Genomic DNA, 44,422 nt, shown 5'->3' with positions numbered 1-44,422 from the left:
ATTTTTTAGACATCCGCTTCGACCACCGCTCGTTTTTTTATTTATTGTACACAAAAAAGACCCTACAAGATGACCTTTTTAAAGTGTCCATCTTATAGGGTACATTTTACTCCGGGCGATGCCCATCGGTGGAAAGGTTCCTTGCCGTAGCTTATTGTCTTAATCTGAGTTTATTGCGTCGTGCTAATGTTGTTAGGTCATATGCACCTAGCATCTAGCCATGCAAGCTGGAAATACTTAACGAGCGGCGAGGAATGCGGCTTCGTCGACTTCAATCTTCTCTACGATATCGATGGTTCCGCCTGCTAGGCAAACATCGCCATCATAGAGTACGACGGCTTGGCCAGGCGTAATTGCCTTTTGCGGCTGGTCAAACGCAATATGTGCCGTTCCGTCAGCGCCAGGTGTCACGGTAACGCCTTGGTCTGCTTGGCGATAGCGGAACTTGGCTGTGCAGCGAAAAGGACCTTCCGGCAGCTCTGGCGCAATCCAGTTCATGCCGCTGGCAATTAGCCCAGTCGAATACATGCTCGGATGCTGCTCGCCTTGCACCACATACAAAATGTTGCGCTCAAGGTCTTTGTCCGCAACAAACCATGGCTCGCCATTGCCGGAGCCGCCAATGCCAAGGCCTTGGCGCTGTCCAAGCGTATAATACATCAGGCCGTCATGCTTGCCTTTGACTTCACCGCTGCGAATGTCGACCATGTCGCCCCTCTGCGCTGGCAAATAGCCGCTCAGAAATTCCTTGAAGTTGCGCTCGCCGATGAAGCAGACGCCCGTGCTGTCTTTTTTCTTCGCGGTGTACAAGCCTGCCTCTTCAGCAAGCCGTCTTACCTCTGGCTTCGGGAGATGCCCAATCGGGAACATTGCCTTCGCGAGCTGCTTCTGGTTCAGCGCGCTGAGGAAATAAGTTTGGTCCTTGTTGCTGTCCACGCCGCGCAGCAGCTTCGTCTCGCCATCCGGCGTACGTTCTACGCGCGCGTAATGGCCTGTCGCCAAGTAGTCGGCGCCCAGCTCATTTGCTTTTTTGAGAAAATCGCCGAACTTGATTTCCCGGTTGCACATGACGTCGGGATTTGGCGTACGGCCGCGCTTGTATTCATCGAGAAAATAAGTGAATACTTTATCGAAATATTGCTTCTCAAAATTAACCGTATAATACGGAATGCCGATCTGGTCGCATACGCGGCGAACGTCTTCCGCGTCTTCCTCTGCTGTGCAGTGACCAAATTCATCGGTATCATCCCAGTTTTTCATGAAAATGCCGACAACATCATAACCTTCCTGCTTCAGCAGCAGTGCGGTTACAGAAGAGTCTACGCCACCGGACATGCCGACAACGACTCTAGTTTCTTGTTTGGATTTTTCCATTTGCTTACACCGCCTTGTATTCAAACTCTAAAACGAGTATCTCTCATTGTAGCATACATTTATCGCTGCACAAAAAACTTTTTTACGAAGAATGACAAGCTTTTCTCGCATGTTCCTTGCACTATATGCTAACATATAAGCTATATGGGAATACCATGATTTAAACTCGGTCATGGCTGCTTAAGGCAACACAACTAATGAAAACGAGGTGCCCTTTTATGAAAATATCAACCAAAGGCCGTTACGGCCTCACGATAATGATGGAGCTTGCAGGAAAATTTGGCGAAGGACCGATCTCTTTGAAAAGCATAGCGGAACGCAATAGCTTGTCCGAGCATTATTTGGAGCAGCTCGTTGCCCCGCTTCGCAACGCCGGACTTGTGAAAAGCATTCGCGGCGCCTATGGCGGCTACATTTTGTCCAAGGAGCCTGAGCATATTACAGCTGGAGATGTCATTCGCGTACTGGAAGGCCCGATTTCCCCAGTCGATTTCACCGAAGAGGATGACCCGGCGAAGCGTGATCTGTGGCTGCGTATTCGCGACAGCATCGCCTCCGTACTAGACTCGACTACGCTTAAGGACATGGTCAGCTTCCAGGATCCAGGCAAAGCAGACAGCTACATGTTCTACATTTAAATAGAAGGAGCTAGACAAGCTATGCACTATTTCGATCATGCCGCAACGACGCCAATGCATCCAGATGTCGCGCGCGCGATGCTGGAAGTGATGCAGGGTCCGGGAGGCAATGCATCGAGCATGCATGCCTTCGGACGCGCGGCGCGGCAGCATATTAACCGCTCTCGCGACCAGATCGCTGCCGCTATCTGCTGCAAGCCTGCTGAGCTAGTATTTACGTCCGGCGGCACGGAGAGCAACAATATGGCGATTAAAGGTGTTGTCCGCGCGCTGGCGCTGCAAGGCAAAAACCACATCATTACATCAGAAGCTGAGCATCATGCGGTGCTGCATCCCTGCGAAGCGCTTGAGCGCGAAGGCTTCGAGCTGACGCTGCTGCCCGTTGACGAGCATGGACAAGTATCGCTTGCTGATGTGGCTGCGGCTATAAAGCCAAATACGGCGCTTATTAGCATTATGCACGGCAATAATGAGGTAGGAAGTTTGCAGCCGATTGAAGACATCGGGCGCCTGGCACATGAGCGAGGCGTTATTTTTCATGTCGATGCTGTGCAAGCTTTGGGGACTTCCCATTATGAGCTGAATGAGCTGCCGGTCGATTTGATGAGCTTTTCCGCCCACAAAATCAATGGCCCGCAAGGGGTTGGCGCGTTATATATCGCTGCCGGCACCCCATTTGAGGCGACCTCGCAGGGCGGATCACAAGAGCGCAAGCGCCGTGCGGGTACTGAAAATGTCGCCGGCATTGCCGGTTTCGCTAAAGCTGTTGAAATTTGTGTGAACGAAGCGCAAAACAAGCAACATTTTCTAAACGAGCTTCGTATGGAATGGGTAGAGCTGCTTAGGAAAAATGTGGATATAAATATCGTCATCAATGGCGCGGCGGAGCAGATGCTTCCGCATATCGTCAACATCAGCTTTATCGGTGTCGATACCGAGACGATGCTGATGAATCTCGATATGGCAGGCATTGCAGCGGCAAGCGGATCGGCCTGCACATCAGGGGCGCTGGAGCGTTCCCACGTTTTGCGGGCGATGAAGCTGCCGGAGGAAAGGCTGGCTTCCGCCGTAAGATTCAGCTTCGGATTGGGGAATACTAAGGAGGAACTGGGTGCCGCAGCGCAAAAAGTTGCAACGATTGTGCAGCGCATCCGTAATAACGCCTAGGAGGCTTCCCCGGCCGTGATTAAACTACAGCAATTGATCGGTCTGCCCGTGCTGGTCATTCATTCCGGCAAGCGCGAAGGTACGATCAAGGATGCGATTTTTGACTCCCACTGGAACGTTACAGGTCTCGTGCTCGAAAGCAGCGGCTGGTTCGCTAATGTCGTCAAGACGGTGAGCTGGAATGCGGTGCTGACATGCGGCGTAGACGCGATTATTATTTCCGACGAAGCAGCTGTGCAGAAAACAAAGCTTGAGCAGCTGGGCAGAACGTTTTGCACCAGTAAAGTACAGCTCAAGGGTATGCCTATGGTGACCATACACGGCGTGATGCTTGGACAAGTATCGGACGTTTATTTTCATCCATTTATGGGTACACCAATAGTAGGCTTTGAGCTTACGGACGGTTTTATATCGGATCTGATGGAAGGGCGCAAGTGGCTCAGAGCTCCCGAGGATTCAGATGCCGTGCTGCTCGGGGAAGACGCGATTATCGTTCCTGCTGTCAGTGAAGCAGAATTGGAGCCTGTCGCAGCTTCCAATTCGGAGAATAGGGAGAAATGAAAGATGATGAGATGTCCCAACTGCAATTCGAAAGATATAGGAAAAATAGGTTCCCATCAATTTTATTGCTGGGGCTGCTTCATTGAACTGACCGTCAACGGAGAGAAGATGTCCGTGTACCAAGTGGAGGAAGACGGGACGCTTAGTTCACTTGATGATCTGTTTTTTGAAGATGAAATGCCACAAATCCATGCAACCTAGTGTTATGCATGGTTGCATACTGACATACAATTAGAAGGGAACAGTCATTTGACTGTTCTCTTTTTAATGAAATTGGAAGGGCGAGGAGGTGTTAAAGTGGCCGAAATAAATGAGGTGCAGGCACAAATAGCGAAGCTCGCAAGCGAAAATCCGCTAGATGCGCTTGCAGCGATTCAGGCGCTGAAAAACGAAGGCGGAAAAATCGTGCCCGAGCTGCTTGTGCAGCTGCGGGCTGCAAAAGATCCTGTGCGCACGATGCTGGTTATTGTGCTCGGCGAGCTGGGCCCGCTGTCTGGAGCTGCGGCTGAACAGGTTGCGGCGCTGCTTGATGAAGACAATGAGAAGCTGCGTATGGCCGCCGCATTGACCTTGGTTCGAATAGGGAGCGAAAGCGTTAAACCGCTCCAGCAGATCTGGACAGATAAGCAAAATCAAGAGAAGCCGAGCTTCTGGGCAGCATGGGCGTTGTCGATTATTAGTCCGGCTTTAGTGGATGACTCTGTTCTTGAAAGACTGGAGCAAGCACAAAAAAAGCCGGATACTCCGGTAGAGGCTTCCGCAGCAAAGGAAGCACTAGACTGGATATCGGCTAATCGCGTGGAGCCAGAATAAAGGAAGGCCGCTGGGTTGAGCCGCTTATTACCCTAGCTCATGCCCAGTGGCGAATAAATAAAGCACAAGGAACAGGTTTAGCGCTGTAATAACGCCGACGCATAGCCAGGCCAGCACTTTGACCCAAGGCTTGTTGGCGAACACGCCCATTTTGGTGCGGCTGCTTGTGAACAGCACGAGCGGAATAATGGCGAAGGGAAGCTGCAAGCTGAGAACGACCTGGCTCCACAGCAGCAGCTCTCCCGTTCCGCGCGTGCCGAACAGCCAAGTGACGATGAGGGCTGGAATGACAGCTAGCAAACGTGTCACAATACGGCGCAGCCAAGAGGGGATCGTAAATTTAATAAAACCCTCCATCACGATTTGCCCCGTTAAAGTTCCCGTAATCGTTGAGCTTTGGCCTGAAGCGAGCAAGGCAACGGCAAATAAGGTGCTGGCAATGCTGACGCCAAGCGTTGGGCTAAGCAGCTGATAGGCGCCTTCGATTTCTGTTACATTGAGGCCAGTTCCATAAAAGGCTGCGGCCCCTAAAATCAAAATGCTGGAATTAATCAGAAAAGCAATCGTAAGCGAAACGCCGGAATCCCATTGGGAATATTTAATCGCCTCCCGGCGCCCCGTTTCCGTCCGTTCATATTTTCTCGTCTGAATGATGGAGGAATGCAAATACAGATTATGCGGCATAACCGTTGCGCCAAGGATGCCAAGGGATACGAAAAGCATAGCTGGGCTGCTCACGATTTCAAACTTAGGTACATACCCGGAAAGCACCGCTGATATATCCGGCCGCGAAATAATGACCTCGAACACAAATACCCCGAATATCGTAGCCATCAGTACAATGATGAGCGATTCAATAAGCCTGAAGCCTTTCTTCTGCAAGAGCAGCAGCAAAAAAACATCTAGCGTCGTAATGAGAATACCGCCGATTAAGGGCAGGCCGAAGAGCAAATTCAGCGCGATGGCGGAGCCGATAACCTCGGCCAGATCGGTCGCGATAATGGCAAGCTCGGCGAGCAGCCATAGGATGACCGCGCCCTTGATGCCGACGGAGTCGCGGGTCGCTTGGGCAAGATCGCGGCCGGTCACGATGCCGAGCCTTGCCGACAGGTTTTGCAGCAAAATCGCAATTAAATTAGCGATAAGAATAACGGCAAGCAGCGTATAGCCGAACCGTGCGCCGCCCGCAATGGACGTTGCCCAGTTGCCGGGGTCAATATATCCGACGGCGACCAGCATGCCGGGGCCAGCGAAGGCGAGAAATTTGCGAAAGCCGCTTGCATTTTTCGGTATATGAATAGAGGAATTCACTTCTTCAAGGCTGACACTTCCACTCGCGCGGAGCCAGCCAGACTTTTTATCCAGTTGATCGGACTGTGTGCTCATAAAAACCCTTCTTTCGTTAACACTCAGATGTTGGAGCTGTCTCATTTGTTTGTGATATGAAACAATATTGCGCCTGGGAAACATTTTTGTCAATGGAAAAGTGCTCAGGCCTGTCCCTGCTCAAAGCCCAATATGTCAATGATAAGAAAATTTTGTATGATGAAAAAACGACCTCTATTTAGCTTGCTCCCCGCTTCCAAGTGAGATTCTACAATGACCATGGATGATTTTCCCCGCTTGTACATATACTGTAGCAGATTGGCCTAGGGCCTTTTTTGAAATATAAGAATTTATAAGCTTCACACTTATAAATGGACTTATATTTCTCGGACTGAAACGCGCAGCCGCCGTCAAAGGACGGCGACAGCCGTTTCACCTTGGTAAGCGAGCGGGGGTGAGGGAAAGTGGAACGGTTCACAAAAAGCCGTCTGTTTGTGTGGTTGGTCTATGTAATTCTAGGCTTGCTGGCGCTGTATTTGCTCATATTGGTCAAGCCGATGTTTATGAATATTTATTTTTTCCTCAAGGCGATACTTGCGCCATTTATCGTTGCCATGATTATTTCATACGTGCTGAACCCGGTAGTGACGATGCTGCATGAGCGTAAAGTTCCGCGAACGATGGCGGTGCTGCTCATCTATACGGTATTTTTCACAGCGCTGACCGTCTTGCTCGTCAATGTCATTCCAATGCTTGCGATGCAGGTGCAGGAGCTCAACGAGCGGGTGCCGGACCTGACGATTAAGGCGCAAAATCTGGTGACCGACATTAACAATACGTCGTTTTTGCCGGACAGCCTGCGCGATGGCATGAACCAGTCGCTGCTCCATATGGAGCGGAAGCTGTCGGAAACGCTGATCCATTTTATCAACAATATTGGGTCGGTGCTGAATACGGTGTTCATTGCCTTTATTGTGCCGTTTCTGGCGTTTTACATTTTGAAGGATTTTGAGGTGTTTGAGCGGACGATCATTACGTATGTGCCCAAATCGCATCGCCAAAACACCGTTCGGCTGATGAAGGATATTGACTCGGCGCTCGGCAGCTACATACGCGGGCAGTTTCTGGTCTGCCTGATCGTCGGCGTGCTCGCCTATATCGGCTACACGATCATCGGAATGGAATATGCGCTGCTGCTTGCCGGCATCGTCGCCATTACGAACATTATTCCCTACTTGGGCCCGTTTCTGGGGGCGATTCCGGCTATTCTGATGGCGTCGACCATATCGGTCAAAATGATGATTCTCGTCGCGGTAATCAATACGCTATGCCAAATTTTAGAGGGCAACATCATTTCTCCTCAGGTGGTGGGGAGGACGCTGCATATGCATCCGCTGGCGATTATTTTCGCCCTGCTGGTCGGAGGAGAGGTCGCGGGCGTTGCGGGGATGATTCTCGCCGTTCCGATTTTCGCAGCGCTTAAGGTCATCGTCCAGCATATGTTTGCTTATTATGTGCGGCGAAAGATTATTTGACAGCAGGCCTTGCTGCCGATATACTCATTTTTAGTACAACTCAAGCGTAAACGGCTTTCGCCGTCCTTTGGAGGCAGAGCTTCCGTTTCGCGATGAAATATAAGCCCATTTATAAAAGTGAAACTTATAAATTCTTATATTTAAAGCAAAAATGACTTCGTCGTCCTTCTGGGACGAGCGAAGAGCTTTGTCGGAGAAATATAAGCCTATGTATAAGTGCAAAACTTATAAATTCTTATATTTTAAATGGAAATCGTTGATGAAAAAGAAGTAAGCTATAGACCGCCAATCAGAGATGAAGCTTCTTCGCCGTTAATCGGCGTTGGCTGCAAGAGCTTTTATGGCGAAGGATGGCTGAAAGCTGCTTTCGGAGTGTGAATGAACTTCACCGGGAGGACCCGTTATCGTCCATACGAGGAGATTGCTGCTGCAAGGCTGTGCCGCTAGAAATAGGGCAAGGCTTATGCCGGCGATAACCAGGGTGGTACCGCGAGTTTTCGTCCCTGTCATAACTGACAGGGACTTTTTGATGTTTTAAAGCAGGTTTGGCCGCAAAATGCAGGGGCAAATTAATGAAACTTATTGGAGGCGTATCAACTATGAAGGCTAGTGAAATTCGGGCAAAATGGCTCGCTTTTTTTGAAAGCAAAGGACATACGATCGAGCCGAGCGCATCGCTCGTGCCGCACAACGATCCATCGCTGCTATGGATTAACGCAGGCATGGCGCCGCTGAAAGCTTATTTTGACGGACGGGTCATTCCGGAAAACCCGCGGATTACGAATTCGCAGAAATGCATTCGTACCAACGATATTGAAAATGTCGGCAAAACGCGCCGCCACCATACTTTTTTTGAAATGCTCGGCAATTTCTCCATCGGCGATTATTTCAAGGAAGAAGCGATTACGTGGGCATGGGAGTTTCTAACGGGCAAGGAGTGGATCGGCTTCGATCCAGAACGCCTGTCGGTTACGGTTTACCCAGAGGATGAGGAAGCATACGCGTTCTGGAACAAAAAAATCGGCCTGCCAGAGGAGCGCATCTACAAGCTGGATGAAAACTTCTGGGATATCGGCGAAGGCCCATGCGGACCATGTACGGAAATTTTCTATGACCGCGGCGACAAATACGGCGATTTGAACGATCCAGAATGCTGGCCGGGCGGCGAAAACGAGCGTTTCTTGGAAGTATGGAACCTTGTATTCTCGCAATTCAACCATAACAAAGACGGCAGCTATACGCCGCTGCCTAACAAAAACATCGATACAGGCGCAGGTTTGGAGCGTTTCGCTTCGATTTTGCAGGATGTTGATTCGAACTTTGATACCGACCTGTTCATGCCAATTATCGAGCGGACGTGTGAGCTTGCTGGCGTGAAATATCATGTGAACGATGAGCATGATGTGGCGCTGAAAGTTATCGCTGACCATATTCGTACGGTTGCTTTTGCCGTCGGCGACGGGGTTATGCCTTCTAATGAAGGACGCGGCTACATTATCCGCCGTTTGCTCCGCAGAGCGGTTCGTTACGGAAAAACGATCGGCATCGACCGTCCATTCCTGCATGAGCTGACCGCTACTGTCGGGGAAGTGATGGGCGTGTACTACGACGAGGTTGTATCCAAACGCGAATTTATTGAGAAGGTTATTCGTACAGAGGAAGAGCGTTTCCACGAGACGCTATCCGATGGTCTGGCTTTGCTCACGACGCTCGTTGATACGGCGCGCGCAGCAGGCGGCAAGGAAATCGGCGGCGAGGATGCATTCCGCCTGTATGATACGTATGGCTTCCCGTTTGACCTGACGGAGGATTTTGCAGCGGAAAATGGCTTGACCGTTGACCGTGCAGGCTTCGACGCAGCTATGGAAGCGCAGCGTGAACGCGCGCGGGCAGCTCGCCAGGACACGGGCGGCATGAAGATTCAAGGCGGCGCACTCGGCGAATTCACGGTTAAAAGCGAATTTGTTGGCTATAATGAATTGGTAATTGAATCGACGATTACGGCGATCGTGCAAGAGGACGCGCTGATTGACAGCGCAGGCGAAGGCAGCGAAGTGTTTGTGCTGCTGGACCGTACCCCGTTCTATGCGGAGAGCGGCGGACAAATTGGCGACCGCGGCATTATTTCGGGCCAAGGCTTCTCGCTGCAAGTGAAAGACGTGACGAAAGCGCCGCATGGCCAAAGCGTGCATCATGCGCTCGTAGTATCGGGAACCGTTAAGACGGGCGAGAAAGTGCAGGCGGCTGTAGCGAAAGCGGTTCGTGAGGACGTCATTAAAAACCACACGGCAACCCATTTGCTGCATAAAGCGCTCAAGGAAGTGTTGGGCACTCATGTCAACCAGGCGGGTTCCCTTGTGGAAGCGGAGCGTCTGCGCTTTGACTTCTCCCATTTTGGCAGCATTACCGATGAGGAGCTTGTTGAAATCGAGCGCCGTGTAAATGAACAAATTTGGAACAGCACCGATGTGACCATTACGAACAAGTCGCTTGCAGAAGCGAAGGAAATGGGCGCAATGGCCTTGTTTGGTGAAAAATACGGCGATGTCGTCCGCGTCGTGCAAGTCGGCGACTACAGCCTTGAGCTTTGCGGCGGCTGTCACGTAGCCAGCACTTCGCAAATCGGCGTGTTCAAGCTGATCAGCGAAAGCGGCATTGGTTCCGGCGTGCGCCGGATTGAAGCTGTTACAGGCCGTCACGCTTACAGCTATACGGAAAGCCAGCTTGATTTGCTGGGGCAAGCAGCAGCATTGCTGAAATCGAGCAATGGGGATGTGCCTAAGCGTATCGAAGCGCTGCATGCGCAGGTGAAGGAGCTTGGCCGCGAGAACGAATCGCTGCAAGCTAAGCTGAGCCGGATCGAAGCAGGCTCGCTGGAGCAGCAAGCGAAGCAGATTGGCGAAATTACTGTGCTTAGCGCTCAAGTAAATGCGCCATCAATGGACGCGCTGCGCGGCATTTCTGATGAGCTGAAGCTGAAGCTGCCTTCCGCTGTCATTATTCTTGGCGCTGTTCAAGAGGATAAAGTCAGCCTCGTAGCGTCGGTATCGGCTGATTTGGTGAAGAAGGGTCTTCACGCTGGCAAAATTATTAAAGAAGCAGCAGCAGTGTGCGGCGGCAGCGGCGGTGGCCGTCCTGATATGGCGCAGGCTGGCGGCAAGGACGCTTCCAAATTGGAAGAAGCACTGAAACTTGCGGAAGAACTGGTTCTCGCCCAAGCAAATGTGATATGATAGGAATGTGTATCGATAGTAATCTCATTGAAATGTAGTTGGAAAGCGAGGTGCTGGCGATGAGTTCCATGGACAAAACGATGAAGTTTGATGTGTTGCCGGAAAGTTTGGAAACCTCCTCACAGGACATTTTGCTGTCTGTGCATGAGGCACTTCTGGAGAAAGAGTACAATCCGATTAATCAGATTGTAGGCTATTTGCTCTCCGGTGATCCCGCGTATATTCCGCGGCACAACAACGCCAGGAGCCTGATTCGCAAGAAGGAACGCGATGAACTCATTGAAGAGCTTGTCCGGTTTTATTTGAACAATAAGAAAACATAATAGTCAGGAGCCGGACAAGCAATGAGAACAATGGGACTCGATTACGGCGATCGCAACATTGGTGTTGCGGTAAGCGATCCTTTTGGCTGGACTGCGCAAGGGCTCGAGGTCGTGAAGAAGCGCCGTGACAATGGCGAATTGGATCGGCTTGCCGAATTGGCGCAGCAGTATGAGGTTAGTGAAATCGTCTTGGGACTACCGAAAAACATGAATAACACCATCGGTCCGCGAGGCGAAATTAGTATTGAATTCGCAGAGCAGCTTCGACAGAAACTACACTTGCCTGTTCACCTTTGGGACGAACGGTTGACTACTGTAGCCGCAGAGCGTACTCTCATAGAAGCGGATGTCAGCCGTAAGAAGCGAAAGCTGGTAGTGGACAAAATGGCGGCAACGCTCATTTTACAAAATTATCTCGATTCTAAGGGCTTGCGTTAACAGGAGCGAAAGCTATTTTGGCGCAATGCACAAAACGAAAAGGTGAGGGTTAAGATGACAAAGGATGATATGCAGTTCGAAGAGCCGGAAATTATTTATATTCCGGATGAAGACGGCAATGAAGAAGAATTCGAAGTCATCATGAAGTTTGAAGTGGATGGCTCTGATCAGAAATATATGATGGTCGTTCCGCTCGTTGGTGAGAGCGAAGAGGAAGATGAGGTCTACGCCTTCCGCTATGAGGAAGATGGCGACGATCTTAAGCTGTACACGATTGAAGATGAAGAAGAATGGAACATCGTGGAGGAGACGTTTAATACGCTTCTCGGCGAATTGGAGGAAGAAAATTAATGGATCAAGGCGAGGTACTGATCCCGCAGCCGCTTGAGCGGCTGCGGGAAGCCTTCGGTCCTCAAATCGAGCTGCTCGCGGGCGGCGGCGTTATGGAAACCTTCGTCATCAAGGCCGAGTTTAAGCTCGGCTCCTACGTTTATGCAGCGCTTCAGTCGGAAGCGATGAAGGGCGAGGATGAAGTGGAGCTTTTCCGCGTCATTGGCGAAGCTGGCCAAGAGCCGGAGCTGGAAACGATTGAGGATGATGAAGAATGGGAACTGGCGTCTGAAGCTTATGACGATTTGTTATTCGCTGGCGATGAGCGGCCTTAAGCAAGCTTTATTATACGTATACATCGAGAAAAGGAGCGGTGCACACCGCTCTTTTTCTCGACGTATTGGGGAATTAGGAGGAAAGCAGGTTGGACAACGCAAAGAGGCAGTCATCTAGGCCTAGCAAGGTTCGTATCGCTTTTTACGTATTTTTAAGCATTTTAGGCGTTATCACTACAGTGGTGGGCGGCGCATTTATTTATTTGTGGCTTCAATTAGAGCCAACTAAGACGGCAGAGGCCAAGCAGATTGTCATTCCGAACAACGCCTCAGCGAGCCAAATTTCCGATGTGCTTCAGGAGGAAGGGATTATTAAAAATGCCCTAATCTTTAAGTATTATTTGAAGCTGGAGAAAGAAGGCGGCAAATTCCAAGCAGGCACCTATTCGATGAATCCCGGCATGGATAAGGCAGATGTCATCGCTATGCTGAACAGCGGCAGCACCGTCAAGCAGGAGACGATCCGGTTTACGATTCCAGAGGGGCTTACGGTGCTGCAAATTGCCGATAAGCTGGCGGAAGAGAAGCTGATCGACAAGGATAAATTTTTGGAGCTGGCCGATAAGCAGCAAACGTGGACGAATGCGGAGGCGGTCAATGAAATTTCAGCTGACGCCAAGCTGCACCACCGGCTGGAAGGTTATTTGTTTCCAGAAACGTACGAAATGAAGAAGGGCAGCACGGAGCAGGAAATATTGAACCGTATGATTTCCGAGCTTGATGTCAAGCTTGACCAGCTTCCGAATGATTGGACGATTCAGCTGGAGAAACGCAAGCTGACGATTCATCAGCTGCTTACGATTGCATCTCTGGTCGAGCGCGAGGTGGTCGTTGACGAGGAGCGTCCAATCGTTGCGAGCGTTATTTATAATCGCCTGAACAAGCCAATGAAGCTTCAAATAGATGCAACGGTGCAATACGCACTCGATAAGCCGAAGGAACGCTTATATAATAAGGATCTCAAAGTTGACAGCCCTTATAACACCTATTTGGTAGATGGGCTCCCGCCGGGACCGATTGCGGCCCCAAGCCTTAGCTCGATTAAAGCGGCGCTTTATCCGCAGGAAACGGAATATTTTTTCTATGTAACCAAGAAAGATGGAACCGGACAGCATCTGTTTGCTAAAACCTTTAGCGAGCATAACAATAATATTGCCAACAGCAACAAGACTGCGCAGTCTAAGTAAGGAGTGTAAGGAACATGGCGGTAAAGCCTGAATTATTAACGACAGCTTCATCCTTAGAGGAGCTGGAGCGTCTGATTGCTGCCGGAGCTGATGCTTTCCTGATTGGAGAAGCACGTTACGGCATGCGCCTTGCTGGACAATTTGATCTGGAAATGATCAAGCAAGCGGTGAAGCTGGCGGCGCCTCATGGAGTTAACATTTATGTATCTGTCAATAATTTGATTCACAATCATGTCGTTGAATCGTTGCCTGGCTATTTGCAGGCACTGGCCGAAGCCGGAGTAAACGGCATTATGTTCGGTGACCCCGCTGTATTGATGGCTGCGCGGACTGCTGCTCCTAACATGCCGCTGCATTGGAATGCCGAGATGACGTCAACGAACTATGCGACTGCTGAATATTGGAGAAAGCGCGGCGCTACGCGGTTTGTGCTAGCCCGTGAGCTGAATATGGAGCAGGTTATTGAAATCAAAGAAAACTCGACAATGCCAATCGAGGTGCAGGTTCATGGCTTGACGAATATTTATCATTCCAAGCGCTCGCTCGTGAACAGCTATTTGGATCATCAGGATGACTCCGGCAAGCTTGGCAGCGCCAGCAAGGAGCAGGGGCTTTACGTGATGGAAGCCGAGCGTAAAGACGAGCGTTTCCCTATATATGAGGATGCCAATGGCACGCATATTTTGAGCTCGGATGATATTTGCATGCTGGAAAACTTGCATGAGCTGATGGAAATCGGCGTGGAGAGCTTGAAGATTGAAGGGCTGCTCAAGTCGGTGGAATATAACGAAATCGTAGTTCGGGCATATCGCGACGTTATTGATGCTTATATGGCTGATCCGGAAGGCTACCGTTTTGAGGATGAGTGGCTGGATCCGATTAAAGAAGCGCAAGATCCGCAGCGTGAGCTGAGCTTTGGTTTCTTTTATAAAGAACAGGTGTATTGAGGAATTGAGCAGGAGGTGCAGCTGCTATGACAGTCGCAGAAACAACATATTCAGGGGCAACGAGCCCGGTGAAAACCCGCTATCAGGGGAAGCGCCATAGGCTCGATCGTCCTGAGCTGCTTGCCCCGGCAGGCAATTTGGAAAAGCTGAAATTCGCCATTCATTATGGCGCTGACGCTGTATACATTGGCGGACAAAAATACGGCCTTCGTTCCAACGCAGGCAATTTCAGCTTTGAGGAAATGCGGGAAGGCGTTGAGTTTGCCAATCGCTATGGCGCAAAGGTGTTCGTTGCTACGAATATTTACGCGCATAATGAGGATATCGGCGGGCTTGAACAATATTTGCGCAATCTGGAGGAAGTCGGCATTTCAGCGATCATTGTAGCTGATCCGATTATTATTGAGACGGCTGCGCGAGTAGCCCCTAAGCTGGAAGCGCATCTGAGCACTCAGCAATCCACGCTCAACTGGCAGGCGGTACAGTTTTGGAAGGAAGAAGGACTGCCGCGCGTCGTTCTTGCCAGAGAAACGAGCTTTGAAGAAATCGCAGAAATTAAAAAGCATGTCGATATCGAAATTGAAGCTTTTATTCATGGCGCGATGTGTTCTTCCTTTTCCGGCCGATGTGTACTGAGCAATCACTTTACCGATCGGGACTCCAACCGTGGGGGCTGCTCGCAGTCATGCCGCTGGAAATACGATTTGTTCGTTGATGATGTGCCAATGTATTCCGAAGGCGAAGATCAATTCACAATGGGTTCTAAAGACCTGTGCATGATAGAATATTTGCCGGAGCTGATTGATGTTGGCGTAGACAGCTTCAAGATTGAAGGCCGCATGAAGAGCATTCACTATGTTGCTACGGTTGTGAATGTGTATCGTCAAGCGATTGACTCCTATTTTGAGGACCCGGAAAATTTCGTGCTGAAGCAGGAATGGCTGGATGAAATTTTCAAAGCGGCGAATCGTCCGCTTAACACAGGATTTTTTCTCGATACACCGGGTGCAGAGGATCATATTTATGAGCCGGAAGATAAGCCAGCTCCTTATGATTTTGCAGGGGTTGTTCTGGAATACAACGAAGAGACTGGAGTTGCGGTTGTAGAGCAGCGGAATCACTTCAAACTGGGACAGGAAGTTGAGTTTGTAGGACCCGGCGGACGCTTCTTCAAACAGACGATTACGCAGATGACCGATGACAAGGGGCAGGAGCTGGATGCCGCAAGACACCCGCTTCAGCGCATCCACATCAAGACGCTGGCACCTGTTGAACCGATGGATATGCTGCGTAAACTAATGATAAAAAAATAACTAGGACCAGGACACTGTTTTCGATTTTTGAAAATAGTGTTTTTTTTATTATTTATTAATTATTTGTGAGATGAAAACCGATATATAGAATTAGGGGCTACATAAGAAAAGAGAGCACAAGGATTCATTGACAACATATTGAACGCTTCTAGAGACCTAGTCCGTAACAAATAAAAAAGGCGGTGTCATCATTGAAAAAAAATGAGGACAAAACTCAGTCGAAGAAAATTACGAGGGAAAAAGCAGAATCAGGAAAATCTATGAAAGCCCTTTCTGGATTTTGGAGCGGCTCTAAACCGATTATGAAAAAAATCATCTCTAAGACAGGCAAATACGGGAAAAGCTCATCCAAGCAGCTTTTATCGCTGTCCAAGGAAATGAAGCTGAACCAGGTTAATAAATCGGTAGGTACGAAGCTGTTTTTAATTATATTTGCCAGCATCGTAGCCTGCGTTCTGGCAGTAGGACTAATTGCATATTCCCAAACGAAAACGATTGTCGAGCGCAAAGTTTCCGGGGCTAGCTTTCAGACCGTCAGCCAGGTAACGACGAACTTGAACATTATTTTGGACAACTATGAAGAAATGACGATGCAAATTTTGATTAACAAAGACTTACATACGTTGATTGGTAAAATGCGTGATGGCGAGGACGATTATACCCGGTTTGAAGCAAGCCGTGAGCTGTCGAACAAAATGCAGGATTACGTGCTTGGAAATGCTAGCATTAAGGCACTCTATTTGCTGCCGTTGGATGACAAGCTGCCAGTCGTAACAGCAGGAAATGCATCTTCTGTTGCTTCCGATGCGATGAAGAAGGAAGAATGGTTCGGCAAGGTGCAGGAATCGAACGGCAAGGCGCTATGGATTGCGACCCAGCCGAAAGGCTTTGGCGGTGCGAACGGAGCGCCAACGGTTGGCATCAGCCGTCTTTTGAAGGATAGCACGCTTAATGAAGTTTCCTATATGCTGCTGATTGAAATTAATTTGGCAAGTATTCAGGAAAGATTCAAAGAAGTATCCTTGGGACCTGGCAGCGAGCTTTCAATTGTAGATGGTCAAAATAACTATATTGCGGCTCCTAATAATGAACTCATTGGTCAGCCGGCTCCAGTAGCTCTTCCAACGGAAGGCGACGCTGCAATAGAAGGCTCGAAAAAACTGAATACTAGCGATGGCGAATCCATGCTGACAGTCTATAAAACATTTGATTCCGTTGATTGGAAGCTGCTGGGCCTCATTCCGGTAGATACGTTGGTAGAGGATGCAAAAGTCATTCGCAATATGACCATTATTACTGCAATTGTAGCTGTATTCCTTGCGATTGCGATTGGCTTCCTCGTAATTAAAACGATTGCACAGCCACTAACGAACTTGCGCAATTTGATGAACGAGGGACAACGGGGCAATTTGACGGTTCGTTCTGCTATTCGCAAACGTTCCGATGAAATCGGCGAGCTGAGTGACAGCTTCAACGATATGATGACGCAAATTACCAATTTGGCGAAGCAGGCTACGCAATCTGCGGATACTGTGCTGCATACGGCAGGCGAGCTGACGGATGTATCACGGAAGACCGCGATCTCTTCACGGGAAATATCAGTCGCAACCGAAGAAATCGCAAATGGCGCTTCAAGCCTTGCTGTTGAGGCAGAGCGCGGCAGCGATTTGAGCGGCAATATTTCGACGCAGATGGAAACGGTGAAGCAGGCGAATGCGGAAATTGTGCGTGCAGCTGGTGAGGTAGAGAAGGCGAGTGAGCGCGGAGCGGCCTACATGGGCGAGCTGAGCCATAAGACTGGACAGACCGAGCAAATGACCCGCTCTATGGTGGAGAAGGTAGACAGCCTTAAAGACAGCACAGGCTCTATCGTTAAAATTTTGGATGTATTGAACAATTTGACGAAGCAAACAAATATTTTGTCCTTGAATGCGGCGATTGAAGCGGCGCGGGCAGGCGCAGCGGGCAAAGGCTTTATGGTTGTAGCTGATGAAATCCGCAAGCTGGCTGATCAATCCCGTCAATCGATTGATGTCGTAGGACAAATCACGGAAAAAATCCAAGAGGAAATTGACAATACGGTTAGCGTATTGTCGGATGCCTATCCTTTATTCCAGGAGCAAATCGTTTCTGTGAAGCAAGCGACAGATATTTTCGTAGGTGTACAGGAGCAGATGGTGCAGTTTGTACACAAGCTGGATTCAGTAACGGACTCCATCGGGGAGCTGGACAAGTCGCAGGAGGTATTGTCCGAGGCGATGACGAATGTCAGCGCAGTAGCAGAGCAGTCTTCGGCGACATCGGAAGAGGTAGCTTCCCTCAGCAGCGAGCAGCTTAGCATTAGTGACGGTCTCGTCAGCTTGTCGGAAGAGCTGGGCAGCGTATCGCGCGAGCTGAAAGATTCGCTCGCGAAATTCAAAATCGAATAGCAAGCTGTATATTAAGCCGTTTGAACGGGGTGCTTTCCCGTTCAAACGGCTTTTTTTAAAATATAAGAATTTATAAGTTTCACACGTATAAATAAGCTTATATTTCTCGGAATGAAACGCGCCGCACTGTCAAAGGACGGCGGCAGCCGTTTCAACTTGAACCATGGTAAAAAAGCGAAACGGAATGAAAAGGTTGTGCTGGAGAAGCGTCAGCGTACGTTTTTGCCCTTGCATTTCTACATATAGAGGCTTATTTGAAGAAATGCGAGGAGTAATGGCGATCGGAAGCCAAGCTTTTCATGCAGGGAAGCCCGTTTTCACCCTAATACACATATTTGCGCTGGGCCCAATAACTGAAAAGGAAAATAGAGGCCTCGGTCAGCAGTTTGGCGATAACAAGGGGAATAATCAGCGTTTCATTATAAAAATATAGCAAGCCATAATTTAAGAGCAGCACAAGGATGACCAGCGAAAAATATTTAGGCAGCGACTGATGAAGCTTGGATACTTTGCCGCCCGTGAACACGTACTTTCGGTTCATTGTATAGTTGAAGATGGAGCTGCATAATCTTGCTGCAACGACAGATAAGAATAGATTGTGGCTAATACTTTGAATAAGAAATAATAGCGTGAAGTCTAGCAGCGCCGACAGCAGGGATGACGTGCTGAACATTATAATCGGCAAATAAATGCGGAAAGAGTCGATCAGCGGACGAAAATGGGAGGATTTATTATGATCCAAATATACGGTGTCGATAAATTCCTCGGTAATTTTATATCCATCCCGATGGGCGGTCAGCAGCATGTTCATTTCATATTCAAACCGTTCGCCGGGAATCTGGCATAGCCAGTCCAGCATTGCAAGTGAAAAGCCGCGCAAGCCGGTTTGCGTATCATAAATTTTAGTGCCCGTAGTGAGGGAGAAGACTGACCGAGTGACCGAGTTGCCAAAGCGGCTGCGCAGTGGAATGGTTCCACTGAAACGACGGCTGCCCAGCACAATGCCTGGCGTTGTCTGGCTGAGCAGCTTTTCGAAAATCCGCTTAATGTCATGGGGCAAATGCTGCCCATCACTATCCGCACAGACGACATGGCCCGGCAAACCGGCTTCTTGGATATAGCCGAACCCTGTTTTCAAGGCGCGTCCTTTCCCGAGGTTGACCTCGTGGGTTATAACGGTACAGCCGGACGCTTCAGCCGCTTCGAAAATTTCGCGGTAGCTGGGCCCGCTCCCGTCATCGACAATGACGATGGGCTCAAGCTGGAACGCATGCAGCTGCTGGATCAAATCAAGCAGCCTATGATCAGGCTCGTAGGACGGAATTAATATAGTCATAATGATTACTCCTCTCCAATGTAAAGGATGTCGCTGACGCCACGCTCCTGGTTTTTGCCAAGCGGATTATTGACAACTCTGCCCATAAAATACATCGTCGATGAACCGCCGCCATCTAAGTTGTACGCTTCTGTAGCTCCAAGACCCGCCATGACGTCAGCAAGCTCGGTCAGTGTCATTCCGCGGCTGTATCCTTCCTTCCGCCCGTCTACCACGACAAACACATAATGGTTCGGGGCAATCATGCCGATCGCAGTTCTTGGATTCGCATTTTGAATGGAGCGGTTGCCAAAATTGGTATCGATTTTAACATTGCTGAAATCACTAGTGATTTTGCCATCTTGAATCAGGATCGGCCCGAATGACAGCGTATTGATGACACCTTCTGCAAGCAGGTCAGAGGAAGAAGTTTCTGTTTCGTCATAGGTTTGGATCGTTCCGTCATCCAGCAGTGCCAGCGCATCCCGCACCGGTTCATCGCGATATACGGTGCCGTTGCGAATAATAACTCCGTCGTCACGGAAGCCATAATAATCGCCGTTGATTGCAAAAATAGCATGATTGCTGGAAGCGATGACCGATGTATCCTCCACAATATTCGTTCCAAAGCTGTTATCGGCGAATGCGGAGCGCAGACTGCTGGCAGCTTTAACGGTGACATCTGCGACATAATACGTAATCAGGTCTGAGCCAGAGCCGGTCTGCACTTGGTTGATTTTGATTTGGATATCGTCACTGGTGTAATTCCAGTCATCTGAAGTGGCTTGAACATCAGTAGTTGCGGCCGTTTCGTTTGAGCTGGTGGATGCGGCTGTATTGTCTGTTACGACGACTTCAACGTGCTTGATCAAATAACGGTCTGCGAGACCATATGTCAATGAGCCAAGGCCTAAGAGCGTTACGATCGTTGCAATCAGCCATATCCGTTTCTTCTTTTTGGTTGCCTTCTTGTGCGTCTTCATAATAGAAGCATCACCTCTTCTTGTAAGTTCTTGATGGCTATCATACTTGGGCTACCTTAAATGAAACTGAACTATTTTTTTGGCAGCTGGAGCAGGGGCAGAAGGGCTTAAGGAATGGGAGATGCTGATTATGCGTTGGCATTAAGGCCATACTGAAAGGAAAAGGGGGCTGCGGTAATGGTCAGGCGACGTGCAGCAATTGTAGCAATATTTTTAACGGTTATAATGGCAGGTTATTTGATCCGGCTGGCGACGCTGCAATTGGTGCCAAGCTTGGCGCAGCCCGCTGTACAGACAATTGGCAAGCATACCGACTGGAAGCATAAGGCAGCCATTCAGCGGCAGCGAAATTTGGTGCTCGATTCAGGACGCGGCGATTTTATTGATCGTTATGGAAGCGCCATTACAGGGGAAAGCTATTCTGTATTGGCGCTGTTTCCAGTGGAGAGCAAGGCACGGGGAGATGCGGCAGAGCTGCGCAAACTGGCGAAGCTATTACATGTGTCCTACGAACAATTAGTGGAAAAATGGGATACGCTGAAGGGTGCCGATTTTTGGCGGGAGGACGGACAGAAAGCGCCTTTGAGCTTGTCCGCGAGCCAACTGGCTGGACTTTCGCAGCTCCATATTAATGGAGCCAAGGTGCTCCCTTATCACAATCGGTATTTGCCGCAGTTTAATGCCAGACAAGCTATTGGCTTTATAAGCCAGCACCCGGAATGGCTGGAGCAGGCCTATGGGGCGGATCTGGCGTCAGGCAAGCGCAAGCTGACAGATGAAATCGGTGGGGCTGGACTTGAAAAATCGCTGGATACGCTGCTCAGAGGCAACGGACCCACGTCGGTATCTTTTTTTCTCGATGGAAAGCACCATCCGCTGCAGGGGCTGGGTCTGCGGGTTTTTCAGCCGGATAGCGAATATTATCCACTGAAGGTAAAGACGACGCTGGATTTAAAGCTCCAGCAGCAGCTTGAGCTTTATGCGGATGCAAATGGCTTGAAAGCAGGAGCGATCGTCGTGCTGGATGCGCAAAATGCAGATATCGTCAGCATGGTATCTCGGCCGCAGATGAACCCGCAGCAGCTGGATCGCAATGAGGCAACCGATTGGTCGAATCATGCGCTCCAAGCGGTTGCTCCGGGTTCGATTTTTAAGCTCGTAACGGAAGCGGCGGCGCTTGAGGCTGGTGTTGTCGACGAAAAAGAAGTGTTCACATGCAGCGGGAAGTATGGAAAATATGGTTTAACGTGCTGGAAGCAAGACGGCCACGGAAGCTTGACGCTTGAGGAAGGATTAGCCCAGTCCTGCAACATCGTGTTTGCAACGCTTGCTGAGCGGCTGAGCGGCTATGAGCTGTATCAGACCGCGGCGGCGCTTGGCATTGGTGCACCGGCTGGCTGGCATGCCGAATCAGCATTTGGCCCGTTTGCCGGGCGTTTGCGGCTGCTTGGCGAGGAGGAAGGCGGACAGTTATTTGCTGCGAGCATTTGGCAGCAATTGCAGGACAAGCCTACCCTTGACGTAGACGGGGGCATTATGGCTCAAAGCGGTATCGGCCAACGGGATGTCAGGATGACGCCGCTGCAGGCGGCGAATTTGGTCGTGACGATTTTGCATGGCGGTCAGCGGCTGGAGCCGCGAATCGTGAGTGAAATCCGTTATGCGAACGGGCAGCTGATGGTGGAGCTGAAGCCCCTGCAGGCCAAGCAGGCAGGGACGCCGATACATCCGAGAACCGCAGGCATGCTGCTGGAAGGGATGAAGGCGGTCACTGAGCGTGGAACGGGCCGCTCTATTCGCGACGGTCTATGGCCCGTTGCCGGGAAGTCCGGTACGGCACAGACGCTGCTCAGCGGGAAGGAGCGCGTCCACCAGTGGTTCATCGGCTACGGACCGACAAATACGCCGCGATACGCCGTCGCCGTGCTTGCTGAGAACCGAAGTCCTGGTACAAGCAATCAGGCGACGAAGCTGTTTCGCGGCGTCATGGATATTATAGCGAAGCGGTAAAGCGAATTTAAACGCTTGGAGGAACTGGCGGGCTGCCTGGGCCTCCAGCATCTGGAGGCGGCACCTGGTTGTCGAATTCGCCTTGCGGCGCTCTGATCCAGCGATGGAAGAAGCCTTGGTCATATAAGGTTTTGAGCAAAATAATGAGCACGGGCGATAAGATGACACCAGCAATGCCGAACAGCTTGAGCGAAATAATCATAAACGCCAGCATCGTAAATGCAGATACGCCGAGCGTATCTCCGGTAATTTTTGGCTCCAACAGCTGTCTCGCCAGTACGACGACGAGATACAATACGGACAGCCATACCGCAAGCGAGGTGTGCCCCACAATAAACAAATAAATAACCCAAGGAATGAAGATTGTACCTACTCCAAGCAGCGGCAGCACATCAAAAATAGCGGAGATGACGGCAACGACAAGGGCATTTTTGACACCGAGCAGCAGCAGGGCGATGAAGATGACGAAAAACGTAATCGTAATCATCTTGGTTTGTGCCTTCAGATAGCCGGTAATGCCTTTCAATACATTTTCACGCAAAAAGAAAAAGGCTTTCTTAAACGTTTTTGGCGTTTTATCCGCCGCTGTTTTTTTCCAGTCATTAATTTCAATACTAAGGAAATAAGCTAATATAATACCGACCAGAAAGTTAAACATAAAGCTGGAAAATGAGGAGACGTAGCCAACAGTTCCGGCAAACAGCGTTTTGACCAAATTCGGCACATATTCGGCAGCACCCTGGATGTATTCCGTAATTTGCGTGACGAGCTCAGGCGGGAGGGCCTGAATTTTATTTTGCACCTGTGAAGTGCGAAGCTCCACCTGTTCCTTGAGAATGGTCTCATATTCCGGCAGCTTGTCCAGAAACTCGGAGCCCTGCTTCGAAATAATGTAACCGAGCCCGGAGAAGGCGGAAAGAATAAGAATGGAAAACAATAAAATCGATATGCCTGAAGCGATGGATTTCTTAATGCCGATCTTGTTCAGCCTGCGTGCCAGCGGCTCAATGCACATAAAAATAACAAAGGAGAAAATGATAGGTGTAGCCAATCGATAAAAATGACTAAAGGCAAGCATAATTAAATAAACCGTTAGTGCGATTAGTGCAATGTCGAATGCGGTTCGCCAATATTTTTTATAAAACGGTAGCATAACTGAAAACCTCTCTTTTCCAATTTCGTATATCTCGCTTTGATTGTACTATAATTTTAATTTTGCTGCCTATTTTTTGATGCCTTATGATACAATTAAAGTTATCGTTGTTGGATTATCGCCGATTCCATGCAGCAAAAATTTTAATAACGGTGGGGAAACATATATGGAGAACTTGGTTGTCTGGACTCTTTATTTTTTCTCGTTCTACGCTTTCCTCCCTGCTTTTATCAGTCGTACTTTCGGATTTCGGGTTTTTAAGAAAGGCCTGGTAAAGAAGGAAATTGCCCTTACCTTTGACGATGGCCCGGATGCTGTCTATACGCCAAAGCTGCTCGAGTTGCTGGCTCGCTATGATGCGAAAGCGACTTTTTTCATTGTTGGCGCACATGGCGAAGCGCACCCGGAGCTGTTACGCAAAATACATGAGGAAGGTCATACGCTTGGCATACACAATTTTGTTCATCGAACAAATTGGTTTATGCGGCCAAGGTCCGTCAAGCGTCAGATCGAGCGTACATGCGAAATAATACGAGAGGCAACGGGGAGCCGTTCCAATTATTATCGGCCTCCTTGGGGCATTATCAATGTGTTTGATTTTGCTGGCATTGGACATTTGCAAATTGTATTATGGTCGTCGATGTTCGGCGATTGGAACAAGAGGCTGGGCGCTGAGCGGCTTAAGCGAAAAATGCTAAAGAAGCTCCGCCCTGGCGAAGTGCTGCTGCTCCATGATTGCGGGCAAACGCCTGGAGCCCATCACGAGGCTCCTGCTCATATGCTGGTCGCCCTTGAAGCTTATTTGCAGGAAGGCCGCAAGCAAGGTTTTCGTTTTGTTGCGATTGAAGAAATGATTAAGCTGACAGAACGGGCGAAGGAGCGCCAGCTGTCTTGGTGGAAAAAATCACTTATAACGCTGTGGCTGCAGTATGAGCGAGTATTCCATTTCCTGTTTCAGCTTAAGCAGGTAGGGGAGGATTCACCACCGGCGTTCCATTATCGTACGATTGCTTACAGCGGTCAACCGATTGAGCTTGCAGATGGCCAGCGTTTAAACAAGGGAGACCGCGTTGTGGAGCTGCATTTTGACAACCGCAAGCTGTCTGGCATTGCCGCAGAAGCGGCAACGCCACTTGCCGCTGGAATTCGGATGCTGCGAGAAGTCGAAGCTGCATTGCCTATGCTTGCCAGCCAATTAGCGCATGATCCAGCGGCAGTGGAGGCGAAGGCGCTGTATGGCATTACGATGATTCATCAGGGAGCCGATCGGTTTGGCTTTGAGGTGTTCCCTTTGCCTAACGGTCTATTTGCTCGCACGACCCGAATTTATTTGCGGCTGCTCATGCGCGTGTTGACGAAGAAACAACGAAATAAGAAAAGCAAACAGCGCAGAAAAGCGCTTGATCCTTGTTTGCTGCTCATGCCAATGAGCAAAATGCAAGCTTATCAAAATATGCATGCAGCACTGCTGCGCGTCAGCTCCGGGCAAGAGGCGAACTTGCATAAGACGCAAACTGCAGCAGTGGATTCTGTTTCTGTGGATGGCAGCACCTCTGCCATATAATTGAGCTCCGGCGTCTGTTTACAGGCAGCCGGAGTTTTCAAATAGAGAAAAAGGTGCGTTTGGTGGACTGCGTTGGTAGGTATAGTAACGACCACTTAATTATAGAGGAGGCTATCCCAGCATGGGGGGAACCGACATCTGATGAATATTTAATTCAACAGATTGCAAGGCAAGATGCATCCGCGCTTGAGCAGTTGTACAATCGTTATGAACGTCCCGTCTATTCATTCGTTTATCGCATGTTGAAGGATGCTATGGCGTCGGAGGAAGTGGTGCAAGAGCTGTTTGTGCAGATATGGAATGCGGCTTCACGGGTTGAAGCCGAGGAGGCATTCGGAAAGATCAGCACCTGGATTTTTGCAATCGCGCGCAACCTTGCAATCGATTGGATTAGAAAGCAAGAAAGACGCCCACAGCAGGTTCAGGGAGAGATGATCCTGGAGCGAACCGTCGATCCGCTTATAACGGAACAGGTCGTTGAGGACCGCATGCTAGGGGAAAAAATGAAAGAAGCCATTGGACAGCTGAATGATGACCAGAAACAGGTTGTTGAATGGATCTATTATATGGGCTATACGCAGCAAGAGGTAGCGGACAAGCATCAAATTCCGCTTGGTACCGTTAAAAGCAGAGTCAGGCTGGCGCTACGCCAGCTTCGCAAACGGTTTGAACATACATGGAAGGAGGGAGTGCGGCAATGATTAAACCTAATGATTCACTTTGTGATGACGTGGAGATGTATGCAATTGGTGGCCTCGATGCAAAAGCAGCACAGCAATTTGAACATCATTTGTCGCATTGCCAGCAATGCAGGAGGACGTTGGAAGAGTTGCAGCCTATAATCACTCGTCTGCCCCTTGCAGTTGATTCGGTAGAACCCCCAGCCGGTATGAAGCAGCGTATTCTGGCTGCTGTGCTGCAATCTGAGCCAGCGACAGACCCTACCCCTTCACGGGCAACAGCAGTGGTCGCGGAGAGTGAACCGTCGCTCGGTCAAACGCAGCAGCATACAGCGGAATCACAGGCTCAATTGCGAAAACGTTGGATTGTTCGTGTTATGACCGGTGTCGCGGCTTCGTTTGTTATTCTATCGGGCTTTTTATTGCAGCAGGTTAACCACCTAAGAAATGAAACGGCTGATTTATCGAGCCAACTGGAGCAGCTGCAGCAGCAGATTGCGGCGGCGGAAAGTCCAGCTGCTGCTTCACAGGTGAACGGTGTCGTTTCGCTTAAGCCGGCGGAAGCAGGCATTGTAGCCGAGGGGCGGGCGACGATTAGCGTCGACAGCAAAGGGATGCATTTGATCATTCAGGTCGAGCAGCTGCCTAAGCTTCAAGGCGATGAAGCATTCCAGGTTTGGCTGCTTAAAGATGGCAAGCCGGTTAATGCGGGAACGTTTCTGCCGAATGAAGGGGTAGGGGCGCTTTATTTTACCTTTAATCCGGATGAATATGATCAAATTGCTATTACGCAGGAGCCGGATGCGAACGGGGTAGAGCCTAGAGGCTCGATGGTGCTTGCAGGAGTTTTGAGCCAAAGCGAGACGTCGAGCTCCTAATTGCAAGCTGGCCAGCTAGAGTAGCTCATTTTAAGCGGCAAATCGGCGTGACCATACAAAAAAAGCATGCTCGTTCGCAGTTAATGCGGATAAGCGTGCTTTTTCGTTATTCATTTATATAAGGGGAAAAAGAAAAGCAGCGCCGAAGCGCTGCTTGCTTTTAACTACATTTTCATTACGCCGCCACGGCTGGCGTTTGTAACGAGGTGGGAATAACGCGCGAGATAACCGCGTTTGATTTTTGGTTCGAAGCCCGGCCATGCAGCACGGCGTTTCTCGAACTCCTCGTCGCTGATCAATACGTTCATGCCACGGTTGTTCATATCCAGCTCAACGATATCGCCGTCTTGTACGAAAGCGATTGGTCCGCCTTCAGCCGCTTCCGGTGAAACGTGGCCGATACTGATGCCGCGGGATGCGCCGGAGAAGCGGCCATCGGTTACGAGACCGACTTTAGCGCCAAGGCCCATGCCAGCGATTTGCGAAGTAGGAGCGAGCATTTCTGGCATGCCAGGGCCGCCTTTAGGTCCTTCATAACGAATGATGACAACATGTCCTTCTTTAACTTTGCCGTTAGCGATGCCAGCAAGAGCTTCATCCTGGGAATCAAAGCAAATAGCAGGACCTTTATGATAGCCGTTAACCGATTTGTCGATCGCGCCGACTTTGATGATTGCGCCGCCTGGAGCAAGGTTGCCGAACAATACAGCAAGTCCGCCACGCTCACTATGCGGATTATCAATGGTTCGAATAACGTCGGTATTTTGAATTTCACAGCCCTCTACGTTTTCGCGCAGCGTCTTGCCTGTTACAGTGATGCAATCGCCATGCAGAGTGCCTTCTTTTTTGAACATTTCATTTAGTACAGCACTAACGCCGCCAGCAAGATGCACATCTTCGATGTGGTAATCGGAAGCCGGAGCGATTTTAGCCAAATGCGGCACACGCTCTGCGATTTCATTGATGCGCTCGATTGGGTAGTCAATGCCTGCTTCATGTGCAAGTGCCAGCGTATGAAGAACGGTATTTGTGGAACCGCCCATTGCCATATCAAGGGCAAAAGCATTATCGATCGTATCTTTCGTTACGATATCGCGAGGCTTGATGCCAAGCTCAATCAGCTTCATCAGTTGAGTAGCCGATTGCTTAACAAATTCCCTGCGCTCAGGTGCTACGGCAAGAATCGTGCCGTTGCCTGGAAGCGCGAGGCCAAGGCCTTCAGCAAGACAGTTCATCGAGTTGGCTGTGAACATGCCTGAGCATGAGCCGCAAGTCGGACAGCCGAACTGTTCAAGCTCCAGCAAGCCCTTATCATCGATGATGCCTGCTTGGTAAGCGCCAACGCCTTCAAAAACGCTGGAGAGCGAGATCGAGCGGCCGTCGGATGTTTTACCTGCTTTCATCGGTCCGCCGCTGACGAACAGCGTCGGGATGTTGACGCGAAGCGCGCCCATCATCATGCCCGGTGTAATTTTGTCGCAGTTTGGAATGCAGACCATGCCGTCGAACCAGTGCGCATTTACAACGGTTTCTACGGAGTCGGCAATAATTTCGCGGCTCGCCAGCGAGTAGCGCATGCCGATGTGTCCCATAGCGATTCCATCATCAACGCCAATCGTGTTGAATTCAAAAGGAACGCCGCCAGCATCGCGAATCGCTTGTTTAACCAGCTTGCCGAATTCCTGCAAATGAACGTGACCAGGTACAATATCAATATAGGAATTACAAACAGCAATAAAGGGCTTGTCGAAATCTTCCTCCGCTACTCCCGCTGCACGCAGCAAACTGCGGTGGGGTGCACGGTCAAATCCTTTTTTTATCATGTCTGAACGCATCTTCTTAGGTGCCATTAAAATTCCCTCCTGTATGAAAAGTCGATACCTTTGAGTTTAACACAGAGGACAAGCATTGGCTAGTAATGTTGATGGACTTATATGCTTTAAACGGCTTCTGGCTTGGCTATCAAGGAAAAACAAGCTATAGTAGTAGGAAAAGTATAATTATCGTGGTTTTCATATGGCTAGAAAAAAATTTTTCATTAGGCCGTGAAGAAATCCAGTATCGTGAGGGATATAGATGAAACAGGAAAATTCGGAAAAAAGAATAAAAAAAATGCGCGAGATGGATGAGGCTTTTCGCCAGCTCAGACGGCTAATCCATGCGGAGTGGAATCGTTTTAATGTGAAAGGGCTGGGCATGACGGATGCAAAGATGGTTTTGCTTTTGTCCGAGCATGGGCCGCAGAAAGCGTCAGTTATGGCGGAATTGCTGCAAATTACGAGCGGTGCGGTCACGGGTATCGCCGATCGTTTAATTAATTTTGGCTATATTGACCGTGAACGCAGCGAAGAGGACCGCCGTATTGTGCTGCTCACCATAACGGATGAAGGACGGCAATTGGTTGATGGCATTATGCGCGTCCGCGAAGATCTCATGCTCAGGCTGTATGAAGGGTTTTCGCTGGAGGATATGGACATTACGGTGAGCATGTTCACGAGAATGAGTGAAAATTTGGAGCGCAAGCGCGAGGACAGCAGCGACGCTTAAAACCCGCCGAAAGGCTGGGCTGTCGCCTGCTTGCAGATCATTTTCAACAGCGTTCACATCAAAAAAAGGGATTCGCTTCGTTTTCACGAAGGAATCCCTTTTTATCACTAGAAGATTGGCCTTATGCTTATAGACCTTCGCCATTCAAGTAGTTATGGAATGGCTTGTCTACCCAGAACGTATAGGATTTAATGTTGACAGCTGGATCGAGCTTGCGGAAGCCCTCTACGATATTTTTCGACTGATCATTCAGCGAGAAGGACTGGGCATAATAATAGCCGGTGCCCGTAATTTTATTGTTCGTAATGACCTCGTATTCATCAAGCTTGGTTGAAGAATAGTAAAGAGGCTGGAACCATGAGCCATAAATCAGGCCCGGCTGATCGGCTTTGTCTTTTTTCGCATATTGCAAAATAATAGGCTGGAAGCGGGCTTTATCCGCTGCATTGTTGAATTCAAAGGCGATATCGAATTCCTTCGCATACGTAATATAATTGCCATTCTCGATTTGAACCACTTTATAGTTTTCAGTGTCCTTTGTTGGCGGCTCGCCCCATTCCTTCATGAAGACGTAGGCGGATGTTTTTGGCTCAAGCTGAACTTTGGCGTCAATGCCTTCGCTGCGCAGCAGACCGATAAGCTGGATGACATGCTTGAGGTCGCTGTGTCCATAAGTAAGGGATAGCGATGGCGTGAAGTTGGCGTCAAAACGCGCATCCTTCAAGTTGTAGCCCGTTACCAAATTATTTTTGAGCGCCGTATCTACAATCGTTTGCAGCTCTGGTGCTTGAATAATATTGGACGTTTTGAAAGCATCATTCAATTGGGCGTAAATAGTGCTATCGTTGATGTTTCCGATGAAGTGCTTGTATTCCCCTTTAAAGGAAATAATTTGCACGATTAGCGTTTCGGCAAGCTGCGGCGTCAGCCCTTTGCCTTTGATCGCATTGTACTGGGAGGCTGGCAGCAAGCCCGTATCTACGGCTGCGGCAAGCTCCTGCGATGCTGCTGTTCCTAGTGAGGAAGCCGGAATGTTCAGCTTCTTCAGACCAGCTGTTATTTTCGCTTGCGGGTATGTATGGGCAAGCTCCTGCAATCCCGCTGCTTTAACCGCGATATACAAAGCGGAAGCTGCTGTCAATTTTTGCTCAGCGTTTACGGTTGTTGAAGTAAGAATGCCTTGTTTATGTAGGGCAGCTGCTGCAGCATAATAAGGGCTGGTCTCAGCCAAATCGGTGAAGGCAGGAAGCTCTTCCGGCTGCTCCAGCTTAAGCGCATCAGCTACCGCTTTAATGAACTGTCCTTTTGTAATCGTGCTGGTGGTGAAAGCTATGCCAAACTTTTCTTTAAGGAACAGCTTGGCTTCTGATGAAGCAGCAGTAGTTGCTGTGCTTGTTGCTGTTGTAGTAGAAGCAGCTGCATAAATAGGAACAGCGGATGATAAAGCAATGGATAGGGCCAGAGAAGCGGACAATAAGGATCTGGTTAGTGCAGGATATTTTGTACTCATAAATTCCCTCCGGTATTGGATAATATTTTCCAAATCATATTAAATGACTCGGAATAGTACGATTATACTAGCATTGTTACAATTTTGTGTCAACATCGTATTTTTATAACTAACTTTCATGAAAATCATGTAGAATAAACAAGAGTTTTGTCGAAAATTCGCTATTGACAAAATCCGATAAGCTTACTAGGATAAAGAGAAAAATACTAGTTATTTTAAGGGAGAGAAACGTACACAGATGAAAAAGACACTGGCGTTAACATTTTCAATATTGATGGTTGTCGTTTTACTGGCGGCTTGCGGCTCGAATGGAACAAACAACAGCAGCACCGGCACAAATACTGGCACGGCTACAAATGCTGGAACAGCAACAGCTTCTCCTGAAAATGCAAAGCAAAAACGCGTAGCGCTCGTGCTTCCTGAGCAAATCGGCGTTAACCCGTTTTTCGCATCAATGGATGAAGGCTTCAAAAGAGCCGGTGAAGAATTTAATGTAGAAGTGAAAACGATTGAGTCGACAGACCCTGCAGCATTCGAGCAAAACCTGCGCGCAGCGGTAGCTGACAATTACGATCTGATTATTACAGCAACTTTCCAAGCGGAGGATGCCCTTAATAAAGTAGCTCCAGAAAATCCGGACAAGCCATTCGCGATTATCGATACAGTCGTGGATCAGCCGAACGTACGCAGCGTCGTATTCCGTGAGCAGGAAGCTGCTTACTTGCTAGGCGCAGCTGCTGGCCTCTCCACTAAAACGAATGTAGTTGGCGCAGTAGTGGCAATGGATACACCACTGCTTAAGAAATACACATATGGTTTTGAGCAAGGACTTAACAGCACAAACCCAGATGCAAAATTCTTGGTTAACTATGTAGGTAATTTCAACGATTCGGCAAAAGGCAAGGAGCTTGCGCTGCTGCAATATTCCCAAGGCGCAGATTTCGTAGCGGGCATGTCGGCTGTTGGCGATCTTGGCGTATTTGAAGCAGCGAAGGAAAAAGGCCTGTACGCTTCCGGTCAAGATATCGACCGTACGGAGCTTGATCCTGAGCATATCGTCCTTTCCCAATTGAAAGGTACAGATGCAGTAGCTTATGAAACGGTAAAAGCATTCGCAAACGACCAATTCGACTTTACAGCGACTGACTACGGCTTGAAGGAAAAAGGTGTAGGTCTTACATTCGTAACACAAGACAGCAAATCAGCGCTAAGCCCATTTGTTGGCGAAGACACGATTACAAAAGTGAAAGCCATTGCCGATGATATTATTTCAGGCAAAATCGTCGTAGAGCTTCCAGCGGCGAAATAAGAAGATGCACCGGCTGCCAGCGGGCAGCCGGTTTGCTTGTTTTTGAAATATAGGAAAGTATATGATTTCGCCATACTTTCTCTATATTTCTCGGACTGAAACGCCGCGCGCCGTCAAAGGACGGCTTTCGGCCGTTTCACCTTGGTTTATTGTGAGAGGAGAGCTGCCCGCATGCTGCTGCAAATGAATAAGATTACAAAATCCTACGGAGCGCTTAAAGCCAATAGCGAAGTGGATTTTTCGCTGCGTAAAGGGGAAATTCATGCGCTAGTCGGAGAAAATGGCGCTGGTAAAACGACATTGATGCGTATTTTGTACGGCATGGAGACGCCGACTTCTGGCAGCATCGTTGTAGATGGCAAGCAGGTGGCGTTTCATAGTCCATCGGATGCCATTAGCAGTAAAATCGGAATGGTGCACCAGCATTTTATGCTCTTTCCGACGTTCACTATTTCTGAAAATATCGTCATTGGCCGCGAGCCTGCCAAGGCAGCACGCTTTGACCGCAAGCAAGCGGCACTGATAACAGAGCAATTGGGCGCTTCTTATGGCATGCCGGTTGATCCGTGGAAAAAGGTAGAGGATTGCTCGCTAGGCTTGCAGCAGCGTGTAGAAATATTGAAGGTGCTGCATCAGGGAGCAGAAATCATTATTTTGGATGAGCCGACGGCAGTGCTGACTCCTCTTGAGGTCAAGGAGCTGCTGGTTGCGATCAAGCGGCTGGCGGCACAAGGCAAAAGCTTCATTCTGATCAGCCATAAGCTGCAGGAAATTATGGATGTAGCTGACCGCATTACGGTGCTGCGTGACGGCAAGCTTAGCGGTACGGTCAATGTTGCGGATACGAGCATTGAAGAGCTGTCCCGGATGATGGTTGGCCGCGAGCTGCTGGATTTGCAGAAGGAAGCCCCGGCTAGTGGCGAGAAGGTGCTGGAAGCGGTGCAGCTAACGATAAAAGACGAGCATGGGAAGCCGAAGCTTGATCAAGTGAGCCTCAGCGTTCACGCTGGAGAAATTGTGGGCATCGCCGGTATTTCTGGCAATGGGCAATCGGAGCTGCTGCAGGCGATTTCAGGACTTGCCCCTGTCGATTCTGGCAAAACTCTGCTGCGGGGCAAAGATGTTACGGGCGAGTCTGTACGCAGTATTCGTGAGCAAGGGCTTGCTCATATACCAGAGGACCGCTATCAATGGGGCGTGGCGAAGGATGCGACGGTGCTGGAAAATGGCCTTATGGGCCACGCCAGCCGCTATCAGCGCGGAGGCGTATTGCGCGGCGCGGCGATTCGCCAGCTCGTAAGCGGCTGGGTCGAGCGTTTTGGCATCAAGACAGGCTCGATTCATACGAAGGCGCAGTATTTATCGGGAGGCAATTTGCAGAAGCTGATTGTGGCTCGCGAGCTTGCCCAGGAAACACCATTTTTAATTGCGGCGGAGCCTACCCGTGGCGTCGATATCGGCGCGATGGAAATTATTCATGGCGAGCTGTTGAAGCGGCGGGCTGCTGGCGGGGCGATTTTGCTCGTGTCATCTGAGCTGACGGAAATACTAAAGCTGTCCGACCGCGTGCTCGTTATGAATGAAGGCCGAATCGTCGGCGAATTGCCGGGCTTAACGGCTACGGAAGAAGAAATTAGTCTGTTAATGGCGGGAGGATAAACGGGTGGACAAGCTTAAAGGAATACTGGGGGCGTTAATGCAGCCGCTTCTCGCCATCGTTGTCGGTCTCGGAGCGGGCGCCATCGCTATCGCGATTGTTGGCGGTTCTATAACCGAGACATATGCCGAGATGTGGAAGGGCGCTTTCGGCAGTTTTTATTTTTTCACCAATACATTAAGCCGCGCTACACCTATTATGTTGATAGGGCTTGGAGTGGCGCTCGCCTTCCGCGCAGGCTTTTTCAATATGGGCTCCGAAGGACAAATGGTACTCGGCGCGCTAAGCGCCGCAGTGACCGCGATTTATTTGCCGGGGCCAGCTTGGCTTAAGCTTGTCGCAGCGCTGCTGGCCGGCGTCATTGCTGGCGGGCTATGGTCCGCTTTTGCCGGATGGCTGGATGCCCGGTTTCGCATGAACTTATTGATTACGACCTTATTGCTCAATTATATAGCGTCCTTATTTGCCGGCTATGTCGTTTCCTACCCATTGATGGACAGATCCGGCTCCGCAGCAATGGCGCAGACGGTTATGGTAGATAAAAGCGTGTGGCTGCCAAAGCTGTTTCAAGGGATGAGCCTGCATGCAGGGTTTTTGTTTGCGCTCATTGGGGCTATAGCGCTTGCCTGGTTTATGCGCTATATGGTTAAAGGCTATGAAATTCGCATGATGGGCGGAAATCCGTTATTCGCAAGCTATGGCGGCGTTAATCGCGGAAGGCTGATGCTGTACAGCATGTTCGTCAGCGGCGGTTTTGCTGGTCTTGCCGGAGCCGGAGAGGTGCTGGGCACGCAATACCGTTATTTGGATGGCGCACTTACCTCTCCGGGGTATGCCTGGTCAGGTATTATGGCGACGCTGCTAGCCGGATCGAATCCGCTAGGCACGGCGCTCGCTGCCATATTGCTGGCTGCGCTGCAAACTGGCGGCATGGGCGTCGAGCGCAATACCGATGTGCCGCTGGAAGTATCAAGCATTATTCAGGCCGTACTTATTTTGTTTATTTCCGCAAAGTTTACTTATTCGTTCTTTAAGAAAAAGAAGAAGGCGGGGGCTTAAGGTGGATCAGCTGTTTGATGTTTCCCTGTTCGCTTCGACACTCCGCATGATTACGCCGATTTTGCTTGCAGCGCTCGGCGGTGCGTTATGCGCGCGGGTCGGCCTGTTTAACGTCGGTTTGGAAGGGCTCATTCTTATTGGCGCCTTCTCGGCGATTGTCGGCAACCATTTGACGGGCAACGTGTGGCTTGCAGTATTGTTCGCTATCGTCTGCGTGCTCGTGTTCTCCTTATTGCTTGCTTATATGGCCATTCATTTGAAGGCGAACGTCATTGTCGTCGGGATTTCGCTTAACTTTCTCGCGCTGGGGCTGACGACGTTTTCCTTGCGGGCGATTTTTGATGTCAAAGGCGCTTATTACGATAAAAGCATGGTCGGCCTGCCCAAGTGGGATATTCCGCTGATCAAGGATATTCCTTGGGTCGGAGATGTCGTATCCGGCCATTCGCCGCTCGTCTATTTATCGATCGTTCTCGTCGCTTGTTTGCAGTATTATTTATTTAAAACCGTATCCGGCTTCCGCTTGCTTGCCGCGGGACAAAATCCGGTTGCCGCAAGAAGCCTCGGCATCAAGGTGACGCATATCCAATATGGAGCTGTGCTGATGTGCGGCGTTTTATGCGGGCTTGCCGGAGCGCAGCTGTCGCTTGGTCAAGTTACGATGTTTACCGAAGGCATGACGGCTGGCCGCGGCTTTATCGCGTTAGTTGCGACGATGCTCGGTCAGTCTAATCCGCTTGGCGTTGCGGGAGCAAGCTTGTTGTTTGGCTTTATGGATGCGCTCAGCACCCGGCTGCAGGGCTATGCGCTGCCGGTCCATTTTACGATGATGCTGCCATATGTGGTAACGATAATAGCAATGTTTTTCTTCAAGGATAAAAGCTATTTGGCGGAAGCGCGCAAGGCGAACGAAAGCTCGCGCTAGGTTCCTTGCTGCAAGCCGCATAATTGAAGGAGGTTTAAGTAAGCATGATCAGTAAAGCTGAACGTTTGAAAAAAGCGCCGGTTCGGCATATTGAAGTGGCCGCAGAAATCGCCCACCGGGTTCCGCCTGGACAAGCGCTGACGGATCGTTTTCCGATTTTGCATGAGAATGAAGTGCCTGAGTATAATATGGCGGAATGGACGCTGACAATTAGCGGTGCCGTAGAGAAGGAAATGGTGTTTTCCTATGAGCAGCTGATGGCGATGCCGCAAACGACGCAAGTAAACGATATTCATTGCGTGACCCGCTGGTCGAAGCTGGATACGGAGTGGAAAGGCGTCAAATTCAAGGATTTGCTGCCGCTGCTTCGCGTGTTGCCGGAAGCCAAATATGTGATGATTTATGCCGATCAGGATTATGAGACGAACTTGCCGCTTGAAGATTTATTGCGGGAGGATGTGCTGCTCGCTCATAGCTATGATGGCGAGCAGCTGACGCCGAAGCATGGCTGGCCGCTGCGCCTCTTGGTGCCGCATTTGTATTTCTGGAAAAGCGCGAAATGGATTCGCGGCTTTGAATTTATGACGGAAGACCGCCCAGGCTTCTGGGAGCGCAACGGCTTCCACAATTACGCTGATCCGTTCGAGGAGCAGCGTTTCTCGGGAGAAGATATAGACTTGCCTGAAGATGAATGGCATAAAAAGGAGTGGGATTAGCTTGCTGCTGCCGATTTTACAAGTGAATACAGAAGATTTGCCCGCTATTGCTATCGTTTGCGGCGATCCGAAACGCTCGGAGACGATTGCAAGGCATTTGGAAGAAAAGCGCGAGCTGGCATTCAGCCGCGAATACCGCAGCTTCGTCGGAACCTACAAAGGAGTGCGCCTTGCGGTAGTCAGCCATGGTGTAGGCTCGCCGGGAGCGGCGGTATGCTTTGAGGAGCTGATCAAGGGCGGTGTTACGACGCTGATCCGCGTCGGGACAGCGGGCTCTTATTCGGCCGATTATCCGGCCGGCAGCCTAGTTGTCAGCACGGCTGCGGTTCGCGCAGACGGCTTGACGCGGCAGCTGGTGCCGGATGGGTTTCCAGCGGTTGCCGATCATGAAGTAAGCAGCGCCCTTTATGCGGCAGCTGTGGCGGAAGGCGGCATCGTGAAAAAAGGGATTACCGTCACGCTGGATGCTTTCTTTACAGGTGTGGTGGACATTCCGCATAAGCAGTACAAGCAGGCTGGCGCGCTTGCGGTCGAGATGGAAATTGCCGCACTCTACATTATTGCCACGCTGCGCGGGGCACGCGCTGGGGCGATTCTAGCTTTGGACGGCTATGCCGATGCAGATTTGGCCCAAGAATATGATCCGCATACGAACGTTGTAGCGGAAGCAATCGAACGGGAAATCGCTGCTGCTTTGAACGCAGCAGTGAAACTGGCAAGCGCATAAATGGAGAGGGAGTGAAGGAGAAATGGAACAGAAGGTATTTGCCTTTTTGATGTTTTCGGGACAAGCTGACGAGGCGATGAAGCTATATGTTTCCACGTTCGAGGATGCTGACATTGTAAGCGCAAAGTATTATCCGCAAAGCGAGCCTGGCGCTAAGCCTAAGGTGCTGCACGCTATTTTCTCGATAAAAGGCCAGCAGGTGATGTGCATTGACAATCAGCTCAGCGATTCGCATCCCCATGCCTTTACTCCCGCGCTTTCCTTATTCGTAAATTGCGACAGCGAGGCGGAAATCAACGAGGTTTTCGCGAAGCTGGCGGAGGAAGGCAAAGTATTAATGCCATTGTCGCCATCGCCGGTCAGCACGTTGTTCGGCTGGCTGGAGGATAAATATGGCGTATCGTGGCAGTTGAACTTGCCTGCCCGCTAATAGGCGTTCTTAATAGGCGTTCATACGAAAGACCGCGCTCCCTTATGAGGGGAGAGCGGTCTTTTTTGCGTGTATATCGGATTAACGTCGTGCTCCTGCTTGAGGCAGCGGTTTGTAGTCGGTAAGCGGAGCTAGCCATACCAGACCCGTTCCTCTGTATACGTTAACGAGACCTTCCCCCGAAGCAGCGGAGCCTAGAAGTGATTTTCCTGATTTTTCTACAGTGAAATCAAGGGAGCTCGACCACATCAAAGCAAAGTTGCCGTCTACCTTAAGCACATCATTTTGCAGCTCGACGACAACCGCTTCTTCTGAAGGGATCGGCGCTTCTATAGCGAGCACGCCTTTTCCTCTAACGCTTAAATTAAACAGCCCTTCGCCGCCAAGCGCAGCCGAGGAGAGCGTCTTGCGTGCGCTTACGCTTAGTTCGAGGGTCGAGTGGCAGGCTAAAAATAGACCGTCCTCGATGACGATATGGTCGTTGTCCACGTCAATGAGCCACAAATAGCGATAGGTCGGCTCCAGCATAATCGTGCCCGTCCCTTTGTATACCGGTTTGACGGCGGACGTGCCGGTTACTGCGCCAGCGACTAAATTTCGCATTAGTCCACCAACGCCTTTAATGCCGGAATTCATTTCAATATTTCCGATCATATACTGCATAGCACCGGCGCTCATCATAATTTCATTGTTGCTGAGCTCAATCATCAGCTGTTTTTTGCGCATATTGCTTTGATTCATAAAATAGTTCGCTTGTGCTTCCATCGCATTCGTGGAGCTGAGATCCTCTTTGTATTCCAAAATGCTGAATCCGCCCATTTGATCTTGAATGAAGACGTTTTTGTTTTCTTTTACATTATTTAATTTAAAAGCCATTGACGTATCTTCCTCCTGTTGCATGCATTTTATTGGATGATGAAGGTAAAGTATTTCCAGTCTCCCATATATTCGACAAAAAGCCTCGTTTTCCTTGTTGTAGTCCAATGTCTTCCCTTGTTCAGCAGCCTCCAGCTGTGCTATAGTACGAGAGGTATCAAAATATAAAGTCTGGAGTGAACGCCGAACACGGCGCATCACGACAGGAGAGGTTCGCGAACTCCCTCTATAAAAAACTAAGGAAAATGGAATGGCAGGATGAATTCCGTTTTTTAAAATATAAGAAGGTATAAGTTTCACCTTTATACACTCTTATATTTCATCGCGAAACGGCAGCTTTGCCGCCAGAGGATGGCTTTCAGCCGTTTCACCTTGTTTTATGGGCAAAATGTTCGAAGGATCTCTCTGCATGCTCCGGCTCTAGCCGGCATTGAAGAGAGGAGAATGAAAGATGACAGCAACACAAGAAATGCAAGCAGCACAAGAAGTGACACAAAATCAAACAGCATCAGGCGGACAAGCGGCGAAAAAAGCCGTCGTCGTATTTAGCGGAGGGCAGGACAGCACGACCTGTTTATTTTGGGCGCTTAAGCGTTATGACGTTGTGGAGGCTGTGACGTTCAATTATGGACAGCGCCACAAGCTGGAGCTAGACTCTGCTGCACAAATTGCAGAGGAGCTTGGCGTCAAGCATCATGTGCTGGATATGTCACTGCTTAATCAGCTGGCGCCAAATGCGCTGACGAGGGACGATATTGCCATTGAACAAACAGAAGGCGGCCTGCCGACGACATTCGTAGATGGCCGTAATTTGCTGTTTCTATCGTTCGCAGCGATACTTGCCAAGCAGATTGGCGCACATACGGTCGTAACCGGCGTATGTGAGACGGATTTCAGCGGCTATCCCGATTGCCGCGACATCTTTATTAAATCAACGAATGTGACGCTTAATCTCGCGATGGACTACCCGTTCGTCATTGAGACCCCTCTAATGTGGCTGAATAAAGCGCAAACGTGGCAGCTAGCCGATGAGCTGGGCGCCTTTGATTTCGTCAGAAACAAGACGCTGACCTGCTACAATGGCATCATCGCAGATGGCTGCGGCGAATGCCCGGCATGCAAGCTCAGATCGCAGGGCCTCCGGCAATATTTGTCTTCCCGCAAGGAGGAGATGGCCGAGTGATTCAGCAAATTTACCCTTCTGCAACACATCCCTTCAGCTATGAGCTGAACAAAGACATGCATTTTGCCGCCGCGCACAGCATTCCTAGCGCCGAGGCGGGCAAATGTGCTCAAATTCATGGGCATACGTATTTCGCCAATGTGACGATCGCTGGCGATGAGCTGGATGCTTCCGGCTTTCTTGTTAATTTTGCTCTCATTAAGCGGCTTATTCATGACCGCTTTGACCATACGTATTTAAATGATGACAACGAGCATTTCCATGCGCAAAGCGCGGAGTATTTTCCGACAACGGAAGTCGTTGCGCGCACCATCTATGAAATTACGCAAAATCATTTGGATCAGCTGGCGAACAAGCCGCGCTGTGTTCAAGTGTTTTTGCGCGAAACCCCAACAAGCTACGTCATTTACCGCCCCAAAAAGACGGAGCAGCCGCTAGCGGCTACACAAATTCAAGATAAGGCTGCTGCTCCCGATGCTTAAGCAGGCCGAAGCGCGTATCCCGGTTATGGAAATTTTCGGGCCGACTGTGCAAGGGGAAGGCATGGTTATCGGGCAAAAAACGATGTTTGTCCGCACAGCCGGCTGTGACTACAGCTGCGCTTGGTGCGATTCTGCCTTTACTTGGGACGGCACAGGCAAGGATGAGATCCGCATGCTCACCGCAGCGGAAGTCATGTCGGAGCTGCACGCCGTCGGCGGAGAAGCGTTCTCGCATGTGACGCTGTCCGGCGGCAATCCGGCGCTGCTTCGCCATGCGGGCGAGCTGGTGCAGGGGCTGCATGCCGCAGGCATTCAGGTTGCGCTGGAAACGCAGGGCAGCAAGTGGCAGGACTGGCTGCTCGACATTGACGAGCTGACGTTGTCGCCCAAGCCGCCCAGCTCCGGCATGGTGACCAACTGGGACATGCTGGACCAGATCGTAAGCCGGCTGTCGGAGGCGGCACGCAGCTTTAGCCTGAAGGTCGTCGTATTTGACGACGCTGATTTGGCTTATGCCGCGAGTGTCCACGCGCGGTATCCGGGAGCGCTATTTTTCGTCCAAGCGGGCAATGATGACCTTGCCGAAGGCGACAATGGCAAGCTGCGCGACAAGCTCGTGGAACGGTATGAATGGCTGATCGAGCGCGTGATGGTGCGCAGCGATATGAATCAGGTGAGGGTGCTGCCGCAGCTGCACGCCTGGGTGTGGGGCAACAAACGGGGCGTTTAGCCAAGCGGAGTAACGCTTTATTTAAATATAGGAAAGGATATGGTCTTTCCATCCATTCTCTATATTTCTACGCGAAACGAAAGCTTTGCCGCCAGAGGATGGCGACAGGCGTTTACGCTTGTTCACTGTGCATAGATAGATGGGTTTATAAATAGAAGGTTTGCAATGAGGGATAAGAGAAGGAGCGAACAACGAATGAGTGGAAGAAAAGAAGAAGAGCTGCAGGGGATTAGCCTGCTTGGCAATCAGGGAACGAATTATACGTTCGAATATTCCCCTGACATTTTGGAGACCTTTGACAACAAGCATCCGTACCGAGATTATTTTGTGAAGTTTAACTGCCCGGAGTTTACGAGCCTTTGCCCGATGACGGGTCAGCCGGATTTTGCCACGATATATATTTCCTATGTTCCCGATGTGTTAATGGTAGAAAGCAAGTCGCTCAAGCTGTACTTATTCAGCTTCCGCAATCACGGAGATTTCCACGAGGACTGTGTGAACATTATTATGAACGATCTGATCAAGCTGATGGACCCCCGCTATATTGAGGTCTGGGGCAAGTTCACGCCGCGCGGCGGCATTTCTATCGACCCTTATTGCAATTATGGGAAGCCGGGCACAAAATACGAGCAAATGGCGGAAAACCGCCTGATGAACCATGACTTATACCCGGAAAAAATAGATAACCGCTAGTAGGGATAGTTGTCTCGCAAGGCTTTAACACAAGCAAGGCCTGACCCATTCTCGGATATTATAGTAGACCATGAGAAAAGGAGATGCCTTGAATGTCTTGCGATCCGTTTTGTCCAACTGTCCGGGTATTTGTTCCGCCTGTAACGGTAGTAAACGACGTCTTTCATCCGCAAATCGTTGAGGTTGTGCATCAAATCAACGTCGTAAACCGCTATCATTGCGTTCCATGTGAAAAACATTTGTACGAATACAAGTATTCCGACGTAGATGCGACTAAAGATTCCTGTCACAAAGCCGCCGCAGCCGTGGAAGTCGAGGTAGTCGTAGTAGTCGCGGAAGCCGTGGCCACAGCTACATGTTGAAAGCGAAAGCTTCTAAGAAAAGTGTAAAAAAAGCAAAAGGCTAAAAAGCGAGCAGCTTAATATTTTGCATAAGCCGAAAATGCAGAAAAACCCGAATCTTCATAGAAGATGCCGGGTTTTTCTTTTATGAATAAAGGACGAACAGCCTAATATATACATGATTTAGTCTGGAGTAGGGTTTTAAAGGGGGCTATAGGGGCAGTTCATCTATTTAGTCCTACGATATCGCTTTAGGAGGGGTTTCATGCAGCAATCGTTTTACCGTAAAGCCGTTAAAAACAAACAGTTATCCCTATTACTGGTACTTGTGTTTAGTATTTCGCTCCTGTTTCCCGCAGAGGTGATGGGAGCAAAGGCAGAGACGACAGGAAGCTTGCTACCCACAGCTAATAAGGAACGAGCAACATTATCATCCAGCTCTAAGCAAATGGATCTCAGTGAAAAGCAAAATGCTTCCTTGCAGCTAGATCCGGTTTCGGATCTAAACCTTACACCCTATATATTTTCGCCTAATTGGGATTTTAATAAAGATTATGCTGACGTCACTTATAAAATAAATACGGCCTTGTCTTATTATTCACTAGATGTGTACACAGTTGAAGGTAGTACCTATACATGGAAAGGCAAAATTATGGAGGAGGCAAACGGAACGAGCCCAGGCAGCTATAGAGTAACATTCTCAGGGATGGTAACGAAGGGTTCGGATTACATTGAATTAGGTCAAGGCCACTATGTCATTATTCCACGGATAGGTTTGGAAGAGACAGACTTGCTGATGAATCAGCTTGCGGAATGTATTATTGATTGGAGTGAGCCTGTTTCCGAATTGAATAATCCAGCTATAACAGTAGCAAATGGTCTAGGTACTATACGTGGAAGAGTGATTAGCGATTTGTTGGTTGATATATTGGGCGATTATTCTGGCATTACTGTAGTAGCCATTCCTTATTCTCGCGATGCGAGGTATTCTGGAATCTTTACTGATGATGGGCAATTCAGCATTGAGGTACCTATTCAATACGGAACGAATGGATTTGAAATTGTTATCTACGATGCCGCGTTGAATGGCTTTGAATACCCGAAATATTATGTGGAATATCAAGAAGAGGAAGAGGTGCCTTCACCTGAGATATCTGCTGTTGCTTCTAAATCAAATGTGGTAACGGGGGAAGCTTTTGACGTTTCCATAGATTTTGCACAGGTCAACGATTTATATGTAGCTCAATTCAGCTTGACGTATGACAGCGAGTTGCTTAAAGGAACAGTTGAACCAAGTGTTACACTGACGAATTATCAGGATCAGGAAAATGCGGGCACAGCGCTTATAACGAGTGAGAAAACCATTGACCTCGGAAATGGACATGCGCGAACCGACTATGTAGTATCATTGGCAGGCGATATTAACGGATACAGTGGTGCAGGTACCTTTGCGAAGTTCCATTTTTCAAGCGGTACGGTAGGTGCATTTGATTTTGAACTGTCCAATTTGAGAGCATTAAACAGCTATTCAGAAGCGTTTGTCTATGAAACTGTGACAAATACTACTGTAATAGTAACGAGCGCGCCAGGAGAGCAGAAGCATACCCTTTCTGGCAAGATAGCCGCTGAAGCTTTCGGCAGCGCTGTAGATTACAGCAGCATTTGGTACAATGGCTCAGATGGCGTTCATAAAGTTGTAGTAGAAGCTATTGACACGAATGGCTCTGTTGCAGCCATCTCCGAGGTGCAAGCTAATGGAGGCTACACGCTGCACGTTCCTAAAGGAAAGTATAAAATACGCGTTGTTGTTCCTGGACATATAGCGGTTGAGGCCACTACTCAGGTTAACGGTGATATGACATATAATGTGGGCCCTCTGGAGGCGGGTGATGTAAATGGAAATGGGGAAATAGATTTAGCAGATTTGCAGCTTGCAGCGAAGTATTTCGGCAAATCTAAAGGAAGCGGCTGGCAAAATGTAAAAGCGAGCAGCACTGACATTAACCGCGATAATACAGTTGACCTTCTGGATATTTCATTCATTGTGTTGAATTATAAAATGTAAAATAGCATTTGGAGTAGAAGGGGGCCCTTGCTGCCCTCTTCTCTATTTATATACAAGTCTATACAAAGCTAATTTACCGGAAGCAGCACGTCTTTCAATTTGCGGGCAATAGGATTAAGCAGTTGATTTGGTTAAATTAAAAGCATTAGCAGATTCATTAGATTTTTCTAAATCAAATTTGTATGGAGTGGTTATGATGTCAGTTTAAGAATTAAACAAGACATTGTGTCCTGATTTTATAAGTGCAAGGTAGGCTTCACAAAGATATATTTGAACAAATGTTATAAGATTAAAATCTTTTTTCAAAAAACACTTGCAATAACATAGGAACCCATGGTATATTCTAATTCCGGCCGAGAGATAAACGGTTCGGACAGAGAAACACAGCAAGAGAAATTGTTCTTTGAAAACTGAACAACGAGTGAAACTGCCACATTAACTTAGTTAATGTAAAGCGATACAAAAAAAGTAATGAGCAAGTCAAACCAAATGCTCTTTCCCCTTCGATCTTGATCGAAAGAAAAGACATCCTAAATGGAGAGTTTGATCCTGGCTCAGGACGAACGCTGGCGGCGTGCCTAATACATGCAAGTCGAGCGGAGTTGATGGAGTGCTTGCACTCCTGATGCTTAGCGGCGGA

The 44,422-nt window shown here is 49.3% G+C and carries 41 protein-coding genes, 1 rRNA gene and 1 riboswitch; of the genes, 34 read left to right on the top strand and 8 right to left on the bottom strand.

The window, feature by feature from the left end; translation table 11 throughout:
* Positions 1–237 precede the first annotated feature (237 nt).
* A complete protein-coding gene (gene mnmA, locus AC50Y5_RS32380) occupies positions 238–1,374 on the bottom strand; it encodes a tRNA 2-thiouridine(34) synthase MnmA (protein ID WP_494865678.1) in 1,137 nt (378 codons plus the stop codon).
* A gap of 218 nt (positions 1,375–1,592) precedes the next feature.
* On the opposite strand from mnmA, the gene cymR reads away from it, so the two are divergent.
* From cymR to AC50Y5_RS32355, 5 genes are all read left to right on the top strand, one after another.
* On the top strand, positions 1,593–2,012 hold the full coding sequence (gene cymR, locus AC50Y5_RS32375) for a cysteine metabolism transcriptional regulator CymR (protein WP_056040023.1): 420 nt from the start codon (positions 1,593–1,595) through the stop codon (positions 2,010–2,012).
* 21 nt (positions 2,013–2,033) lie between these two features.
* Positions 2,034–3,179, top strand: a complete 1,146-nt coding sequence (locus AC50Y5_RS32370) for a cysteine desulfurase family protein (protein WP_056040025.1) — start codon at positions 2,034–2,036, stop codon at positions 3,177–3,179.
* 15 nt (positions 3,180–3,194) lie between these two features.
* On the top strand, positions 3,195–3,740 hold the full coding sequence (locus AC50Y5_RS32365; RefSeq protein ID WP_056040027.1) for a PRC-barrel domain-containing protein: 546 nt from the start codon (positions 3,195–3,197) through the stop codon (positions 3,738–3,740).
* Positions 3,741–3,743: 3 nt separating this feature from the next.
* Positions 3,744–3,941, top strand: a complete 198-nt coding sequence (locus tag AC50Y5_RS32360) for a YrzR-like zinc ribbon domain (RefSeq protein WP_046234401.1) — start codon at positions 3,744–3,746, stop codon at positions 3,939–3,941.
* Positions 3,942–4,037: 96 nt separating this feature from the next.
* A complete protein-coding gene (locus AC50Y5_RS32355) occupies positions 4,038–4,553 on the top strand; it encodes a HEAT repeat domain-containing protein (protein ID WP_056040030.1) in 516 nt (171 codons plus the stop codon).
* A gap of 27 nt (positions 4,554–4,580) precedes the next feature.
* On the opposite strand, the gene AC50Y5_RS32350 is transcribed toward AC50Y5_RS32355, so the two are convergent.
* On the bottom strand, positions 4,581–5,939 hold the full coding sequence (locus tag AC50Y5_RS32350) for an Nramp family divalent metal transporter (protein ID WP_099521232.1): 1,359 nt from the start codon (positions 5,937–5,939) through the stop codon (positions 4,581–4,583).
* A 404-nt stretch (positions 5,940–6,343) separates the two neighbouring features.
* On the opposite strand from AC50Y5_RS32350, the gene AC50Y5_RS32345 reads away from it, so the two are divergent.
* The 10 genes from AC50Y5_RS32345 (at position 6,344) to AC50Y5_RS32300 (ending at position 17,949) form a co-directional block, all read left to right on the top strand.
* Entirely contained in the window at positions 6,344–7,414 is a 1,071-nt protein-coding gene (locus AC50Y5_RS32345) for an AI-2E family transporter (RefSeq protein WP_056040033.1), read from the top strand.
* A 599-nt stretch (positions 7,415–8,013) separates the two neighbouring features.
* Positions 8,014–10,647 (top strand): alanine--tRNA ligase, encoded by a 2,634-nt coding sequence (gene alaS, locus AC50Y5_RS32340; RefSeq protein WP_099521230.1) that lies wholly within the window; start codon positions 8,014–8,016, stop codon positions 10,645–10,647.
* A 59-nt stretch (positions 10,648–10,706) separates the two neighbouring features.
* Positions 10,707–10,970, top strand: coding sequence for an IreB family regulatory phosphoprotein (locus AC50Y5_RS32335; protein WP_056040153.1), 264 nt, complete (start codon positions 10,707–10,709; stop codon positions 10,968–10,970).
* Between the two features lie 21 nt (positions 10,971–10,991).
* Positions 10,992–11,408, top strand: coding sequence for a Holliday junction resolvase RuvX (gene ruvX / locus AC50Y5_RS32330; RefSeq protein ID WP_056040037.1), 417 nt, complete (start codon positions 10,992–10,994; stop codon positions 11,406–11,408).
* Between the two features lie 54 nt (positions 11,409–11,462).
* Entirely contained in the window at positions 11,463–11,759 is a 297-nt protein-coding gene (locus AC50Y5_RS32325; protein ID WP_046234390.1) for a DUF1292 domain-containing protein, read from the top strand.
* A complete protein-coding gene (locus AC50Y5_RS32320; RefSeq protein ID WP_056040039.1) occupies positions 11,759–12,073 on the top strand; it encodes a DUF1292 domain-containing protein in 315 nt (104 codons plus the stop codon). Before AC50Y5_RS32325 ends, AC50Y5_RS32320 begins: the two co-directional genes overlap by 1 nt.
* A gap of 89 nt (positions 12,074–12,162) precedes the next feature.
* Entirely contained in the window at positions 12,163–13,260 is a 1,098-nt protein-coding gene (gene mltG, locus AC50Y5_RS32315) for an endolytic transglycosylase MltG (RefSeq protein WP_081418980.1), read from the top strand.
* A 14-nt stretch (positions 13,261–13,274) separates the two neighbouring features.
* Positions 13,275–14,207, top strand: a complete 933-nt coding sequence (locus AC50Y5_RS32310) for a peptidase U32 family protein (protein ID WP_056040040.1) — start codon at positions 13,275–13,277, stop codon at positions 14,205–14,207.
* A 26-nt stretch (positions 14,208–14,233) separates the two neighbouring features.
* Entirely contained in the window at positions 14,234–15,520 is a 1,287-nt protein-coding gene (locus AC50Y5_RS32305; protein WP_056040043.1) for a peptidase U32 family protein, read from the top strand.
* Positions 15,521–15,897: 377 nt separating this feature from the next.
* Positions 15,898–17,949, top strand: a complete 2,052-nt coding sequence (locus tag AC50Y5_RS32300; protein ID WP_200931662.1) for a methyl-accepting chemotaxis protein — start codon at positions 15,898–15,900, stop codon at positions 17,947–17,949.
* A 322-nt stretch (positions 17,950–18,271) separates the two neighbouring features.
* Here the strand turns inward: AC50Y5_RS32300 and AC50Y5_RS32295 are convergent, their stop codons facing one another.
* Complete coding sequence (locus tag AC50Y5_RS32295; RefSeq protein ID WP_056040044.1) at positions 18,272–19,285, bottom strand: GtrA family protein; 1,014 nt, start codon at positions 19,283–19,285, stop codon at positions 18,272–18,274.
* 5 nt (positions 19,286–19,290) lie between these two features.
* Positions 19,291–20,247 (bottom strand): phosphodiester glycosidase family protein, encoded by a 957-nt coding sequence (locus AC50Y5_RS32290; RefSeq protein WP_056040051.1) that lies wholly within the window; start codon positions 20,245–20,247, stop codon positions 19,291–19,293.
* Between the two features lie 177 nt (positions 20,248–20,424).
* Between AC50Y5_RS32290 and AC50Y5_RS32285 the strand changes: the two genes are divergently transcribed.
* Entirely contained in the window at positions 20,425–22,257 is a 1,833-nt protein-coding gene (locus AC50Y5_RS32285) for a peptidoglycan D,D-transpeptidase FtsI family protein (RefSeq protein ID WP_056040053.1), read from the top strand.
* Between the two features lie 7 nt (positions 22,258–22,264).
* Here AC50Y5_RS32285 and ytvI read toward each other — a convergent pair whose 3' ends face one another.
* On the bottom strand, positions 22,265–23,410 hold the full coding sequence (gene ytvI / locus AC50Y5_RS32280) for a sporulation integral membrane protein YtvI (protein ID WP_056040055.1): 1,146 nt from the start codon (positions 23,408–23,410) through the stop codon (positions 22,265–22,267).
* Between the two features lie 166 nt (positions 23,411–23,576).
* On the opposite strand from ytvI, the gene AC50Y5_RS32275 reads away from it, so the two are divergent.
* From AC50Y5_RS32275 to AC50Y5_RS32265, 3 genes are all read left to right on the top strand, one after another.
* On the top strand, positions 23,577–24,974 hold the full coding sequence (locus tag AC50Y5_RS32275) for a polysaccharide deacetylase family protein (protein ID WP_494865671.1): 1,398 nt from the start codon (positions 23,577–23,579) through the stop codon (positions 24,972–24,974).
* A 62-nt stretch (positions 24,975–25,036) separates the two neighbouring features.
* Positions 25,037–25,675 carry an RNA polymerase sigma factor gene (locus tag AC50Y5_RS32270; protein WP_494865669.1) on the top strand — a complete coding sequence of 213 codons (639 nt, stop codon included), beginning with the start codon at positions 25,037–25,039 and terminating at the stop codon, positions 25,673–25,675.
* On the top strand, positions 25,672–26,532 hold the full coding sequence (locus AC50Y5_RS32265) for an anti-sigma factor domain-containing protein (RefSeq protein WP_494865667.1): 861 nt from the start codon (positions 25,672–25,674) through the stop codon (positions 26,530–26,532). Before AC50Y5_RS32270 ends, AC50Y5_RS32265 begins: the two co-directional genes overlap by 4 nt.
* Before the next feature lie 164 nt (positions 26,533–26,696).
* Here AC50Y5_RS32265 and ilvD read toward each other — a convergent pair whose 3' ends face one another.
* Positions 26,697–28,382: a dihydroxy-acid dehydratase gene (gene ilvD, locus AC50Y5_RS32260; RefSeq protein WP_056040057.1), complete on the bottom strand. Its 1,686-nt coding sequence runs from the start codon at positions 28,380–28,382 to the stop codon at positions 26,697–26,699.
* A 226-nt stretch (positions 28,383–28,608) separates the two neighbouring features.
* Here ilvD and AC50Y5_RS32255 point away from each other — a divergent pair, with 226 nt between their 5' ends.
* Positions 28,609–29,079 carry a MarR family winged helix-turn-helix transcriptional regulator gene (locus AC50Y5_RS32255; protein ID WP_099521220.1) on the top strand — a complete coding sequence of 157 codons (471 nt, stop codon included), beginning with the start codon at positions 28,609–28,611 and terminating at the stop codon, positions 29,077–29,079.
* 127 nt (positions 29,080–29,206) lie between these two features.
* Here AC50Y5_RS32255 and AC50Y5_RS32250 read toward each other — a convergent pair whose 3' ends face one another.
* On the bottom strand, positions 29,207–30,589 hold the full coding sequence (locus AC50Y5_RS32250) for a hypothetical protein (protein ID WP_494865664.1): 1,383 nt from the start codon (positions 30,587–30,589) through the stop codon (positions 29,207–29,209).
* A gap of 238 nt (positions 30,590–30,827) precedes the next feature.
* Here AC50Y5_RS32250 and AC50Y5_RS32245 point away from each other — a divergent pair, with 238 nt between their 5' ends.
* The 7 genes from AC50Y5_RS32245 (at position 30,828) to AC50Y5_RS32215 (ending at position 37,412) form a co-directional block, all read left to right on the top strand.
* Positions 30,828–31,898 (top strand): BMP family lipoprotein, encoded by a 1,071-nt coding sequence (locus AC50Y5_RS32245; protein WP_056040061.1) that lies wholly within the window; start codon positions 30,828–30,830, stop codon positions 31,896–31,898.
* 171 nt (positions 31,899–32,069) lie between these two features.
* Positions 32,070–33,557: an ABC transporter ATP-binding protein gene (locus AC50Y5_RS32240; protein ID WP_056040062.1), complete on the top strand. Its 1,488-nt coding sequence runs from the start codon at positions 32,070–32,072 to the stop codon at positions 33,555–33,557.
* A 37-nt stretch (positions 33,558–33,594) separates the two neighbouring features.
* The gene (locus tag AC50Y5_RS32235) at positions 33,595–34,614 is read left to right on the top strand and encodes an ABC transporter permease (RefSeq protein WP_155973407.1); all 1,020 of its coding nucleotides are present in this window, start codon (positions 33,595–33,597) and stop codon (positions 34,612–34,614) included.
* A gap of 1 nt (position 34,615) precedes the next feature.
* A complete protein-coding gene (locus AC50Y5_RS32230) occupies positions 34,616–35,539 on the top strand; it encodes an ABC transporter permease (RefSeq protein ID WP_056040066.1) in 924 nt (307 codons plus the stop codon).
* Positions 35,540–35,583: 44 nt separating this feature from the next.
* The gene (locus AC50Y5_RS32225) at positions 35,584–36,255 is read left to right on the top strand and encodes a sulfite oxidase-like oxidoreductase (RefSeq protein WP_056040067.1); all 672 of its coding nucleotides are present in this window, start codon (positions 35,584–35,586) and stop codon (positions 36,253–36,255) included.
* Between the two features lies 1 nt (position 36,256).
* Positions 36,257–36,982 (top strand): nucleoside phosphorylase, encoded by a 726-nt coding sequence (locus AC50Y5_RS32220; RefSeq protein ID WP_494865661.1) that lies wholly within the window; start codon positions 36,257–36,259, stop codon positions 36,980–36,982.
* Positions 36,983–37,004: 22 nt separating this feature from the next.
* Complete coding sequence (locus AC50Y5_RS32215; RefSeq protein ID WP_056040071.1) at positions 37,005–37,412, top strand: VOC family protein; 408 nt, start codon at positions 37,005–37,007, stop codon at positions 37,410–37,412.
* A gap of 81 nt (positions 37,413–37,493) precedes the next feature.
* On the opposite strand, the gene AC50Y5_RS32210 is transcribed toward AC50Y5_RS32215, so the two are convergent.
* Positions 37,494–38,288 carry an AIM24 family protein gene (locus AC50Y5_RS32210; protein WP_056040072.1) on the bottom strand — a complete coding sequence of 265 codons (795 nt, stop codon included), beginning with the start codon at positions 38,286–38,288 and terminating at the stop codon, positions 37,494–37,496.
* Between the two features lie 202 nt (positions 38,289–38,490).
* Positions 38,491–38,534, top strand: a riboswitch (PreQ1 riboswitch).
* Positions 38,535–38,757: 223 nt separating this feature from the next.
* On the opposite strand from AC50Y5_RS32210, the gene queC reads away from it, so the two are divergent.
* The 7 genes from queC to AC50Y5_RS32175 all read left to right on the top strand — a co-directional run.
* The gene (gene queC, locus AC50Y5_RS32205) at positions 38,758–39,471 is read left to right on the top strand and encodes a 7-cyano-7-deazaguanine synthase QueC (RefSeq protein WP_056040162.1); all 714 of its coding nucleotides are present in this window, start codon (positions 38,758–38,760) and stop codon (positions 39,469–39,471) included.
* On the top strand, positions 39,468–39,953 hold the full coding sequence (locus tag AC50Y5_RS32200; protein WP_056040074.1) for a 6-pyruvoyl trahydropterin synthase family protein: 486 nt from the start codon (positions 39,468–39,470) through the stop codon (positions 39,951–39,953). Before queC ends, AC50Y5_RS32200 begins: the two co-directional genes overlap by 4 nt.
* Positions 39,946–40,683: a 7-carboxy-7-deazaguanine synthase QueE gene (gene queE / locus AC50Y5_RS32195; RefSeq protein WP_494865658.1), complete on the top strand. Its 738-nt coding sequence runs from the start codon at positions 39,946–39,948 to the stop codon at positions 40,681–40,683. Before AC50Y5_RS32200 ends, queE begins: the two co-directional genes overlap by 8 nt.
* A gap of 195 nt (positions 40,684–40,878) precedes the next feature.
* Positions 40,879–41,376, top strand: a complete 498-nt coding sequence (gene queF / locus AC50Y5_RS32190) for a preQ(1) synthase (RefSeq protein ID WP_056040078.1) — start codon at positions 40,879–40,881, stop codon at positions 41,374–41,376.
* A 92-nt stretch (positions 41,377–41,468) separates the two neighbouring features.
* Positions 41,469–41,738 carry a hypothetical protein gene (locus AC50Y5_RS32185; protein ID WP_494865656.1) on the top strand — a complete coding sequence of 90 codons (270 nt, stop codon included), beginning with the start codon at positions 41,469–41,471 and terminating at the stop codon, positions 41,736–41,738.
* A 244-nt stretch (positions 41,739–41,982) separates the two neighbouring features.
* Positions 41,983–43,782 (top strand): dockerin type I domain-containing protein, encoded by a 1,800-nt coding sequence (locus tag AC50Y5_RS32180; RefSeq protein WP_494865654.1) that lies wholly within the window; start codon positions 41,983–41,985, stop codon positions 43,780–43,782.
* A gap of 531 nt (positions 43,783–44,313) precedes the next feature.
* A 16S ribosomal RNA gene (locus tag AC50Y5_RS32175) occupies positions 44,314–44,422 on the top strand; the annotation flags it as partial.

The organism is Paenibacillus sp. JT22N7 (genome assembly GCF_059383875.1).
The sequence above is the reverse complement of the archived record's forward strand: the minus strand, read 5'-3'. Positions and strand labels throughout refer to the sequence as shown.

Coding starts and splice junctions, on each gene's coding strand:
- queE (WP_494865658.1), top strand. CDS start 39,946: ATGCTTAAGCAGGCCGAAGCGCGTATCCCGGTTATGGAAATTTTCGGG.
- cymR (WP_056040023.1), top strand. CDS start 1,593: ATGAAAATATCAACCAAAGGCCGTTACGGCCTCACGATAATGATGGAG.
- AC50Y5_RS32285 (WP_056040053.1), top strand. CDS start 20,425: ATGGTCAGGCGACGTGCAGCAATTGTAGCAATATTTTTAACGGTTATA.
- AC50Y5_RS32275 (WP_494865671.1), top strand. CDS start 23,577: ATGGAGAACTTGGTTGTCTGGACTCTTTATTTTTTCTCGTTCTACGCT.
- AC50Y5_RS32235 (WP_155973407.1), top strand. CDS start 33,595: ATGCAGCCGCTTCTCGCCATCGTTGTCGGTCTCGGAGCGGGCGCCATC.
- AC50Y5_RS32245 (WP_056040061.1), top strand. CDS start 30,828: ATGAAAAAGACACTGGCGTTAACATTTTCAATATTGATGGTTGTCGTT.
- AC50Y5_RS32265 (WP_494865667.1), top strand. CDS start 25,672: ATGATTAAACCTAATGATTCACTTTGTGATGACGTGGAGATGTATGCA.
- AC50Y5_RS32225 (WP_056040067.1), top strand. CDS start 35,584: ATGATCAGTAAAGCTGAACGTTTGAAAAAAGCGCCGGTTCGGCATATT.
- AC50Y5_RS32320 (WP_056040039.1), top strand. CDS start 11,759: ATGGATCAAGGCGAGGTACTGATCCCGCAGCCGCTTGAGCGGCTGCGG.
- AC50Y5_RS32300 (WP_200931662.1), top strand. CDS start 15,898: ATGAAGCTGAACCAGGTTAATAAATCGGTAGGTACGAAGCTGTTTTTA.
- AC50Y5_RS32185 (WP_494865656.1), top strand. CDS start 41,469: ATGTCTTGCGATCCGTTTTGTCCAACTGTCCGGGTATTTGTTCCGCCT.
- AC50Y5_RS32295 (WP_056040044.1), bottom strand. CDS start 19,285: ATGACTATATTAATTCCGTCCTACGAGCCTGATCATAGGCTGCTTGAT.
- AC50Y5_RS32180 (WP_494865654.1), top strand. CDS start 41,983: ATGCAGCAATCGTTTTACCGTAAAGCCGTTAAAAACAAACAGTTATCC.
- AC50Y5_RS32210 (WP_056040072.1), bottom strand. CDS start 38,288: ATGGCTTTTAAATTAAATAATGTAAAAGAAAACAAAAACGTCTTCATT.
- AC50Y5_RS32305 (WP_056040043.1), top strand. CDS start 14,234: ATGACAGTCGCAGAAACAACATATTCAGGGGCAACGAGCCCGGTGAAA.
- AC50Y5_RS32350 (WP_099521232.1), bottom strand. CDS start 5,939: ATGAGCACACAGTCCGATCAACTGGATAAAAAGTCTGGCTGGCTCCGC.
- AC50Y5_RS32250 (WP_494865664.1), bottom strand. CDS start 30,589: ATGAGTACAAAATATCCTGCACTAACCAGATCCTTATTGTCCGCTTCT.
- AC50Y5_RS32215 (WP_056040071.1), top strand. CDS start 37,005: ATGGAACAGAAGGTATTTGCCTTTTTGATGTTTTCGGGACAAGCTGAC.
- ilvD (WP_056040057.1), bottom strand. CDS start 28,382: ATGGCACCTAAGAAGATGCGTTCAGACATGATAAAAAAAGGATTTGAC.
- AC50Y5_RS32310 (WP_056040040.1), top strand. CDS start 13,275: ATGGCGGTAAAGCCTGAATTATTAACGACAGCTTCATCCTTAGAGGAG.
- ytvI (WP_056040055.1), bottom strand. CDS start 23,410: ATGCTACCGTTTTATAAAAAATATTGGCGAACCGCATTCGACATTGCA.
- queF (WP_056040078.1), top strand. CDS start 40,879: ATGAGTGGAAGAAAAGAAGAAGAGCTGCAGGGGATTAGCCTGCTTGGC.
- AC50Y5_RS32255 (WP_099521220.1), top strand. CDS start 28,609: ATGAAACAGGAAAATTCGGAAAAAAGAATAAAAAAAATGCGCGAGATG.
- mnmA (WP_494865678.1), bottom strand. CDS start 1,374: ATGGAAAAATCCAAACAAGAAACTAGAGTCGTTGTCGGCATGTCCGGT.
- queC (WP_056040162.1), top strand. CDS start 38,758: ATGCAAGCAGCACAAGAAGTGACACAAAATCAAACAGCATCAGGCGGA.
- AC50Y5_RS32370 (WP_056040025.1), top strand. CDS start 2,034: ATGCACTATTTCGATCATGCCGCAACGACGCCAATGCATCCAGATGTC.
- alaS (WP_099521230.1), top strand. CDS start 8,014: ATGAAGGCTAGTGAAATTCGGGCAAAATGGCTCGCTTTTTTTGAAAGC.
- AC50Y5_RS32335 (WP_056040153.1), top strand. CDS start 10,707: ATGAGTTCCATGGACAAAACGATGAAGTTTGATGTGTTGCCGGAAAGT.
- ruvX (WP_056040037.1), top strand. CDS start 10,992: ATGAGAACAATGGGACTCGATTACGGCGATCGCAACATTGGTGTTGCG.
- AC50Y5_RS32240 (WP_056040062.1), top strand. CDS start 32,070: ATGCTGCTGCAAATGAATAAGATTACAAAATCCTACGGAGCGCTTAAA.
- AC50Y5_RS32290 (WP_056040051.1), bottom strand. CDS start 20,247: ATGAAGACGCACAAGAAGGCAACCAAAAAGAAGAAACGGATATGGCTG.
- AC50Y5_RS32360 (WP_046234401.1), top strand. CDS start 3,744: ATGATGAGATGTCCCAACTGCAATTCGAAAGATATAGGAAAAATAGGT.
- AC50Y5_RS32325 (WP_046234390.1), top strand. CDS start 11,463: ATGACAAAGGATGATATGCAGTTCGAAGAGCCGGAAATTATTTATATT.